This window comes from Chryseobacterium ginsenosidimutans, from assembly GCF_039536845.1.
Classification (GTDB): Bacteria; Bacteroidota; Bacteroidia; order Flavobacteriales; family Weeksellaceae; genus Chryseobacterium; species Chryseobacterium ginsenosidimutans_B.
The window spans coordinates 1,146,457-1,204,127 of sequence record NZ_BAAAZJ010000003.1 but is presented as its reverse complement, the minus strand read 5'-3'; the positions used below and the strand labels follow the sequence as shown (position 1 = coordinate 1,204,127).

At 35.7% G+C, this 57,671-nt stretch carries 51 protein-coding genes (1 of these 51 running past the window's edge); 26 read left to right on the top strand and 25 right to left on the bottom strand.

Features of this window, described 5'->3' with window-relative positions:
- Positions 1-321: the beginning of an autotransporter outer membrane beta-barrel domain-containing protein gene (locus ABD745_RS05615; protein ID WP_344826514.1), read on the bottom strand. Its footprint begins 891 nt before the window's first position; 321 of the gene's 1,212 nt are visible here — the first part of the coding sequence; the start codon lies at positions 319-321; its stop codon lies off the left edge, out of view.
- Between the two features lie 510 nt (positions 322-831).
- Positions 832-1,125: a hypothetical protein gene (locus ABD745_RS05610; RefSeq protein WP_344826511.1), complete on the bottom strand. Its 294-nt coding sequence runs from the start codon at positions 1,123-1,125 to the stop codon at positions 832-834.
- 763 nt (positions 1,126-1,888) lie between these two features.
- Between ABD745_RS05610 and ABD745_RS05605 the strand changes: the two genes are divergently transcribed.
- The 6 genes from ABD745_RS05605 (at position 1,889) to ABD745_RS05580 (ending at position 9,119) form a co-directional block, all read left to right on the top strand.
- Positions 1,889-3,460 (top strand): helix-turn-helix domain-containing protein, encoded by a 1,572-nt coding sequence (locus tag ABD745_RS05605; RefSeq protein ID WP_344826508.1) that lies wholly within the window; start codon positions 1,889-1,891, stop codon positions 3,458-3,460.
- Positions 3,461-3,674: 214 nt separating this feature from the next.
- Entirely contained in the window at positions 3,675-4,727 is a 1,053-nt protein-coding gene (locus tag ABD745_RS05600; protein ID WP_344826505.1) for a hypothetical protein, read from the top strand.
- An 84-nt stretch (positions 4,728-4,811) separates the two neighbouring features.
- Positions 4,812-6,263: a hypothetical protein gene (locus ABD745_RS05595; protein WP_344826502.1), complete on the top strand. Its 1,452-nt coding sequence runs from the start codon at positions 4,812-4,814 to the stop codon at positions 6,261-6,263.
- Between the two features lie 969 nt (positions 6,264-7,232).
- Complete coding sequence (locus ABD745_RS05590) at positions 7,233-8,255, top strand: hypothetical protein (RefSeq protein ID WP_344826499.1); 1,023 nt, start codon at positions 7,233-7,235, stop codon at positions 8,253-8,255.
- Between the two features lie 86 nt (positions 8,256-8,341).
- Entirely contained in the window at positions 8,342-8,779 is a 438-nt protein-coding gene (locus tag ABD745_RS05585) for a transposase (protein ID WP_344826496.1), read from the top strand.
- A gap of 10 nt (positions 8,780-8,789) precedes the next feature.
- A complete protein-coding gene (locus ABD745_RS05580; RefSeq protein ID WP_344826493.1) occupies positions 8,790-9,119 on the top strand; it encodes a helix-turn-helix domain-containing protein in 330 nt (109 codons plus the stop codon).
- A gap of 420 nt (positions 9,120-9,539) precedes the next feature.
- Here ABD745_RS05580 and ABD745_RS05575 read toward each other — a convergent pair whose 3' ends face one another.
- Positions 9,540-10,355 (bottom strand): hypothetical protein, encoded by an 816-nt coding sequence (locus ABD745_RS05575; RefSeq protein ID WP_344826490.1) that lies wholly within the window; start codon positions 10,353-10,355, stop codon positions 9,540-9,542.
- Positions 10,356-11,092: 737 nt separating this feature from the next.
- Here ABD745_RS05575 and ABD745_RS05570 point away from each other — a divergent pair.
- Genes ABD745_RS05570 through ABD745_RS05560 form a run of 3 tightly spaced genes read left to right on the top strand, consistent with a single transcriptional unit; the run spans position 11,093 to position 14,262 of the window.
- Positions 11,093-12,145, top strand: a complete 1,053-nt coding sequence (locus ABD745_RS05570; RefSeq protein ID WP_344826487.1) for a hypothetical protein — start codon at positions 11,093-11,095, stop codon at positions 12,143-12,145.
- Between the two features lie 10 nt (positions 12,146-12,155).
- Positions 12,156-13,193, top strand: a complete 1,038-nt coding sequence (locus tag ABD745_RS05565; protein WP_344826484.1) for a hypothetical protein — start codon at positions 12,156-12,158, stop codon at positions 13,191-13,193.
- Between the two features lie 10 nt (positions 13,194-13,203).
- Positions 13,204-14,262: a hypothetical protein gene (locus ABD745_RS05560; RefSeq protein WP_344826481.1), complete on the top strand. Its 1,059-nt coding sequence runs from the start codon at positions 13,204-13,206 to the stop codon at positions 14,260-14,262.
- Between the two features lie 316 nt (positions 14,263-14,578).
- On the opposite strand, the gene ABD745_RS21540 is transcribed toward ABD745_RS05560, so the two are convergent.
- Positions 14,579-14,755: an MIT C-terminal domain-containing protein gene (locus ABD745_RS21540; RefSeq protein ID WP_425549783.1), complete on the bottom strand. Its 177-nt coding sequence runs from the start codon at positions 14,753-14,755 to the stop codon at positions 14,579-14,581.
- Positions 14,756-14,995: 240 nt separating this feature from the next.
- Entirely contained in the window at positions 14,996-15,862 is an 867-nt protein-coding gene (locus ABD745_RS05555; protein ID WP_344826478.1) for a hypothetical protein, read from the bottom strand.
- Between the two features lie 616 nt (positions 15,863-16,478).
- Here ABD745_RS05555 and ABD745_RS05550 point away from each other — a divergent pair.
- Positions 16,479-18,047, top strand: a complete 1,569-nt coding sequence (locus tag ABD745_RS05550; RefSeq protein WP_344826475.1) for a sigma-54 interaction domain-containing protein — start codon at positions 16,479-16,481, stop codon at positions 18,045-18,047.
- Positions 18,048-18,053: 6 nt separating this feature from the next.
- Here the strand turns inward: ABD745_RS05550 and ABD745_RS05545 are convergent, their stop codons facing one another.
- The 13 genes from ABD745_RS05545 to ABD745_RS05485 form a co-directional block, all read right to left on the bottom strand.
- On the bottom strand, positions 18,054-18,692 hold the full coding sequence (locus tag ABD745_RS05545; protein WP_344826472.1) for a TMEM175 family protein: 639 nt from the start codon (positions 18,690-18,692) through the stop codon (positions 18,054-18,056).
- Positions 18,693-18,699: 7 nt separating this feature from the next.
- Positions 18,700-20,052 carry a sigma-54-dependent transcriptional regulator gene (locus ABD745_RS05540; protein WP_344826469.1) on the bottom strand — a complete coding sequence of 451 codons (1,353 nt, stop codon included), beginning with the start codon at positions 20,050-20,052 and terminating at the stop codon, positions 18,700-18,702.
- Positions 20,053-20,076: 24 nt separating this feature from the next.
- Complete coding sequence (locus ABD745_RS05535; RefSeq protein ID WP_344826466.1) at positions 20,077-22,338, bottom strand: tetratricopeptide repeat-containing sensor histidine kinase; 2,262 nt, start codon at positions 22,336-22,338, stop codon at positions 20,077-20,079.
- A gap of 45 nt (positions 22,339-22,383) precedes the next feature.
- Positions 22,384-23,049, bottom strand: coding sequence for a YoaK family protein (locus tag ABD745_RS05530; RefSeq protein WP_344826463.1), 666 nt, complete (start codon positions 23,047-23,049; stop codon positions 22,384-22,386).
- Between the two features lie 5 nt (positions 23,050-23,054).
- Complete coding sequence (locus tag ABD745_RS05525) at positions 23,055-23,528, bottom strand: Dps family protein (RefSeq protein WP_344826460.1); 474 nt, start codon at positions 23,526-23,528, stop codon at positions 23,055-23,057.
- 1 nt (position 23,529) lies between these two features.
- Entirely contained in the window at positions 23,530-23,955 is a 426-nt protein-coding gene (locus tag ABD745_RS05520) for a DoxX family protein (RefSeq protein ID WP_344826457.1), read from the bottom strand.
- Positions 23,956-23,967: 12 nt separating this feature from the next.
- Positions 23,968-25,860, bottom strand: a complete 1,893-nt coding sequence (locus ABD745_RS05515) for an amidohydrolase (protein ID WP_344826454.1) — start codon at positions 25,858-25,860, stop codon at positions 23,968-23,970.
- Complete coding sequence (locus ABD745_RS05510; RefSeq protein WP_344826451.1) at positions 25,860-26,606, bottom strand: M17 family peptidase N-terminal domain-containing protein; 747 nt, start codon at positions 26,604-26,606, stop codon at positions 25,860-25,862. Before ABD745_RS05510 ends, ABD745_RS05515 begins: the two co-directional genes overlap by 1 nt.
- A 269-nt stretch (positions 26,607-26,875) precedes the next feature.
- A complete protein-coding gene (locus ABD745_RS05505; RefSeq protein WP_344826448.1) occupies positions 26,876-28,264 on the bottom strand; it encodes an alginate export family protein in 1,389 nt (462 codons plus the stop codon).
- 13 nt (positions 28,265-28,277) lie between these two features.
- Positions 28,278-28,910, bottom strand: coding sequence for a hydrolase (locus ABD745_RS05500; protein ID WP_344826445.1), 633 nt, complete (start codon positions 28,908-28,910; stop codon positions 28,278-28,280).
- A 33-nt stretch (positions 28,911-28,943) separates the two neighbouring features.
- Positions 28,944-29,855, bottom strand: coding sequence for an alpha/beta fold hydrolase (locus ABD745_RS05495; protein ID WP_344826442.1), 912 nt, complete (start codon positions 29,853-29,855; stop codon positions 28,944-28,946).
- Between the two features lie 148 nt (positions 29,856-30,003).
- On the bottom strand, positions 30,004-30,492 hold the full coding sequence (locus tag ABD745_RS05490; RefSeq protein WP_344826439.1) for a MaoC family dehydratase: 489 nt from the start codon (positions 30,490-30,492) through the stop codon (positions 30,004-30,006).
- Positions 30,493-30,530: 38 nt separating this feature from the next.
- Entirely contained in the window at positions 30,531-31,352 is an 822-nt protein-coding gene (locus ABD745_RS05485; protein ID WP_344826436.1) for an alpha/beta fold hydrolase, read from the bottom strand.
- Positions 31,353-31,949: 597 nt separating this feature from the next.
- On the opposite strand from ABD745_RS05485, the gene ABD745_RS05480 reads away from it, so the two are divergent.
- The 3 genes from ABD745_RS05480 (at position 31,950) to ABD745_RS05470 (ending at position 34,181) form a co-directional block, all read left to right on the top strand.
- Positions 31,950-32,516 (top strand): Crp/Fnr family transcriptional regulator, encoded by a 567-nt coding sequence (locus tag ABD745_RS05480; RefSeq protein ID WP_344826433.1) that lies wholly within the window; start codon positions 31,950-31,952, stop codon positions 32,514-32,516.
- Positions 32,517-32,577: 61 nt separating this feature from the next.
- Complete coding sequence (locus ABD745_RS05475) at positions 32,578-33,606, top strand: saccharopine dehydrogenase (protein WP_344826430.1); 1,029 nt, start codon at positions 32,578-32,580, stop codon at positions 33,604-33,606.
- Positions 33,603-34,181: an NAD(P)H-dependent oxidoreductase gene (locus ABD745_RS05470; RefSeq protein ID WP_344826427.1), complete on the top strand. Its 579-nt coding sequence runs from the start codon at positions 33,603-33,605 to the stop codon at positions 34,179-34,181. The genes ABD745_RS05475 and ABD745_RS05470 overlap by 4 nt, the downstream gene beginning before the upstream one ends.
- 655 nt (positions 34,182-34,836) lie before the next feature.
- Here the strand turns inward: ABD745_RS05470 and ABD745_RS05465 are convergent.
- Positions 34,837-35,466, bottom strand: coding sequence for a nitroreductase family protein (locus tag ABD745_RS05465; protein ID WP_344826424.1), 630 nt, complete (start codon positions 35,464-35,466; stop codon positions 34,837-34,839).
- 151 nt (positions 35,467-35,617) lie between these two features.
- Between ABD745_RS05465 and ABD745_RS05460 the strand changes: the two genes are divergently transcribed.
- From ABD745_RS05460 to ABD745_RS05445, 5 genes are all read left to right on the top strand, one after another.
- Entirely contained in the window at positions 35,618-35,941 is a 324-nt protein-coding gene (locus tag ABD745_RS05460) for a winged helix-turn-helix transcriptional regulator (protein ID WP_344826421.1), read from the top strand.
- 585 nt (positions 35,942-36,526) lie between these two features.
- Positions 36,527-37,423: a helix-turn-helix domain-containing protein gene (locus ABD745_RS05455; RefSeq protein WP_344826418.1), complete on the top strand. Its 897-nt coding sequence runs from the start codon at positions 36,527-36,529 to the stop codon at positions 37,421-37,423.
- A 154-nt stretch (positions 37,424-37,577) separates the two neighbouring features.
- Positions 37,578-37,832, top strand: a complete 255-nt coding sequence (locus tag ABD745_RS05450; RefSeq protein ID WP_344826415.1) for an SDR family NAD(P)-dependent oxidoreductase — start codon at positions 37,578-37,580, stop codon at positions 37,830-37,832.
- Between the two features lie 49 nt (positions 37,833-37,881).
- The gene (locus ABD745_RS21535) at positions 37,882-38,031 is read left to right on the top strand and encodes an SDR family oxidoreductase (protein ID WP_425549782.1); all 150 of its coding nucleotides are present in this window, start codon (positions 37,882-37,884) and stop codon (positions 38,029-38,031) included.
- Between the two features lie 15 nt (positions 38,032-38,046).
- On the top strand, positions 38,047-38,793 hold the full coding sequence (locus tag ABD745_RS05445; protein WP_344826412.1) for a glucose 1-dehydrogenase: 747 nt from the start codon (positions 38,047-38,049) through the stop codon (positions 38,791-38,793).
- A gap of 43 nt (positions 38,794-38,836) precedes the next feature.
- Here the strand turns inward: ABD745_RS05445 and ABD745_RS05440 are convergent, their stop codons facing one another.
- The gene (locus ABD745_RS05440; protein ID WP_344826409.1) at positions 38,837-39,748 is read right to left on the bottom strand and encodes a helix-turn-helix domain-containing protein; all 912 of its coding nucleotides are present in this window, start codon (positions 39,746-39,748) and stop codon (positions 38,837-38,839) included.
- A 121-nt stretch (positions 39,749-39,869) separates the two neighbouring features.
- On the opposite strand from ABD745_RS05440, the gene ABD745_RS05435 reads away from it, so the two are divergent.
- Genes ABD745_RS05435 through ABD745_RS05425 form a run of 3 tightly spaced genes read left to right on the top strand, consistent with a single transcriptional unit; the run spans position 39,870 to position 45,406 of the window.
- Positions 39,870-40,916: an efflux RND transporter periplasmic adaptor subunit gene (locus ABD745_RS05435; RefSeq protein WP_344826406.1), complete on the top strand. Its 1,047-nt coding sequence runs from the start codon at positions 39,870-39,872 to the stop codon at positions 40,914-40,916.
- 6 nt (positions 40,917-40,922) lie between these two features.
- On the top strand, positions 40,923-44,033 hold the full coding sequence (locus ABD745_RS05430) for an efflux RND transporter permease subunit (protein WP_344826403.1): 3,111 nt from the start codon (positions 40,923-40,925) through the stop codon (positions 44,031-44,033).
- 32 nt (positions 44,034-44,065) lie between these two features.
- Entirely contained in the window at positions 44,066-45,406 is a 1,341-nt protein-coding gene (locus tag ABD745_RS05425; RefSeq protein WP_344826400.1) for a TolC family protein, read from the top strand.
- Positions 45,407-45,771: 365 nt separating this feature from the next.
- On the opposite strand, the gene ABD745_RS05420 is transcribed toward ABD745_RS05425, so the two are convergent.
- The 3 genes from ABD745_RS05420 to ABD745_RS05410 form a co-directional block, all read right to left on the bottom strand.
- Positions 45,772-46,233 carry a MarR family winged helix-turn-helix transcriptional regulator gene (locus ABD745_RS05420; RefSeq protein WP_344826397.1) on the bottom strand — a complete coding sequence of 154 codons (462 nt, stop codon included), beginning with the start codon at positions 46,231-46,233 and terminating at the stop codon, positions 45,772-45,774.
- Position 46,234: 1 nt separating this feature from the next.
- A complete protein-coding gene (locus tag ABD745_RS05415; protein ID WP_344826394.1) occupies positions 46,235-46,594 on the bottom strand; it encodes a VOC family protein in 360 nt (119 codons plus the stop codon).
- A 573-nt stretch (positions 46,595-47,167) separates the two neighbouring features.
- Complete coding sequence (locus ABD745_RS05410) at positions 47,168-47,803, bottom strand: LysE family translocator (RefSeq protein WP_344826391.1); 636 nt, start codon at positions 47,801-47,803, stop codon at positions 47,168-47,170.
- Between the two features lie 589 nt (positions 47,804-48,392).
- Between ABD745_RS05410 and ABD745_RS05405 the strand changes: the two genes are divergently transcribed.
- Complete coding sequence (locus ABD745_RS05405) at positions 48,393-48,743, top strand: eCIS core domain-containing protein (protein ID WP_344826388.1); 351 nt, start codon at positions 48,393-48,395, stop codon at positions 48,741-48,743.
- A gap of 8 nt (positions 48,744-48,751) precedes the next feature.
- Here ABD745_RS05405 and ABD745_RS05400 read toward each other — a convergent pair whose 3' ends face one another.
- Positions 48,752-49,438 (bottom strand): hypothetical protein, encoded by a 687-nt coding sequence (locus tag ABD745_RS05400; RefSeq protein WP_344826385.1) that lies wholly within the window; start codon positions 49,436-49,438, stop codon positions 48,752-48,754.
- Between the two features lie 37 nt (positions 49,439-49,475).
- Positions 49,476-50,105 carry a hypothetical protein gene (locus tag ABD745_RS05395; RefSeq protein ID WP_344826382.1) on the bottom strand — a complete coding sequence of 210 codons (630 nt, stop codon included), beginning with the start codon at positions 50,103-50,105 and terminating at the stop codon, positions 49,476-49,478.
- 922 nt (positions 50,106-51,027) lie between these two features.
- Between ABD745_RS05395 and ABD745_RS05390 the strand changes: the two genes are divergently transcribed.
- The 4 genes from ABD745_RS05390 (at position 51,028) to ABD745_RS05375 (ending at position 57,480) form a co-directional block, all read left to right on the top strand.
- Positions 51,028-54,036, top strand: coding sequence for a ligand-binding sensor domain-containing protein (locus ABD745_RS05390; protein WP_344826379.1), 3,009 nt, complete (start codon positions 51,028-51,030; stop codon positions 54,034-54,036).
- On the top strand, positions 54,029-54,643 hold the full coding sequence (locus tag ABD745_RS05385) for a response regulator (protein ID WP_344826376.1): 615 nt from the start codon (positions 54,029-54,031) through the stop codon (positions 54,641-54,643). The genes ABD745_RS05390 and ABD745_RS05385 overlap by 8 nt, the downstream gene beginning before the upstream one ends.
- Positions 54,644-54,889: 246 nt before the next feature.
- Positions 54,890-56,470, top strand: a complete 1,581-nt coding sequence (locus tag ABD745_RS05380) for an autotransporter outer membrane beta-barrel domain-containing protein (RefSeq protein WP_344826373.1) — start codon at positions 54,890-54,892, stop codon at positions 56,468-56,470.
- 83 nt (positions 56,471-56,553) lie between these two features.
- Positions 56,554-57,480, top strand: a complete 927-nt coding sequence (locus ABD745_RS05375) for a hypothetical protein (RefSeq protein ID WP_344826370.1) — start codon at positions 56,554-56,556, stop codon at positions 57,478-57,480.
- Positions 57,481-57,671: the final 191 nt, after the last annotated feature.

The following is a 57,671-nucleotide window of genomic DNA, read 5'->3' as shown; positions in this document are numbered from 1 at the left end:
ACCAACACTGGTTCCATTACTACCATTCCCAGCATCTTGGGTAATGTGGTTGGTACCTACCATACGTAAATCTGCCGCCATTTTTTGCCAGATACTTCCATCGAAATAGAAATAACCTACTGCAGTTACATTTACAGTCTTAGGAGTAGTGTCTGTTGGTATTAAAGCCTCAGTTATATAAACTATGGCACCTGTCTGCAATATTGTATAATTGCCATCTTTTGCTTTAAGTTCAGAGCCTTTCAATCTTGGGGCAATAAACCCATCAGTTTTGGTAAGATCTGCAGGAATTGCCATCACATCAAGTGTGGCTCTGGGCATGTCGGTGTTAATACCTATCTGCGAGTAAGCTAATCCTCCAATCATGAGGGTACTTAAGAGAATAAAGTGTTTTTTCATTGTTTATAAGATTTTGTTTATATAAATAATTTACGGAGAAGGATTTGGGATATTCTTCACATCTTCATCTTCTACGATTGGCAAAAATCATTGGTTTAAAACCACAACTTTAATCAAGCTTGGTACTTTAGAAAGCCATCCGTGGATTACAAGATAAGTAGCAAAACCGCAGAAGTATTGCGGTTCTGCAAAAAAAACTAAAAAACCGGGCAATCCCGATCCATATTAAAACATTGTGTTTAGATTCTGCTCAATCCCCCACTATTTACTGTCTTAAATAAATAAAAGTATTGACTACCAAACATGGAGAGCTGTTATCTAGCGTCTTATCTTTACCTCCACTAGGAACTGTTACATTGAAATTAGCTAAGGAGTGTGTGATTTGCAGCCTATGTAGCAATTATGCTTAATGCGTGAGTATTATTTCCTGAATTAGCAGCATTGATGTTTAAGTATATCCATGATTCCTGCTGTTTTTGTGATTGAGCCATTTACAGCTCTGATAGCATATACCAATGTTCCGATCTGAGGATTTGTGTACCGGGAATCAGCAGATTTTATCTGATCTCCTGAAAGTCTCGGAGTAATGATTCCTGCAGATGTAGTATCATCCATTTTTTTTGTCACGGCATCCAATGATGCTGCCGGATTGGATGTATTTATGCCAACTTGGGCAAAAACAAAATTTGGTGTAATACAAGCGAGAATAATTTTAATTTTCATCATTATAAAGTTTATGAGTTCATTTAAAAGATAATTTCGACAAATAATCTATGGAACCCAGATTCAGTTTCGTTCTCTTTTAGATTGGATAAAAGTAAAATTTGTAATGATCAGAATAAAATAAATGTGTTGTCATTTTCCGGAAAATGACAACACATTTATTTTATTTTTTAAGTTGAAAAAATTTGTACTAATCAATGGTTATGAGGTAATTGGTAATTTATAAATGTTAAATTTGTATATGTAGAAAATTAAAAAAAGGATAGTACGGTATCTTATTTTTCCTGTAATATGAACATAATACTATTCCTCTTAAATCAGTTATTTGTGGTTCTATTTTTATTTCAGCTTTGAAAGCATAGTTAATAGTTATAAGCAGCTTATGTATTTGCAGAAACTTCATTATTTATTGTATATCAAAACAAAATATTGTATTGTTTAATTTTAAAATATGATTAAATAAAAAAATATTTATAATCTCTTTATTAAAATTCATTAATTTTGCAAAAACTAAACATGAATGAAGCTAAGAGCCAATTTATTAGATAAGAATTGGTCTTAAGTTGGATATTTTTAAACTTATCTAACTTAATTATTCTAATACAAATTCTAAGTAATCACGATGTTGCGATACAGCAGATTCAGACTCCAAAAAAAATGTCACAATCTTATGTGATCATCAATTAAAAAAATACTTATAAAATTTCTAATCGTCTAATGTCTAATAAATTTATAAGGCATTTACATTTTTTATAAATACATCATAATGAAAAAAATAACTTTTGTCCTTACCCTATTTTCCTATTTAATTGTAAATGCTCAGGATTTAGCAACTTATAATAAATTATATAACAAAACCTATTTAGAAACCGCTTCCACAGATTTCAAAAAAGCACTCTATGTTGCTGATTCTTTATATAAGATTTCTGAAACACCGACCCTTCAGGCAAAAAGTTTAATGCTTTCTGCTACCCTTTACAGAGATGCGAAAGATTTTAAGAGAGCCTTATTGTATGCCGAAAAAGCTGAAACAATTATTGAGAATACGGATGATTTAAACTGGCAAGCACGGATTTCTCTCTTTTTAGCCGGCCAATATCGCGGTGTTGAACTCTACAGCCAGTCAAAAAAATATGCTCAAAAAACACTCGAAACAGGTAAAAAGATTAAAGATACGCTAATAGCACATAAAATCCAGGGATTAATTCTGCAAGAAATGGCCTATTACGAAATGGATCAAAAAAAATACACGAAATCCAATCAGTATATTCAACAATCTCAGCTTCATTTCAATAATGTTATAAAAGAAAAAGATTTTTTTACTGCTGATAACGAACAGATGCTTGGGTCTAATTATTACAATCTGAAAAATATTAATGCTTCTTTATATCATTATAAGAAGGCTCTAAACTTAGTTAAAGATTTTCCCGAAAATGAAACTACGAGCTATATTTACATTGGCCTTACTAATGTATATTTAGAAAAAAAAAATCTGTCAAAAGCTAAACAATATCTGGATCTCGCCAAAAAAGTATCTGAAAAAACAGAAAACCTTGAACAAAAAAAAGAGATTTACACTGCAGAGAAACAATATTATTTACAGACTGAAAATATTGAAAAACTAAAGGTTACAGACCAACAAAAAGACACGTTAGAGAAGAAAATAGAGTCAAAAACTCGTCAGTTTATCGATGACTCTTATACCAAGCTTGATACAAAAATAATAAAGGCAGAGAAAAAAAGTACCCTAAAAAATTACCTTATTTTAATGAGCGCACTCCTTGTCATTTTTATCTTCGTGCTATATATAAGATCTAAAATCCAACAAAGGAAAAATATTGAAAAATTTAAACAGATCCTTCGGAAATCCAATATAAAAAACAGTGCTGATAGCCCTGTCGTCTTAGAAAAAGTCGATATATCGGTGCATCAAGCAGGAAATAATGAGGCAGTAGTATTAATGAGCTCAGAAACAGAAGAAAAGCTGCTTGTAAAATTGAATAAATTTGAAAAATCCAATCTTTTTAATAATAAAAATATTTCCCTTCCCTTTTTGGCAGGCCGTTTTGAAACCAATACCAAGTACCTTTCCTATGTTATCAATACCCATAAAGAGAAAGATTTTAATAATTACATTAATGAGCTGAGGATTAATTACATCATTGAGAAACTCAAAAATGACCCTCAATACCGGAACTATAAACTGGCCTCTTTGGCAGAAGAAGTGGGCTTTTCGTCGCATAGCAAATTCAGCAAAATATTTAAGAAAGTAACCACTTTATCTCCTTCTTTATTTATAAAATACCTGCAGGAAGAAACTCAAAAAACAGAATTTTAATTATTTAATAATCAATACTTTACTATACAAATACACCTTGTTTTTTTCCTGAAAAAGACAAGGTATTTTCTTTTGTCATGCTAATTGGTGTGGTACTTTTGTCAGATAATCAGCAAGCAAACACTCTGAATTTTCAGCTGCAATAAAATGCTTTTGCAACGCAATAATATCAATCTCATTTCCCACATTTTTAATTAAACTTTAGAATAAAAAAATGAAACAACTACTATTGCTTTTTTTAATTCCCAGCGGTATTTTTGCCCAAGTCGGCATTAACACTCCCGCTCCCACTGCCACTTTTGAGGTCGCAGCAAAAAATGCAACAGGAACAACAACAGCAGTAGACGGAATGCTGATCCCAAGGATCGACAGACAAAGAGCCCAAAGTATGACCGGTATCACACCCTCTACCCTTATTTATATTAATAACATCACAACCGGAGCACAAACAGGGAATGCCATCAATATTGATACTACCGGCTTTTACTTTTTTAATGGAACAGCCTGGGTAAAGCTTAATACTAATATTTACAATTCAGACGGAACTCTTACAGAAAATAGAACGGTGACACAGGCAGACCATACGCTTGCTTTTAACGGAACCTCTACGAATGCCTTTTCTGTAAACGGAAGCACTTTTTCTGTGGATGCCGCTAACAGCAGAGTGGGAATAGGAACCAACACTCCTACCGCAAAAATGGAAATTGCTTCAGGGGTTGAAGGATCTTCAGGATTGAAATTCTCTAATATCAATAATACAACCCCGCCTGTATCAAATACTTCCCCTCTGGGAATTGATGCCAATGGTAATGTTGTGGTGCAGAGTTCTCTAACAACGTCATTCAGATCATTTAACATTAATGCAACTACTCCTACAAGTTCTGCTGTGGCTATAGGATCTCTAGAATTTCGATATCCATCTACGACCTGTACAAATACGGATTCTTATATGCAGGTAAGAACAACAACAGGAACCAATAATACGGGGATTATCCACGGAATATCTCGAACTGCACAAAATGGTTCCGGATTTATTAACAGTGTTCCCTTAACCATAACTCCGACATTTGCGAATATAGGAGCCGGAATACCAAGCAATCCTAATCCAGCTTTGATTCCTATCAATTGTACGCAGGATGGCCACGCAGAGTTTACATTCTTTTCTTATGTAGATAAAACCTTCTATAGAGTAAGTTTTCATATAGCAGATGGAGACGGACTTGGTTTTGGAGCACTAGGATATATTTTTGTAGAATTTCAAAGGTGATGCATCATCATCCTTAATCCATATAAATAACACAACTGACAACTTTAAATTCAATTTAATATTAACAAAAAAAAATTATTGATTATGAAAAAAAATTATTTCATTTTAATGCTCATCCCGTGCAGTATCGGGATGTTTGCCCAAACAGCAGGTAACGTAGGAATCAAGACGTCTACACCTACCAATGCTCTTACCGTTAATGGAAACTCTTCTATTGGTGCCGCTTATACAACAATAGCCGCACCTGCTAACGGGACTATTATTCAGGGAAATGTAGGCGTAGGTACAGGTAAGCCTGTCAACAAACTTACGGTGAGTGGCAATACTTCCATCGGAACTGGTTTTGCAGCAATAGCCGCACCTGCTAACGGAGCTATTATTCAAGGGAATGTAGGGGTGGGTACCTCTAAACCTGTCAATGATCTTACGGTGAGTGGCAATACTTCCATCGGAGCTGGTTTTGCAGCTACAGCCGCACCTGTTAACGGAGCTATTATTCAGGGAAATGTAGGGGTGGGTACAGCTAAGCCTGTCAACAAACTTACGGTAAGTGGTAATTCTTCCATCGGGGCTGGTTTTGCAGCTACAGCCGCACCTGTTAACGGAGCTATTATTCAGGGAAATGTAGGGGTGGGTACAGCTAAGCCTGTCAACAAACTTACGGTAAGTGGTAATTCTTCCATCGGAGCTGGTTTTGCAGCAATAGCCGCTCCTGCTAACGGAGCTATTATTCAGGGAAATGTAGGGGTGGGTACCTCTAAACCTGTCAATGATCTTACGGTGAGTGGTAATACTTCCATCGGAGCTGGTTTTGCAGCTACAGCCGCACCCGTTAACGGAGCTATTATTCAGGGAAATGTAGGGGTGGGTACAGCTAAGCCTGTCAACAAACTTACGGTAAGTGGCAATACTTCCATTGGAGCCGGTTATGCAGCAATAGCCGCGCCCGCTAACGGAGCTATTATTCAGGGGAATGTGGGATTGGGTACAGCCACACCGAAAGCAAAACTGGATGTCATTGGTAAGATTAAAATTACAGATGGAACCCAGGGTGAAGGGAAAATACTTACATCAGATACCAACGGAGTGGGAACATGGAGGGATAATATTGATCTTCCTGATCTCCCAAGAGTCTATGCAACCGGCAGAAAAACAACGACAACAACATGTACGGGAATTAATAGAGCCATTTTTGCTCTGACTAATCGAAGAAATATGAATGCCGACGGTTCATTTGTGGCTAATAAAAGTGGTTATTATCAAATTACAGCTTCTATTTCTCAATTTGCAGAGGCGTTTTCCTATCTTCCCAATCTTGGCTCTCCACTTGCAGGAAATATGGGATACTATTTTCACTCTTATACTTTTAGAAGTGATGGATGGAACTGGTATAAAAATTCAGTCACAGTTTTGGTTTATGCAACTGCTGGAACAACAATAGGAAGATGGGGCTGGGGTTTAGGTGGTTCAAACACATGTAATTCAACTAACAGGATAGGCAATCAAGAAGTTGTTGTTCTTTATATGGGTAACTAAGGTTCGGAGATTTAAAGAATTTCACAATTTTTATAAAATATAGACTAAGCAGCTACAAATGTCTATAATAATGCAATAGGATGAACATCTGTAGTTTACATTAAATTTAAGATTCTAAGAACGCATAGTACCAGATGAAAATCCCTCTTCTCAAGTAAAGTAATTCCAGATAAAAATATGCCTGAACGTATCTGCTTAGATCTATTATTTATTTAAATATTAATAGAAATTTATGATTATCCGTAATTTGACATAATTGAAGATTTCTTTGTGAACTTTGTTGAGTAGAACGCCTTTGTATAACTTAAAAGCAGTTAGTAGTCCAAAAATCTTTGCGTGCTTTGCGTTAAAAAAAGCATTATGATTAAAAGCGGATATTCAGTTAGAAATTTCACTGGCTGTTAAAAAACGGTATAAATTATCATCAAAAAAGATAATTTTCTCAAACACATAAAATCAATATTGTTGATCAGTATATCTATCATTATAAAAGTAGATTGGAAAAAAAGACCTCAAAGAGTGAAATCTTAAAATTTTTGATTTTGTGATCAAGACGAGATTATCTTCAAAAATTTTGATTTAATAAAAGATTTAGAAAGAATTTGCAGTTCATCTTCTCCTTTGCGATCCTGAAAACACAACTGATAACTATGTAGAACATCCCTCAATATCTGCAAGTTACTTACATGGTCGGTTCTCCGGCCATGTTTATGTTTTTTGTGAATCATTAAAATTCATTTAAAATAACTTTTCCCTTTTTTGTAGAAGCGCTTATGATAAATTTAAAAATAAATTGTAAAGTATTGATATATTTACATTTATACCATTTTTATATCTTGTCATATTCCTGAAAACAGCAAGACATTGTCTTCTCGATAATGCACTATTCATCTACTTTTACATCGCTTTTTAATCATCATATCCGGATCATTATCAGATTCATAAATCATATTTAAATTTTATAGAGTAATGAAAAAAATCAGTCTACTATTATGTTTCCTAGGTACTCAATTATTATTCTCTCAAATAGGGATCAATACAAGCAATCCAAAATCAACCTTCGATGTAACGGCAAAAACAACTGATGGCAGTAAACCGGAAGGACTTCTTGTGCCACGGCTTACGGGAGATCAGATCAAAGCCGGAGATTTGCAGTATACAATCGATCAAAAAGGAAATATGGTCTATGCTACCTCTGCCGTAAGTACAGTTTCGCCAAAGACAATAAACATTACAGAAGAGGGATATTATTTTTTCGATGGAAATATTTGGCAGAAAATAAATCAGGACACCAACATTTATAAAAATAACGGAACGCTTGAATCGAACAGAGTGGTAACAATGGCTGATAAAACCCTTTCTTTCAACTCTTCTGCTACCACAGGAACCAGTCATTTTCAGGTAGACAATACTACTTTTAATATCGATGCCCTAAATAACAGAGTAGGTTTGGGAACGACAGCTCCTGCCACAAGATTGGATATTGATAACGGAACCGTTGCAGGTGCCGTTAAAATTGCAGACGGAACACAGGGAGAAGGTAAAGTTTTGGTTTCTGATGCTAATGGTATAGCGACTTGGCGTGACACTACGGGTTCTGCACTTGTCATTAACTCTACAACAGGTACCAGTGTAAATATCCTTGCGGCTATGACCTACCTTGGAGCAAGCGCTGTTGTTACTACTCCCGGATATTATATTGTTTCACCGCGTCTTATTACCGATAAAAGCCCAGCGGGTTGTGGAGCTTTTCTTGCCTATAATTTGAGCAAAAGCCCAACGGCAGCAGTAAATGTTGCATTTCCTTCGCAGGATATCCATGTACCTACCGGTTCTAGTAGTTATGACTTTATTTATACTTCGAATATAGCTTACCTGACAGCCGGAACATATTATATGCAAGTAAGAGGGTCTTCTTCTCCAGGCTGTACCACAAACACCTCAAGAGGTTCTTTTTCTCAGAATAGCTTTACATTGACATTACTTAAATAATATCTCATGCTGAGAATTATTATTCTTAATTCTCAGCAAACTATAAATTCTATCAATAAAAAACAACTCCTCAAAACGAGTATTCAATGCCCATCAACTATAAGAACATACACATCGGTACCTTTATTGAAACAAGAGTATCGGAATGCAATATAAAAGTATCCCGCATATGCAATCTTTTCGATTGTATTGAGAAAGATGTCGAGGAAATGTATAAACAAAAGGATATGGATACAGGTATTCTTCTAAAATGGAGCAAATTGCTGAAATATGATTTTTTCCGCATCTATACCCAACATCTGGTACTTTTTTCACCTCCTGCTTTACCTGATAAGAAAGAGCCGGACCAAAAATCTAAACTCCCACAATTCCGCAAAAATATTTATACCAAAGTAATGATTGATTTTATTCTGGAACTTATCAGTACAGAACAAAAAACAATACGGCAGGTCATTGATGAATATAAAATCCCAAAAACTACACTCTACAAATGGATCAGCAAATACAAAATTGATAAAATTTAAAATTATTTTATTGGAAAAACAAGGTAAGCCAGACTATATAAAAATATATACAGATCTTATTGATCTAAAATATCCTGAAAAGAAATATAAATGCCAAGCAATACTGTCTAAAGGCAGTCTTTCGCCATTGGATGTTATTAATCTTGAAAGAATTCTTTTTAAAAGTATAGAAAAAGAATTTGATAGCTTTAATCAGGCACACAGATCATACAATGAGAAAACAATTCTGGAAATATTAGATTATCAAGATAAAAACAAACTTAACAACAGTGAGATAGCCCGCCATTTTAAGCTCAGCAGGAACACCATAGCCAAATGGAAAAAAATTTATAAGCTTTGATGTCGTAAGTTGGATATGTAGAAAGTGTAAATAAATATACAGAGTTCGGTTATCACCTGTAACTTGATTCTCTTTTTAGATAAAGTTAAGAACTGATTATATCCAATATGATTCACTAGGACAAATACAAAACTAATGACTACATAATCATCGTCTAATCAAAAAATCAAGATTATCTTTATGGTAGTATTGGTGTGACAAAATTAACACACCATAAGGCTTTATCTTCATTTTATCATATCCATAACAGCCAGCTTTTGTTTAAGATAATAGCTCTCTGTCATAATGCGAATATTTTTCAGATGCTGCACAGAATCATTTTGCTAAAAAAACGCACCTGCCGATCAGGTGCGTTTTATCATATCGGTTTCACATCTGCCAATTATCGTAAAGACCAACTTTAAGAAGCTTTATGTGGTATTATCTTACTTTTTCAAGATTGAGAAGATACATTCCGTTTCCTGCACCTGGATTAAGTACCGGTGCCACCATTGTCAAAAAAATTCTATAATTCTCACCAGTACCTGTGCACACCTGATAGTTGATAAATTCGCCACCACTGGCGCCTCCCCTGTAGAATTGGGTATAGGATGTAGTTAAACTTACAATTTCAGTATCCCCCATGTTAATCCCACTGGTAGCAACCTGAAATCCTGCTATACTTGAATTAGGAATTGATGCACCCGTATTACTTCTTAACAAAATACTTCCTTCACTTGCGTTACCATTGTGTCTCACACAGAGACTTCCAAGACAGGTTTCACTTGCCGCAGATCCAGCCGGTGTATTAGGAGTATAAGAATTTACTTGTACAACCGGGGCACCTGTACTGCCTTGTACCGCTACACATCCCCAATTGGGAGAAGCAGGGGTACCAATATTTGTCTGCAGACATTTGCTGGTAGTTGAATAGATCATTAATCCCGTTGCCGGTAAAGCGATGCCATCTCTTTGAGTATTAGTCATCCGTGGAGGAAGAAACCCCTTACTGGTTGTGTTAACCTCCACAGAGGAGGAGGAATCTGGAGCAATGGTACCCACACCTAGACTTCCTTCCGTAGTTATTATTACATCATTTACCTGCTGAATGGTTGTCGGAATTCCTGTAGCAGGATTATCTTTTGCACCATCAACATGTAAAGGGCCTTGTGGGTTTGGGGTCAGAATACCAACCTGAGCTGTTACAAACGTATTGCCTGCAACCAAAAACATTAAAAGGAGAATGTTGCTTTTCATAATAACTTAAAAACTAATAATTATATTATTTATATGAAGTTGAATTTTTTTATTTGCTGCGAAAACATCTGATTTCAATGGATTAAACGTGATATTTGACTTAGAGCTTCCTGATTAATATTAGTTATACCTACTTGCGCTATGAATAGCATTTCTCTCTAAAAAATCAGAATGAAATAAATTTGTAATTTCATTTGAAATATTTCCTCTAAAGATTACAAAAGTAGTTTTCATTATGTCATGCAGAAAGATAACAAATGGTCATTTTCCTGAAAATGACCATTTGTTTTTTTGCTATAATAATATTGATTTGCAATAGATTGCACTTATAATTCTTCTGAATTAGTTCCGTAAATGGTTGGAACGATTCTCGCAACAAAGAAGTAATTTCAAAATTCTGTTTTCAGGAATGTTTTGTCTTAGTTAATCATTAAATTTATCTTAAAGTAACTTTGTAAAAAGCTTTTGTTACAAAAGTTGTTTTTTAATATAACACATTACAATACAGATACTTATACATTTATTATATTTTACCTTATTCCCGAAAAAGACAAGATATTATCTTTTTACCAGCCCTATACTTTTCTACTTTTGTCCATATTTTATTTTATCTGCATACTCAGCAATTTTAAATAATCAACAAAACCGTTTTGTAATCATGCATTTTATTTACCCTTTTTTATTTCAGGTAATAGAACAATTACAAAAATAAGTATACATAAAACTAACATTAAGGCATGAAAAAATTATTGACCACTTTAGGAGTGCTTACTGCATCCCTGATTTCCGCCCAACTAGGAATCAACACAGATAAGCCCAATGCGGCCCTGGACATTGTATCGGATAAAAGCGGGATTTTAATTCCCAGAATGACTGCAGCCCAAATAGAACAAATCAATACACCGACTGAAGGAGAGCTGGTTTTTTGTACAACTAATACAGGAAGTGTGGTCAATACTATCGGATTTTGGTATTTTGACGGCACTATCTGGAATCCCATTACCGCCAATAATTCAACAGGTGAGAATATTTATAATTCTGATGGCAGCCTTGCAGGTAACAGAATTGTCGGTCTCGACAATCATGATATGAATATCGGGTCCGATAAACTGTTTATATCCGGAATTACAGGTAATATTGGAGTCAATACTAACCTTCCAACAGAAAAATTAGACATTAACGGAGGAATGCGAATCCGTAGTCTGTCTAAAGGAAATGTAATCACCAAAGGAGATGGTGTACTGTCTTTTGATACCGGGCTGATTAATCATTATGGAGATATCCAATATTCCTATCTTTCTACAGATCATGAAGGTTGGTATTTGCTTAATGGCAGGGCACTCTCTACATTACCGGTAAGTGTTCAGTCAAAAGCTACATCTCTTGGACTTGCAGGAAGCCTTCCCAATGCTACAGGAAGATATATCAAACAAGGACCTCCCGGAACACTAAGCGGAACGACAAGCGTAGTTCTTTCCCAAGCCAACTTACCCAATTTTGTTCTTAGCGGAAGCACAACAACTTTGTATCATACTCATCCTCTGGTAAGCCCGGGTGCAGCACAAGTAAGAGGAACGGATATTCTACAAACCGTTAATGGTAATGCCAATTCATGGGAATTGGCGGGAGGGGCAATACCGGGATCAATACTTTCTGAGGGAAGTTATACAAGTTCAGCATCGGGAGCACACAATCACACCGTCACTATACCGACCGGAGGAACAGGGACCGCCATTGCGCTGAATCCTGATTACATACAGCTTAATTACTTTATTTATTTAGGAATTTAAAAATTAAATTATGTTTAGTAAAACTTCGACTAAAATTATATCGGTACTCAATCTTCTATTTTTTCTTCCGGTCAGTGCACAGCGTGTAGGTGTTGGGACAGCCAATCCTAATGCAGCATTGGATATCAACTCCACTACACAGGGCATACTCATCCCTAGAATGACCGCATTACAGGCAGAAGCCATCACAAATCCCGCTAAAGGAGAATTGGTTTATGTAATTACAAACAATGGTGCTGTTATTAATAAAACAGGTTTCTGGTATTACGACAACACGATATGGCGCCCCTTTGGAGGAGGCTCCCAGCCGATTATCAACATCTATAATAATAATGGTACTCTGACTTCCGATCGTACGGTAACCATGAACGGGCGCAATTTATCATTTGATACAGATAAACTTTCGATTCACTCTGTGGAACAGAGAATAGGAATAGGAAACAATACTCCGGCCTACACGGTAGATGTAAATGGAGATGTGCGTGTCAGAAATCTCACAGGCGGAAATGTAAAAGCCCTCTCAGACGGAACTTTATCTATTGGTCCTAAAGTAGCTTATGGCACCGTTAAAGAATCTCTACGCTCAAATGACCACAACGGCTGGTATAAGCTTGACGGCCGGGCCATAAATACACTCCCCGCCATTGCACAAAGTAATGCTTCAGCAATAGGACTTAGCGGTACGCTGGTAAATACCAATGGAAGACTCATGAAACAAGGAACTCCATTCACCGTGGGAGGTTCTGATACAACTACACTGACCAGAGCTAACCTTCCTAATGTTAATTTAACAGGAGTAACATCGACGGCAGCAGCACATACGCATTCGTTAACTGCCGGCGGATACAATTTTGCTCAAAATGCAGCTGGTAACGCTTATGTTTTTAGAGCAGGCAGAGGAACGGTGTCTGGTACTACAGCGATAACCTTACCTGCTTCCGGTGCGCACAGCCACACCGGAACTGTTAATACGGGCGGAACTGGAGCTCCACTTACCATTTTACCACAAAATATATCGTACAGCTATTTTATTTACTTAGGACAATAAAATTAAATCAATGAAAAGAACAATTATACTATTTATTTTCTCTTTGGGACTATCTGTACCTTCTCTGGCACAAAAGCCATTAGTAGGAATAGGGACAGCTAATCCTCAAACCGTATTGGATGTGGTTTCCACTAATAATGGAATACTGATTCCCCGTCAAACAGCCTTTCAGATTGAAAATATGCAAAGTCCTGACGAATCGGAGCTGGCTTACTCGCTAACAAATAACGGATTGATAATCACCAGAAAGGGATTTTGGTATTTTCATTCAGGAACCTGGTTTCCTCTTACAGGAGACGGGAGTAATAATAAAAATATTTACACTGTAAATGGAACTTTAACATCAAACCGACAAATCAATCAGGATGGAAAACAACTTAATATAGGTCCGGGACTTCTTTATCTGGATGGGGTATCCACTACTACGGGAGTGTTGACGACTTCTCCCACTCAGACCTTTGATGTAGATGGTATTGTCAGAATTCAAACCCTTAACAAGGTAGCCGGTGTTATATCCAGTGCACAGGGTGTACTTATGCATAATCCTGACTTTTTTGATGTAGGAGATGTAAAACCTTCATTGGCTACAGCCGACCATGACGGGTGGTATCTGCTAAACGGAAGAAATATTACTACACTTCCGCAAACAGCCCAAAATAATGCATCAAATATATTAGGAATAACCACGTTTCTGCCCAATGCTGCAGGTCGTTATTCTATGGGGACTACAGCAGCTACCGGTGGTGTTTCAGGAAGCAGTACGGCAACGCTGACCAGAGCAAATCTGCCCAATGTCAACCTCAGCTATACAGCAGATGCGGAAGCAGGGCACTCTCATACAATGACCTATCAAAGGATCAGAACTACTACTGCGTTTGGCGGCGGAAATAATATCCATGTATACTGGCTCGCAGGAACGGTTGTCGGAGGCGGAGGACTCTATAATATAATTTCTTCATCAATCGGACATAATCATACCTATACGGTGAGCTCCGGAGGAACTGCAACTCCTATAAATATACAGCCGGCAGCATTAAATACCAATTATTTTGTTTATTTAGGACAATAATATAATTATCCGCCCTATATCAGACTAATAATCTACCTCTTGAAAATCTTAGCTGAACTTACGTTGGAAAATATTGTAGTGAAAGATATGATTGCAAAAAAGCTTTAGCACCCTTTGAGAAGCAGGAACTGGTTGTTTATTCCGGATCAGAACACGGAATAAGCGCCTGGAATGCGTATAAAATTTTCATGATAGGCAGTTCTGTATTTTACTACAAAAAGAAGACACACTTTGAAAATGTAGGTTTGATTCGTTCTGCTAAATCGAATAAGAAAATTATACTTGATAATGTCGAAATATAATTTTTAAATACTATCTAAAAGGCAGATTCTTTGAATTCATAATTAAATTCAATATTCATTTGTGATAAAGAGTCTTTTATTTCCTCAAAATTGACTATTGATGTTTCCTGATATTCTGGTTCATTCCAAGTCACTAAATTTATGGCAACCATATCTGCGCCTTGATTCTTTCTATAAAAATCAATAAACATAATCCCATAAAGTATGGATTACATAGTCCCATAAGCTGGCCCGCATCTGAATAGGATTTGTTATTTTCCAAAAGGACATTCCCATTTTCAGCATCTAAGTATGTACGCTTAATGAATTTTGATTTTCACAAACAGAAACCTACGGTAATACATGGATTAGCAGTGAACTGTATTTTCTGATTTAGGTTTAGCATTTATTCTCTGGAGGCTATATTTAGAAATAAGTTTCAGAATCATGAGTTATTGCTTCAATACAGATAAATACGTCAATAGAGGCTCTGCTGCAGCTGGAGTAGACGCATTATTTGACACCAGATAGCTTAAATGATTACCAACTATGGATATTTGGTCGCCAGCATTTAAATAATAATTAATTGATGCATTAGCGGTTCCACTACCAGGTGCATTACCACTTACCAGGCCTCCGGTTATAACCACAGCGGCTGATGCCTGTGCTACTGTAATACCATTCACTCTTATCAGCACGTGTTGATGAGGAGTACGAATGCCTCCTGCATAATTGGCGGAGGTGCTATAGCCCGCAGTGATGTTATACCAGCCTTGCATACTCGCTGGTACAGTAAAAACACTGCCATTCCAGGCAGTACCAAAATTATTCGTGGTTACTACCCAATCAGTAATGACCTGAGCCGCAGTAATGACCTGTGTTCCTGCTGATTTGGCAAATAACCCAATGGGGCCGCTTGGGTTGCGAATAGCAGTCCAGTTCCCATTAGAATATGTAAATTCCTGTGCTAATCCCGGCAAAATTGAAAAACTATTCAATACACCAGACTGCGAAGTAGCATTTACTATTGTCAGTCTTGCTCCGGATATTATTGCTGTGGTTCCATCAGAAGTTGTTGGGCCAGTAATTGTAAATGCAGAAGAAGGTGTTCCTGCTAAACGATATTGCGAAAAAGATAGATCAGGAATTACAATTGTGGTTCCATTGACTGTTATAGGTGCTCCTTCTTGGTAGGTGACCCCTCCATTTACATCAAGTTTTGTGGTAGGCAAAGCGGTACCTATACCAATATTACCAGTTTGAGCATGTGCAATTATAGTTCCTGCGAAAGCAAGCATGAAGAGAATTTTCTTTATCATAAGAATAATTTTTGGGGATGGATTAATGGGATATTACAATCAGTTATAAACTGTAATCACAACTTTAATAAATTAAGGGTATATCCTCATTAAGTAGAACCAAGAAATGAATTTTCATTTTCGAGCAGTTATTAATTTTGTCAAAAATAATAATTTAAGCACAATATTTAATTAATATATTTATTATTTTAACATAATTAATATATTTTTAATAAAAAATTAATATTCAGTATTTTTCATAGAAAATTTCACTTTTCCGCTTGAAAATCTATTCCGTTATTGGTTTAAATGAAAGTTTTATCTGTAAATTAATTTTCATGAAACCATATTAAGAACGTGTTTAAATCTTGTTGACTAATATTTTATAGCCTGAATTTTATTGATTAACGGACGATTTAATTCTTATGTAGCAACCTTCGAGGATTTCATAAAATAACTTCATTTAATTGAATTATTTAGTTCCAATAAGTCTGTTAACCATTGAACGCATTAAAATCATTTGGTACATTAAAGTATATTGTTGCCATAAATAATATATCTATTTAATTGATTGATGATAAAAGAATTTAGTTTAATAAAACACTTTCCCTATCTTTAAACTTTCAATGAAGTTTTGATGAGTAAGCAACAAGAACAGAATACGGAAATGATAAACCGACTGCAAAGTATGCAGAAAGAACTGTTTCTGATTTCAAATTTGAACAAAGCATTTTCTGCAGTTCTCGATAAAAATGAGTTTCAAGGTATTTTTAATCAAAGTTTGAAATCTGAGTTTCATTTCAATGATTTTGTCTTCATTAGAAATATTGATCTTGGTGTTGAAACATTTGTGAGCAGCTTCAAAATTGAAAATAATATTACTGAAAATTCCATCGATGCTTACTTTGAAAAATGCCTGAATTCTGCCGAACTTTTATTTATTGATTTGAAAGAATTATCTGACAATTCATCCACTCCAGCCTATTTTCTGAGTGCTAAAAATGCAGGATTACGAATGGCGGTTGGGTTTTGTCTGCCAAGAATTCTTAATGATACCTGTGTACTTTTTCTGTTTTATAAAAATTATATGACCTCAGATGACTTTCCTGAAAGAATTCTAAAAGGTATTGCTACCCAATTGTCGATCACAATTCGTAATATTATGATTGGAGAACGATCTAAAAATAATCAGAATACGGCTCAGGAAACCATTCAGAAACCTATTTTAGAAAAAAATAACGAAGAAGGTTTTCATGGAATTATCGGAGAAAGTGAGATGATGAAAGATATATTCAATAAAATTTCCCAAGTAGCACCATCGGAATCCAATGTTCTTATTGACGGCGAGACGGGTACCGGAAAAGAGCTCATAGCACAAGCCATCCATGATCTATCTTCATCATCAAAAAATAAAATGGTCAGAATAAATTGTGCATCGATCCCGGCAAATCTAATCGAAAGCGAATTGTTCGGTCATGAAAAAGGCAGTTTTACCGGCGCCACAGAACAACGAAAAGGAAAATTTGAGCAAGCACAAAACAGTACAATTTTCCTTGATGAGATTGGGGAACTGCCTTTGGAATTGCAAGGAAGGCTGCTAAGGGTCTTACAGGAGAAAGAGATCGAGAGGATCGGCGGAAATAAGTCTATAAAAGTGAATGCAAGAGTAATTGCTGCCACAAATAAAAACCTTGAAAAAGAAGTCGCCAACGGTAATTTCCGGAATGATCTTTTTTATCGTCTTAATGTTTTCAGGATTCATCTTCCCGCTTTACGAGACAGAAAAACTGACATTCCTTTACTTGCAAATCATCTTTTACAAAAGCATAATGCTAAAGCCGGTAAAAAAATCAAAGGTTTTTCTAAAAAAATAATGAATGATCTATGTGAAAATCCGTGGTACGGAAACATTCGGGAACTTGAAAATTTAATTGAAAGAAATATTCTCACTGCAAAAGATCGTATAATCCGAAAAATGGATTTTACAAAAATCGTTAATCCCCAGATTACCGATGATAATCTAGAAATCAAAACCTTGCATCAAATGGAGAAAGAATATATTTTAAAAATCGTAGAAAAATGTAATGGTAAAATATCAGGAGCATCAGGTGCTGCCAAATTGTTAGGATTACCGGCTACAACACTCATTTCTAAAATGCAAAAATTGGGAATCAAAAAAGAACATCAATTTAAAGAACCAAAATAATTATTTTTAAACTAAATCTTTTTTCACGGTTTTCAAATGCATTTCTATCTTACCTGAAGATACCGCCCAAAAAATCCATAATCCTAAAATAAGGATCAGCGAAATAGCCGGAATCCAAAAAGAAAATAACAGGGCTATCAAATAGATTGGCAATCCGTAAAGATAATTGTTATGAATATTTCTAATGGCCTGATCGGTAATTCCGGGACGTAAAAGTTCTTTATTTTTACTGGCGAGATACCAAAGTAAATTATAGGAAAGATTGATTAGCACAAATATCCCCGTATATATAGCAACAACCACAGACGACGCTTCACCATCAAAATACTGAGCCAGCAAAGAAGTTGGATATGACACTGCAGAAACCAAAAAGAGAATCAGTCCATTGGCAAACGTAATTCCTGAATTGCGGCTGTAGATTTGTTTGAAAATTTTATGATGATTGACCCACATAATAAAAATACTGAAAAAAGAAAGGATAAATGCCAAAAATACAGGCCATTGATTCTTGAGAAAAATCAAAAAATCGCTGCCATTTCTTATTGAATTTTTTTCGGGAACGTGAAGGTCTAAAACCAAAAGCGTGATTGCAATTGCAAAAACAGCATCACTAAATCCTTCTATTCTTCCTGTTTCTTTTTCCATAGTAATTTTATTTATATCCTTTGTCAATCCCTAATTTCTTCATTTTAGAATACAATGTTTGTGGCTGAATCTTTAATAGTTCTGCCGCGCCTCCTAAACCTGAAACTTTCCCTCCACTTGAATAAAGCGCATTCAGAATATGATCTCTTTCCATTTCTTCCATCGATTTTATTTCTCCCTGAGACTCTTCTGATGGTTTTTCAATAGTTTTTGGAAGATCAAAATGATCGATCTCTGTTGTTTTAGCCATTAGAACACTCCTTTCTATCAGATGTTCCAGTTCACGGATATTTCCGGGCCAATTGTAATTAGAAAGCTGTTCCAATGCATTTTTGCTGATAGATGTGATATTTCTTCTTGAAGCCGCTGCATATTTATTCAGGAAAAAATTAGATAACAGTTCTATGTCTTCTTTTCTTTCTTTTAAAGATGGTAACTCGATCGGGAAGACATTTAACCGGTAATATAAATCCAGCCGGAATCTACCTTCTGCTACTTCTTTTTCTAATGAACGATTGGTTGCAGCAACAATCCTTACATTTACTTTAATGGTTTTGTTTCCGCCTAATCTTTCGATTTCCTTTTCCTGTAAAACTCTCAGCAATTTTACCTGAGAATCTAATGGCAATTCTCCAATTTCATCTAAAAATATGGTTCCTCCGTTTGCCTGTTCAAACTTGCCGATTCTCAACACATTTGCTCCTGTAAAACTTCCTTTTTCATGACCGAAAAGTTCAGATTCAATAAGAGAATGAGGCAATGCGGCACAATTGACAATCACAATCGGACTATTTTTTCTGTCAGAAAGTTTGTGTACAGAATGGGCAACTTTTTCTTTCCCAGTTCCGCTTTCTCCAACTATAAGAACCGAAGTATCTGTTGGTGCAACTACTCTTATTTTTTCAATAACATCCTGAAGTAACGGGCTTTTACCGATAATTCCTTCTATTTGCTGGTGGGTTTCAGGTTCCTGAATTTCAGCATTTTGTTCAATATCAAAACGGTATTTTGCAATGTCCAGCATCACGATAAGATCACGCTCACGAAAAGGTTTCACCATAAATCCGTAAGGTTGGGTTTCTTTTACAGCTTCCAGGGTAGATTGATTGGTATTGGCTGAGATATAGAGAAAAGGTAGCTTTTTTTCACGCAATTCCCAAGCAAGATCAATACCTGTAAGATCGCCTTTCAGCATGATATCCAAAAGTATCCAATCCGGTTTTTTTTCTGCAATAGATTTTCTCGCCTGTACAACAGAAGATGCAATTCCCGTGATCTGATAACCGGCTTTCATCAGCATGATTTTAAGGTCATTAGCTACGATGAATTCATCTTCTACTATTAATATTTTTTCTTTCATTACTTTTTAAAAATATCAACGTCCTTATTTTTGAACATCAATATCTGTATTTTTTCTAAAGGTGATTGTTATTTTTAAACCGTTTTTATTTTCCAGAGAAAAAGTTCCGTCCAGCTGATCTGTAAGGCCTCTCATAAGATTCATTCCGAGAGATTCTGTTTCATCAATATTAAAATCCTGCGGAAGTCCTACTCCATTATCAGAAATAATCAGCTCATAAAAATCTTTTTCTGTATTTTTAAAAGAAACCGTTACTTCACCCCTTTTTTCTTCGGGAAAGGCATATTTTACGGTGTTATTCACCGCTTCATTTACAATTAATCCCATCGGTACCGCCTGAGCTACATCCAGAAAAACTTTTTCTGTGTCCAAAACAAAATTGATGTTTTTTTCTGATGAATAGCATTCTTTGATATAGCTGATTAATTCATAAATATACCACGACATATCAATGGTCGAAAGATTGTCTGACTGATATAATTTCTGATGAATCAGAGACATTGCATGCATTCTGTGCTGGCTGTTTTGGATCGCCATCAATGCATCTTCATTATCAAGATAGGCAGATTGTGTATTCAAAAGGCTTATCACAATCTGTAAATTATTTTTTACTCTGTGATGAATTTCCTTCAACAGCCATTCTTTTTCTGCCAGTAATTTTTTCAGCTGCTCATTTTGTTCGTCAATCTGCTTACGTTTTAATTCTAATTTTTTATTGGCATTGGTTTTAACCCTTGAACGGTTATACAACAAAGCTAAAAAGAGCACCAAAGCAACCAGGCTTCCTACGAAGAAATAACGGATCACCTTCTCATTTTCAATTTTTGCTTCTTGTAGCTTTCCTTGCTGCGTGAGCAGTTTGATGTTTTTATCTTTTTTTTCCGTCTCAAATTGAAGTTGAAGCGCAGTCGACTGTTTCAGCTTTTCTAAATTAAATATAGAATCTTTATATACCTGATGCTGCTTTAAATGTTCAATAGCCGATTCGTATTTTTTACTGGCATAATCCGATTGAAATGATAAAAGTTCAATTTGTGAATAAAAGATAAGCTTATCGGACTTTTTAGCAAATTCTTTGAATCTTTCGAGATATGCATACGTTTTTTCTGCTTGCCCGGACTGCTGCAAATAGATAATAATTCCGGTTAATTTATAGAAAAGACCCACATCAGATTCCTGATATTTTTTTAGCATTTGCTCATAATAGGGTTTGGCTTTATCAGTTTGCTTCAGCATAGAATAAGAGACTATAAATATAAACAGCTGTCTTATTTTAGTAATTTCATCCTTTGGAGGATAGCTCTTTTCACTTCGTTTCAGCGTTCGCAAAGCTGCTATATAATTTTTTTTGTGACAGTATAATGATCCCAGATTATAAGTTATTGCATTGATATCATCTACATTTTTATTCTTTAATGCAATATTCAGTGCTTTTTCAAAATTAGCAAATGCCAAGTCAAATTTTAGAAGATCATAATAAGCAAGACCAAGATGATTATAAATCGTACAAAGTTGATAACTGGTATCATGAGTTTCTTCTGCTGCTTTTTCCGCCATCAATGCATACTTCAGTGATAATTGTGGATTTTGTAATATTCCGTAATTGCCTGACATTAATGTATAAACACCCTGAAGTTCTTTAAAACCAATAGATTTATAAATAACAACAGCATTTTCAAGAAGTGCAAGGGCCTTTTGGTGTTCTTCTATGATACCATAATAATCCGCAAGATCTTTTAAAGCATCTGCCTGTTTTCTGAACTCTTTACTTTTTTTGTAAAGCGGAATTGCCAATTCAAGATATTTTATTTTTTCTTCGAAATCCGCTTTTTCATATCCTTTATAAGCACAAAGTTCTCTGTAAACATCAGCAGTAAGAACAGATAAGTTGTTCTTTTTAGCATAGACGAGTGCTTCATTTGTTTTTGCTGATCCATAATTAGAATCTCCGCTCTCTCTGTGAATTTGAGCATCCAAAAGCATTACTTTTCCTATACCCGGTTTATAGCCTAAACTATTACTTAACTTTTTTGCTTCTACATTTATTTGATCAGCTTTTTCAAGATCGGCTTTTAGCTCTCCCGGTTTAGTAAGATAATAATTACTTAAAGTGATCAATAATTCTACCTTTTTACTGTCATTTTCAGCATTGGAAATTTTATTTTCTAATTGATCGGGATCTTCTTTTGACTGCGCCGTTGCCTGGATGTTTACAAGCAGGAACAATGACACCGAACATAAGATGCTCAAGTAGTTTTTGACAGAAATAAAAGAGATAAAATTCATTTTTTAAAGATAATCTATTATCCAAATAATTGTGAAATTTTCAGATCAGTTTTTACGATGATAATAATAACAGATCATCATCGCCAGGCCTGGAAAAACCAAGGTTACAAGACCAAATTGCTTCCCCACATAAGCGCCTAAAAAACATCCCACCAGAAAACCTAAAATGGTAATCATCTGTTTTTTTAAACTTCCCCATGCATCCGGATCTTTGAATTTATTTTTAATTAAATTTCCAAAATCCAGAGAAGCCTGGGTAACATTTCCTGTCATCATCGTTGTCGGACCGTGCGTTTCTTTCGCATACAACTTTCCGAAAGCATTCTGAAGTCCCATCGCAAAAACAGTCAGCATCACGACTGCATACATCATCACTTCCGTGAAAACACCATTATAATTGAGAACAGCGACCAAAATTCCGGCGAAAAACAGAAGCAATCCTTCCCAAAACAAAATCGTGTAATGATTGAGAACCTTTGCGGCAATTCTTCCACCGACTATGACCGCTAAAATAAATACCGGAAAAGTTAAGAGTTTTACCCATGCATTAATATCAGAACCCTTCACAAACTGGTAGGCAAAAACAATAAAGTTACCCGTAACATGCGCTGAAAAAATAGAACCCGCAGCCACGAAAGTTACCGTATCACAATAGCCAGCGATCATCGTTAACAATAAGGTGACAAAACCTATATTATGTTTTACTTCCATATTTTTTATTTTAAATGTGAACGAAGCATCCAGGCCATTTTCTCATGATTTTCCAATAATCCGGTGATGTAATCGCTCGTTCCTGAATCATGAAATTCAACGGCAAAATTTTCAATATTTTCACGAAGATGAATGATGATACTTTCGTGGTCAGATAGCAATTCTTTTATGTAAGTCAAACTGTCATTAGCTTCCAAATGACTTTCGGAAAGATGGGTTAACGCAAGATATTCTCTCAACGTAGCCGGAGCATAATGTCCTAACATCCTGATTCTTTCGGCAAGATTATCTATAATTTCATCTAACTGCTCATATTGCGCTTCAAAAAACAAATGTTTGTTGTAAAAATCTGCGCCTTCTACATTCCAGTGCGCTTTTCTTGTTTTAGTGTAAAGCACAAATTCGTCGGCTAATGTTGCTACCAATACTTCAGCAACTTTTGCTAAGTTTTCTGTTTTAATTCCAATGGATGTTTTCATTTTAAATAAGGTTTAATAAATAATAATCGAGTGAATATTTTCCTGCGCCCAACGCAAGAATCAACAATAAAGATAAGGTGTACATATAAGGAACATCGCGCACTTCCAGAGAATCTTTTCTGTGAACCACGAAATACCCAATCGCTGTCACGCCAATCGTCGGCAAAACTGCGAGCCTTGTTCCCAATCCTAAAATAATTAAAAAAGGAACCACCAAATCGGAAAACGAAGCCACAAAGGCATTCATTTTATTAGGAAGTCCCAGCGGATTCGGGATGATTTCTTTCTGTCCGTTTTGCAGCCTGAATTTTTTCAGTCCATGAACCCTGAACAGCTCAACAGCCAGAAGTACTCTGAAGATCAGAAAAGCAATATCGTTAAACGATGATCCTAAATCTGAAGATAGAATTTGTTTTAAAATTTCCATAATTTTTTAAGTTTAAAAAGCAAAACAAGAACATCCGAGTGCTCCCCAAAACGAATGATAATTATTCACCGGAAGATTGCTCATTCTCGCATGGTCATGATTGTGGTTATGAACATCACAACTTCCCGCACAACTGTGAATCTGAGAAGTCAACGGAGCTTTTAGACTGGACTTCGTATTTTTTTCAATTTCTTTTTGAAAATGTCCGCCGACAGGAGAATAACCGTTGTACAAATTCGTAGGAGACCAATCCGGAAGAATAGGAATCGAAGGTGGAGCAAATGATGAAAATTCACCTTTTGCATAAACAATTTTTCCGTCTACAACCGTCATTTCAGATTCCACATTTTTGATATCTTCATCTTCAACCGTGAAATAATCTTTATCTAAAACCGCTAAATCGGCAAACATCCCGACCTGAATATCCCCTTTTTTCTGCTGTTCCTGAGAAAACCAGGCACTTCCTTTGGTGTATAATTCAAGCGCGGTATTTCGGTCTAATCTGGTATCGGTATACAACTGAAGTCCGCCAACCGTTTTCCCGACTGTCAACCAATACATCGAAACCCACGGATTGTAACTGCTAACTCTTGTCGCATCAGAACCACCGCCAACAGGAACTTCCATTTCCAGCATTTTTTTAATAGGTGGTGTATTTTCAGCGGCGTTTGCACCGTATTGGTCGGTAAAATATTCTCCCTGATACGCCATTCTGCTTTGGACAGCAATTCCACCGCCGAGCATTTTTACTCGTTCGATATTCCTTTCATCAATTGTTTCTGCGTGATCAAAAATCCACGGAAGTCCGTTGAAAGGAATATCCTGATTTACTTTTTCAAAAACATTTAAAAATCTGGTAATACTTTCATTGTAAGTCGCATGAAGTCTGAACGGCCAACGGTTTTCCACCAATAAACGGACAACTTTTTCAAGGTCGGCTTCCATATTTTCGGGCAAATCGGGTCTTGGCTGTAAAAAATCTTCAAAATCTGCCGCTGAGAAAACCAACATCTCTCCAGCTCCGTTGTGACGATACATATCATCACCCTGATATAATTTTACGGTATCAATCCATTCACTGAAATCTTCAAACTCATTTTTTGGCTTTTGAGTAAACAAATTGTAAGCGATTCTTACCGTTAGCTGTTTATTTTCATTTAATTCATTGACCACCTGATAATCATCCGGAAAATTCTGGAAACCACCACCTGCATCAATCACGCTGGTAATTCCGAATCGATTTAATTCTTTCATAAAATGTCTCGTAGAATTCACCTGATGCTCATACGAAAGTTTCGGACCTTTTGCTAAAGTTGAATATAAAATCATAGCATTTGGGGTTGCGATAATCAATCCTGTAGGTTCACCGTTAGCATCTCTTTCAATCTGTCCGCCCGGAGGAGCCGGCGTATTTTTTGTGTAGCCTACTGCTTTTAATGCAGCTCTGTTCATTAATGCTCTGTCGTACAAATGAAGTATAAAAACCGGGGTTTCGGGAGCAATCGTATTGATTTCTTCCAAACTCGGCATTCTTCTTTCTGCAAACTGAAATTCTGACCAGCCGCCGACAACACGAACCCACTGAGGAGAAGGTGTGCGGTCAACCTGATCTTTCAACATTCTCATGGCATCGGCTAATGAAGGAACGCCGTCCCATCTTAATTCAAGATTGAAATTTAATCCGCCACGAATCAAATGAATGTGTGAATCATTAATTCCGGGAACTACTCTTTTCTTTTTTAAATCGATAATTTTTGTCGATTCCTCTGAAAACCGGTCAACCAGGGCATCATTTCCAACAGCAATAATTTTTCCTTCTTTAATTGCTACCGCAGAAATATCCGGCGTTTCTTTGTTGAAACTGTGAATTTTTCCGTTATATAAAATTAAATCTGCCTTCATCATTATTTGGTATTAAGTTTTGTAATTGCTTCTTTAATTCCACCACCGGCAACCGTAAAGAATGCAGGTCCTGCCAATAAAATAAGTTTCTGCACGGTCATTTTTTCAGACAAATGGTTTTTATCTAAATAAGTCTGTACACGGTAGGCATCAAAAGCTCCCAAAACAACGTTTTCTGCAACTAAAGCAGTGGGAGAATCTACTCCTGCGTCCTTAAGATCGCTGGCAAAAGAAACGGTTTTCACTTTTAGTTTTAAAGCTTCTCTCATCGCCACACTTCCGACTTCTCTCATCAATTCAGCATCGAAAGAATTTCTGTTTCCCAATCCGATTAACAATAATTTTTTTGATGATAAACTTCCTTTTGGCGGAGCGATTAATAATGTTTCTAATGCATGACCTTTAAACTGTCCGTTTTTTCTGACATCGGTAATAATTCCTTTTAACGCTTCATCCAAATGAACCATTCCATTCAGTTCTTTTGGTAAAGCAGGTGAGTTGAAAATGTCGCCTTCCGTATATTCAAAAACACAGGCAATCTGTAAGTCTGCCACTGCTGCAGAAGGACCTTGCACAAGGCCAACAATAGAAACCCCATCTACTTTTCCCCAAGTCGTTGTGGTTCCGATAGCTGTTTTTGTTTCAGGAACTGACTGTGCTGAAACGAAATTAGTTGCTGAAGCTGCCAGAACAAATGCAACAAACATCGCTTTAGGCCAGCTAAAATATTTTGAAATTGAATTTTGCATAATTAAATGGTTTTAATAATAATTTGGTTAAATTTTAATTTTATAGTTGGTAATCGCAAAGACGTAAATTATACTATAGACTATATTTTAAGGCGCAAGGGTTTATCTGCGATAAAATTTCAGTCTTCTGAATTCTAAGAGCATTTGCTGAAAATCTTTGATTTCTTGTGCCTTAATAACAGAAGCAAATAAAAAAACCTTGCGTTTTTGCAATTACCAACAAAATATCTTTTTCAATTTTTTATAAAAGTTCAAAACACACTTGATGATTAAAATTTGAATCCTAAACGGACATTATAAAAGACTCCGCTTTTCGCATCAGGAATAATATCCTCGATAAAAGCACCTTTTTGAAAATACTGAAGCCCACTCACTAAAGAAATATATCTGTTAAAACTATAAGTGAAATTGGTGAGATAAGCCGTTCCGATATATCTTTTATCTGAGCTGCTTCCGGGACGGTTGAGGACTCCACTTGGTCTGTAAACACCGTCATCCAGAGAATATCGCCAGTTGAAAACTACGTCCACCTGCATTTTAAGTTTAGATGTTAAATCCAACGTTGCATACGGATGAATATCAATTAAATTGACCGGTCCAACCTGTGGACTGAAGCCAAAATAACCTCCTTTCGGATACAATGGATTAAACGTATTGAGTTTTCCGTCGTCTTTCGATTCGTCTCCGGAAATGTAATCATTACGAAGATTAATACTTGGCTTAAACTTAACATTTTCAAACAGATATCCGACATCAACAGAGCCTGTCCATGCACTGATATTTCCTTCTCCGAAAGTTCCGAACTGATAAGCCGCTTCCAGATTATAAATGAATCCTCCACCGTATTTCCAGAATCTCCCGCCGATCGTGTGACGTTTTTCTTTGGCGGTTCCTGCTTCAAAAACAGATTCGTCTCTTCTGATTCCAATGTAATACAAATCAAGGTTTCCGGCTTTAGGAAAAATTATTTTGGAATATAATCCCCAAAGATTAAGCTGTTGCGACATTTTATTATCAAAAACTCCAACATTGACGCTGTCTGCCATCATTGCAAAGGCATCGACTGATATATTTTTCTCAGAATACATCAATTTTGCTCCTGTAAAAGAAAGTCTTGCGTTTGGACCTTCTCGTACGGAAATCAACCTTCCTGAGCCATAATCCAATTCCTGCCGTCCTACTCTGGAAACCAATTTTCTATCCTGATTTTTAAAAATATTAATGTCTACAAATAGATTCTGAATGCTCAACTGATCTTCATCGATTCCTCTGGATCCGTTTTTTCTCCCGTTTTGTAATGCGCTCCGAATTTGTGAAAAAATTCTTACATTTTCACCCAAATGCAGATCTGCGTGAGCATCGTATCGTTGCAGAAAAAAGTTGTTGTGCCCGATATTCTGTCTTCCCCAATCTTCATTGTTGAAATCCACATATTCATACCGTGCTTCTCCCCCCAAAGACAGATAGATATTTTTCTTTTCGTTAAGTGGAAGAAATTTAACCTTATTATAAAATGTATCAGAAGAATCTTTTAAATATTCATAGTTTTCATCATAGCGCAGGAGCTTGAAGCTCTGAGCGGATAAGTCTAGAGTGCAGAAAAAGATGATACTAATTACAACTTTTAAAGATGATAAGTAATATGCAGATTTCAACATTGAAAATTTTAGATTAATGTTTAATCATATTGTGGGCGTAGTGAATTCCCAACCCGTAAGAACTTCCGTATTTTTTCATCAAATCGGTTACGGCAACATAAGTTTCCTGACGTGCCCAATCTCTCTGAAGTTCTAAAATATACTGGATGGAGGTCATTGGTTTTACCCCTGAATGAATCATTCTCTGGATAGCTCTTTCGTGCGCTTCATCGCTTACATCGCCACAAGCATCGGTAATTACGTACACATCGTAATTTTCTTCCATTGCAGACAATGCCGGTCCTACGATACAAACACCCGTCCACAAACCTGCAAAAACCAATTTTTGCTTTTGAGTTCCTACGATCGCTTTATAAGCTGCTTCGTCTTCCCAAGTGTTCATTGTAGTTCTGTCGATGTATCCTGAAGTTGCCATTGGGTAGACTTCTTCAATTTCTGGGAAAACAGGTCCCGAGAAACTTTCTTCAGCAACAGTTGTTACAATTGTCGGAACGTTGAATATTTTGGAAGCTCCGCAAATTACGGCAACGTTATTACGCAGTTCATTCATTGAGATGCTTTTCGTTGCAAATGCCATTTGACCTTCAAAATCGATTAATACAAGAGCATGGTTGTCCGGAGATAATAATTTTGGTGATGGTTTCATAAAATTTTATTGTTAATTTTTAGTTGAAAAAATTTATTGCTTTAGAAACTTTAATAATTCTTCATTGAATTTGTCTTTTTCTTCCAGGAATAATGCGTGTCCGCTGTTCTCAAAAGGAATTAACTTAGACCCTTTGATTGCCTTATTCATTTGTTCGGCCAAAGCGTAAGCCACTATTTTGTCTTGTTTTGCCTGCATAATAAGGGTTGGAATCTTGATCTTCGGCAGGTCGCCTCTCAAATCTTCGTCTCTTAAAGCGATTAATGACTGTTCCATTGCATAAGCAGATGATTGCATTTCGATACTTCCCAACCAAGCACCTACACCAGATGAAACAGATGTTGCAGATAAAACGAACCTTTCACCTATCGTATTCAGTAATCCTGGTCTGTCTACACTTACAAGATCTACCCATTTGGTGATGTCTTCCTTAGTAAATAATGGGTAAGGATAATCTGCTTTTTTGGTGTGAACAGGTGCTGCTGCAGCGAACAACGCTAATTTACTGATGTGAGCACTGTTGTACTTCGCAACGTAATGCAATGCAATCGCTCCCCCCATGGAATGTCCACCCAATGTTGCGTCTTTGATATCTAATTTATCTAAAACAGTTTTAATATCAGAAGCAAACTGGTCATAATTGTACTTTCCGTAAGGTTTGTCAGACTGTCCGAATCCTCTCAAAGTAATTCCGATTACACGATAACCGGCTTTGACTAAAGGAAGATATTGATATTCCCAAGAAGCATCACTCACAGGATAACCGTGAATTAAAACTACCGTTTTTCCTTCTCCAAGATCGGTCACATGAAGCCTTACATTGGGCTCTACTTCGATATATTCTGCTCTGGCTTTTGTTGATTTTCCTGTATTCTGTGCCTGAATACCTGTAACGAATACTGTTGTCAATAAAACCACAGCACCGATGATTGATTTTAATTTCATTATATTAAAGATTGATATTTGACAGATTTATTTTAAAAATGTCAGAGGTGATTAATTAAGTTTTAAGTGGAATTTTTCGAATCAGCTGCCACTTATTCTAAGATAATTTCGGTTTATAAAAGAGACAACAGATTCAAAAAGAAGAATTTTATCTTTTCAGTAAGTATTTATGCTGGCCTTCCAGTACAAGTTCAGATTTTTGGTTATAGATGGTCACTTTTGTGGTGACGACACCTTTATCTTCTTGCGGTGTAAGATCTGTAATCGTAAGCGAAGAATATAATGTATCTCTGGCATGAACTTCCTTTAAGAAACTACACGAAAGCTCCAGAAAACTGATGAAAACATTTCCAAAATAATGGGGCAGCAACGTTGCTCCCGGCGCGGTAAATGCCAAAACCTGTAATCCGTGGACAACCGGAGCTTCGTGACCGTATCTTTTCGCATATTCTGCATCGTAATGAATCGGATGATTATCACACGAAACCGTTTGAAAAGCCGATGCGTGAGCGTCCGTCAATGTTCTGCTCGGTGCTCTGAAAACTTCTCCGATCACCAATTCATCGAAAGTACGAGCCTTTACGATTGCGAAATCTTCAGGATTAAATGCCGATGCGTTTGTATTTGAATTTTCCATAAAAACTTTTTTTGAGTTAGAATAATTTTAAATGGAATTTATTCAGTGATGAATGCCAATAAATCATTGTTGATGGTCTCTGCCTGTACAGTCGGCATTCCGTGAGGGAAACCCGGATAAGTAATTATTTTTCCGTTTTTCAATAATTTAATTGATTTTAATCCTGCGTTTTGGTAAGGAACAATCTGGTCATCTTCTCCGTGAAGAACCAAAACAGGAATATCAACGGCTTTTAAATCTTCTCTGAAATCAGTTTCAGAAAATGCTTTGATACCGTCATAGTGAGCGACAATACCTCCCATCATTCCCTGTCTCCACCAGTTTCTTTGGATTCCCTCTTTCACATCTGCACCTTCTCTGTTGTATCCGTAGAAAGGGAAAGTCAGGTCGATGTAAAACTGTTGTCTGTTGTTTAATGTCTGATCTCTGATGCCATCAAAAACTTCCATTGGAACTCCATCAGGATTGCTGTCGCTTTTTACCATAATTGGAGGAACTGCACTGATTAAAACTGCTTTTTTAGCTCTTCCGTTGGCATATTTGTTAACATAACGGATTACTTCACCACCACCCGTTGAATGTCCGATATGAACTACGTCTTTCAGGTCAAGGAATTCTACCAGTTCAGCTGCATCAGAAGCATACTGTTCAATGGTGTGATTGTAAATGTCCTGGCTGGAACGACCGTGACCTCTTCTGTCGTGGGCAATTACTCTATAACCTCTCTGTAAGAAGAAAATGACCTGTGCATCCCAATCGTCTGATGATAAAGGCCATCCGTGGTGAAACATCAACACTGGTCCTTGTCCCTGATCTTTGTAGAAAATCTCTGTTCCGTCTTTTAATTTTAATGTACTCATTGTTCTATTTTTTTGATTAATAATTAAATTCATAACATTAATTCCAAAAAACAACCCAAAAATACAATCATTTAAAAATCAAACAATTACTTTTAAAATCATTAAATTTAAATTACGGTATTTCGTAAATTTATTAAAGCTTTATAGTAAATTAACTAGATTTTGTTTCATTATTAGGTTTCTATTGAATAAAATCTTTAGATTGTTATCCTATGACATCGTCCCAGGATTTCCAATTTCCTCCGATAAAAGAAGAGCTGTTGAAACTTCGCAAGGAACTTGAAGAAATAGAGTTGAACGTGATATTTAAAAAGCTGTAGGCATCTTCCCAAAGAAAGTTGAATGAAATATAAATTGATCGGCAGACGAATCTTTAATTTAATTTAATTTAATTAATGGAACGGTGCATAATAATCAATCTGGCGCTCATATTTATACGCCCGGTGTTGAGAAGTGATGCAGCATTTCTTTTCAAATAGAAAATAATTTTTAAATAAATTAAATTCTATCAATAGTAGTAATATCATCATCATTTTAGCTTAAAGGAGCAGATAAAGAATTATATTTGATTAATAATTTCTATAAAATCAGTGCACAATGATTCTTAGTTACATTCAAAGTTTTAAAATATTTTCAGACAAAGAAATAGAAGATTTTGCCCAACTGATTGAGACCAGGAAACTGTTGAAAAATGAATATTTCGTAAGGGAAAACGACAGATGTAAAGAAATCGCCTTCGTTCAGAACGGAATATTCCGCACTTTTTATACAACTCATGACGGCAAAGATATGACCTATTGTTTCAGGTTTCCTAATGAGTTTGTAGCCTCCTACTCTTCTTTTATTTCAGGAAAACCCAGCAAAGAAACCATACAGGCAATTGCAGATGCAGATATTTTTGTACTCAATAAAGATAAAGTGGAAGCTCTTTTTCACGAAAACCCAAGATGGGTTCTTTTTCTCAAAATAATTGCGGAAATGGAATATATAGAATTGGAAGAACGATATTTTCAGCTTCAGAGAAATAATGCTTCTCAAAGATATGAATACCTTCTGAAGAATCAGCCTAATTTCATTCAACAGATTCCGCTTCAGTATCTGGCTACCTATCTGGGAGTTACCCAACGGCATTTAAGCCGTCTCAGAAAAGACATTTCTTTTTAGACATTTGTCCTGCGCCAAGGATTAGCATTCCTGTAGTTTTGTAAAAAAATAATACAGTATTATGGGTTCAAATATTTTAATCGTAGGAGGAAAAGGAATGGTTGGAAAAACGATACACAGGATTCTGCAGTCCAGAAATCAAGAGTATACTATATATATCGGCAGTCGGAAAGAAGCGATTATGGAATACGACATAATGATTGATGTCAATAAGCCTGAAACTTTCATGAATGTCGTAAACAGGAATATTGATCTTATTATTCTTGCCGTCAATGATAAAGAGGATCATATTCTCAGGTTTGCTATTGATAACGCTATCGACTACATTGACATTACAAAACCGACACCTGATCTTGTAAAAGCTCTAACTATAGCAGCAGCTATTCCAAATATTAACAGTAGAATCGTTTTCAGTTCAGGATGGATGGGAGGACTCGTCAGCGGACTTATGAATACTCTATCTCGGGTTCCCGAAAACATCCAGGAAGCAAAATTGTATGTATACTACTCTGTAAAGGATCTGGCAGGAGAAAGTTCCGCTCATTTTATGGCTGAAAATGTAGCTAAACCATTTATCTGTTATCAGAGTAACCGACAAATACCTGTAAGACATTTTCTGAATTCTGAAGATTTTAAGTTTTCTTTCGGGATCGGAAAGAGACAGGCTTATAACTTTGATGTTCCAGATCTATATATTTTAAATCAGATTGAAAAAATACCTACAGTCCATGTTAAAATGACCTATGATTCAAAACTCATCACCTGGCTTTTGGGAACATTCCAAAAGTTAAGGATTTTCAATATTTTATCATTGAAGGAACGTCGGGCTATTTTCGGTTCGAGTGGAAACGGTGATCAGTCTGTATTTGAAATTGTAATCAAAGATGATCAGGGAGAAAAAAAACTAAGTCTTCAAAGCAAAAAAGGACAGGCAGAACTCACAGCGCTTGCAACAGTTTTACATACCGAAATGTTACTTCATACTGATTTTAAAAACAAGATATATTTTGCCCATCAACTTCACGATCCGATAAAACTTTATCAGTCGTTGGCTGAATATGAAGGTATAACTATCGAAACAAACATATGAAAAATGTACTGATCATAAACGGCCATCCCAACCGGGAATCTTTCAATTTCGGCATTATGAATGCCTATAGAGAAGGTGCAGAAAAAGCCGGCGCAAATGTTCAACAGATTATTATTGCAGATCTTCATTTTGATCCGAATTTGAAATATGGCTATCAGAATAGAATGGATCTTGAACAGGACCTGCTTGAAGCTTGGGAAAAAATTCTTTGGGCTGATCACATCGTATGGGTGCATCCTGTTTGGTGGGGCGGCTTTCCGGCTCTAATGAAAGGATTTATAGACAGGCTTTTTCTTCCAGGATTGGCTTTCAGATACCGGGAGAATTCTGTCTGGTGGGATAAGCTGCTTATGGGAAAAACAGCGCATATTATAACAACGATGGACCAGCCGGGATGGTACTACCGCCTATTTTTTGGTCGTCCGAGTATTAACCAGCTTAAGAAATCGATATTGGAATTTTGCGGCGTGAGGCCTGTAAAAGTGACCATTATCGGAATTATTAAAACTTCAGACAAAACACAACGCAGAAAGTGGACCGATAAAGTGATAATATCCGGAATGAAACTGAAATAATTTGTATAACTCTTTTATTTACAGTTAAGCTTTCTCCATAAACTTGTTTAGAATCCTCTACAATATTCAAGTGGATTTTCTTTTAATTATTCGACTTACAATTTAGAAATAATTTTAAAATGAGCGAAAATTGATTCTGACCTATTAAAAATTTATCAAACTTAGACAAGAAAGACAATTCATATTCGGTAAGGCTATCCCTTTCACAGTACTTCTTGAATGTTTTGTACAATCATTAGACTGTCTATTGGTCGGGTCTTTCTGAATTTTTAGTGGCCTATTTTGATTTTTTTTGATACTAGCGCTCAAACGAAAAACGCTGTAAACATTGATGTTTACAGCATTTTAGCTTATTTTGGTTTCTCAACTTGCGGAGAGAAAGGGTCTCGAACCTACTCTTTCTATATATGATAGATATTGATTTCTTTATTTTGAAAATCAAAAGTGCCATGATATTGCCACGAACTACTGCTAAATAATTAAAAGTATCGTTACCTATTTTTCTTATTGATAAACTTAAAGAACGTTTTAGTTTTGATGATGCAAATATAAAAATTTGCACTAACCAAAGGAAACAATTTAATTTTTCACAATAAAAAACTAGATCAGTTTACGAAAAAACTCCACATCTGAACCGTTACCCTCTTGTGGTTTATCAATTTATTTTGGTAGAAAATTCATCGATCGGAAGTCTGGCTTTTGGAGCTGATGCTAGATAATCGTTGGCAACATCACGATACCCTAATGATATGATGACCGAGGCATGAAGACCTTTTTCTGATAGGCCTAAAACTTTGTCAAACAATTTTGGATCAAACCCTTCCATAGGCGTCGCATCCACTTTAAGTTCTGCCGCCGCAATCAAAGCAGTGCCCAACCCGATATAAGCTTGTTTATCCGACCAGATTGCATTTTGTTCGGGCGTCTGAGGAGAGAAATAATCTATCAATGTATCCTCCAGTATTTTTAATCCTCCTTTTTCCAAATTCCGCTGCTGCTCCATCATCTCAACATAATCAGTGATGTACTCATTGGTGATCTCGTTGAAGCCTGCAAAAACCAATAAGTGAGAAGAAGCGTGGATCTGTGCATTAAATGAACCTTCTCCTAATCTTTGTCTTAGCTCCGGATTAGTAATTACAAACAGACGGTAGGGCTGTATTCCACAGGACGAGGCAGTAAGATTGATGGCTTCGATAATTTGGTCTACTTTATCTTCGCTTACTGATTCATCTGAGTAATTCTTGACCGCATAACGCCATTGTAAATTTTTGATTAGATCCATTTTTTATTATTTATAAATTAGAGGAGCAAAGTTATTGCTTCAATGCGTACATTTGTAACTAAGTGACAAAAAGTTATAGTGACAAACGGGTAACCAAGTGAATGGTATGGAACAGGAATTTGATTTAGTAAAGGATTGCAGCCAAAAAATATTGGCAATTAGTGATACGATGGAAATTTTAAATGGAAAATGGAAAATGTCCATCATTGCGTGTTTGTGTTATAAACCAATGCGATATTCTGAACTTCTGAAAGAGGTTACGGGTATTTCCGGAAAGATGCTCAGCCGTGAGTTAAAAGATCTGGAAATAAATGAATTGATCGATCGTCGTGTACTGAATACGGCACCTGTTGCAGTAGAATATCAGATAACAGACTACGGAAAATCTCTAAAACAACTGACCAATACAATAGCAGACTGGGGATATATCCATAGACAACGGATTATTTCTGGAATGAAGAGCAAAATCGAATAACAAAATGTAACTGATTTTTGAACAAAACCCTCCTTTCAGCGATAGCTTTTGGAAAGTCACGTGATTGAATCATGGAATGTCACAAATTTCATTAGAAACATTAATCAGATAGCAATAAGTTCTGAATAGTAAAAATCATCATCAGCCAACTAAATCAGTTATCTATACCTATCAAAAATCGGTAAATGTATAGTAACAAATTTTGTGAAAGCTGATTCCCAAGCACATTGAATGAGTTATCAAACAGCATTACAAATTGACCGGAGGAAGTCGTATTGATGCTCATTATTGATTTTGAGGAACGTCTTGACACAAAAAGACATCACCTACCCAATACAACGTATTTGTGAACATATTAAAAATGAATTTCCGTTGATCCACTTTGTCATTATTCAGCCTAAATAATTAATACAATTTTGTATCTCTTGTGCCATCTTATAATTTTGCTTTCAAGATTTTCAAAAACATATTTTTTTTCAACAAATTAAATAATTTGACAGAAGCTTAAGATATGTACAAAAATTGCATTCAAAATGTTCATCTTTAGCCAATAAATTTAAATTTATTAACACAATTACCTTTCCAATGGATTCATACTCGATTAAAAATATTATCACATTTCGTGAATTAGAATGGAATTATACCGAGGACTTTTTATTTCTGACGGATATACCTGAATCTTTTGAGCCATTTATCCTGACACCTGATTATTTCTCATATGGAATCATTAATAAAGGGCAACTTGTTGTGGAACTTGATGGAGAATTACTTCATATAGATAATAAGAAGCGGTCTTTTTTTATATATCGACCTCATCAGAATCTCAAGATCGTTGAAATCTCCCCGGGTACAAAGGGTGCTTTTGTCCTGTTTAATAAAAAATTCATCCAAACCCTCGATAATCATTTTTTATCAATAACAGAGAAAACTTTTCTTGAGCGACGTTTCGGGACCTATTATAGTTTGAAGTCTAAAGATTTCAATCGCTTAAAAGATCTCTTTTCAAAGATCTTTGATCTCCTTTCTTTCATAAATTCGGATCTGTGGGAGCAGACGGCCAAGAACTTAATGTTGGTGCTTATCAGTGAGACCGACCTGGTAATAAGTAAATATAGATCTTCATCCAAACAATTCTCTTTCAATAGAAGTCATCATCTTGTAGAAAGCTTCATAAGGTTGGTCAATGACAACTATCTGCAAGAACAAAATCTTGACTATTATGCATTTGAGCTTAATATCACTGTAAATTATCTGCATAAGATCGTGCAAAACTCTCTGAACACAACTCCCAGCAAAATAATACAAAATGCAATATTGGACCAGTCTATCCTATTACTAAAGAATTCTGATAATAACATCAGCGAAATTGCAGAAAAATTATCATTCAAAGATATTTACTCATTCAGTAAATTCTTCAAAAAAAACATGAAGGTTTCTCCAAAAAAATATAGAAATCAACTGGTAGCAGGATTTCAGCAGTAGAGAATTAGGTAAATAATGTAAAGATTTAGACATTTCAGATCCTTTTGATTTGTGGTAATATTGATTTTTATTTTGATATAAAAGCATGACCGAATTCTAGAATGGACGACGGTATCATGCAAATCAATATTTATATTTATCAAAAGAGATCAGTATGAAAAGATCAAATGGCAAAGTGCCCATCATTACAGATGAGGAAGAGCTAAACAAGGTCATTTACGAAATTGCAAACGAGGGAGGAAAGGCACTAGGCATACAGACAGGTATCGGTGACGGAGGCGGAATCGGTTACACCTCAATAAAACATGTAGTAATTGGTTTTACCAAGCAATTAAATGCTGATTATGGACTACACGGAATCCGGGCAAATGCAATTGCGCCAGAATTAATAAAAATTCCTATGATATAAAGTCTGATCGATGACCCGAATTCGGGAATAATGAACACTTTCGGGAATAATGAACACTTTAAGCAAAATATCCGCAGGTAGGTATGGTAAGCCCCAAGAAGTAGCTGACCTCGCATTATTTCAAGCCAGCGAAGAATCCAAATATATCTATGGCGCAGTTGTTCCGATTGACGGAGGGCTTCTAAGCACTTTAAGATAATTTAAATCAAATATTATGAGCAGACTAAATGGAAAGATAGCCATCATTACAGGTGGCTCACAGGGCATGGGAGAATCCCATGTAAGAACCTTCGTAGCCGAGGGTGCGAAAGTGGTCTTCACTGACCTTAATGAAGAAAAAGGGCAAAAGATCGCAAATGAATTAGGAGAGAATGCTGTTTTTGTAAAACAAGATGTTACCAGTGTAGAAGATTGGAAAAAAGTAATATCAGAGGCGGAAAGTAGATTTGGACCGGTCAATGTCCTGGTAAACAACGCAGGAATACTTGGACCAATAAAAACGATAACCGAAATATCAGAAGAAGAATATCAGAAAGTTGTTGACATCAATCAAAATGGTGTTTTCTACGGGATGAAATATACAATACCATCGATGCAGAAAGCTGGTATAGGTTCCATTATCAACATTTCATCAATAGCAGGGATCATTGCTATCCCGGGCTATCCCAGCTTGGCATATATGGGAAGTAAGTTTGCTGTACGTGGAATGACCAAAGCTGCTGCAGTTGAGTATGGGAAGGAAAATATCCGAGCCAACTCAGTACATCCCGGCTACATAAAGACACCAATGATGGTGGAGGCCACAGACGAAGACGGCAGTGGCGCAGCGGATGCTATTCCACTGGGAAGAATGGCAGATTCAAAAGAGGTAAGCAACCTTGTAATATTCCTCGCTTCCGACGAATCCTCTTTTCTTACCGGTACAGAACAGATCATCGATGGGGGAATGAGTATCCAGTAGAATAAATATCTATAATCATAAAAAAATAAGGATTAAAATAATTTTAGTCCTTATTTTTCAATTTAAGACCTCGGTATTCCAATGGCGTTTGTCCTGTTCTGGCTTTAAAGTAGCTCCCGAAAAAAGAGGCATTGGAAAAATTAAACTCATCAGCAATTTGCACAACAGTTAGACTTGAGCTTTTCAGCATGCCTTTAACAGCCATTATTACGATTTCATCAATCCATTCTCCTGCAGTTTTTCCGCTTGTGTCCTTTATTATTTTTGAAAAATATTTAGGCGTCAAAGAGAGCATATCTGCATAAAAACTTACATTCCTATCATTTTTATAATGTTGAAAAAGTAAAGACATAAAAGTTCTGTAGATATCCTCTTGTCTGGATTTTTTTTTGCCACTATCTAAAACCTGAAGTTCTGAATAACATTGCAAAAGCAGAAAAATTAGCGAATGGAGCAGAGTTTTTACAATCTCTAGGCTATATGTTGTACTTTTTTCATATTGCATTACAATGAATCCGTGGAGCGCAAGCAGTTCTTTAAATATAATTTCGTCTGCAGAAAAAACAGGCAATTGCTGTACCTCGTTTCCTATTACTCCGAATTCTTTTGTCAGCTGAATATCAGAGATAAAATCGAAAGAGCATATAATAAATTCGATCTCAAAATCTTCACTTTGCTCCTCGATCTGAACAAGCGAATTGGGAAGAATGACCCCAACCATATTCGCCTCCACCACATACCGTGTAAGATTTACAGTAATGACAGCTCGTCCTTTTGTACAGAATGTAAAACCAATACCTTCCAAAATATGAGGGTATTTCCAGTCAAAACTAAAACTTCGGATCGCTGAGGATTTTTGAGAAACGATTAGATCCTCTATTTTAGAAAATACATTATTTTCTGCATTCAGCTCTTCAAAACTGATACGTCTAAAATAATCAAGATTTTCCATCATTATTTTTTTGATGGTGTAAAATTACAAAAAAAACGACTTTTTGAACATTACTACCTACTAAAACATCAGCAAACAAAACCTTTATATTCTGAATTTTGCTGATCAAATGAATTACCGAATTATGTTACAACTAAAAAATAATGGCATATTGACTATTCTGACGGTCAGTGCATTCCTTTTTTCCTGCGAAAAAAAAACTGAGCAATCTTCCATCTCGCCAGTGAAAGTTAAAACAAAAATTATCCATTACGATAATTTATCTACCCAACAGGAATATATCGGAACCGTTGAAAGTGAGAATACGCTTGAGGTCAGTTTTCTGGTCTTAGGGACAATAGAAAACATGTATCTCAATGAAGGGCAGAGAGTAAGCAAGGGACAATTGCTTGCGAGCCTTAATACATCTTCATTGAAAAGTGCCCACGATCTGACATTGGCAAGCCTAAGACAGGCGGAAGATGCATACAGACGACTTTCAACAATGTATAAATCCGAAAGCTTACCCGAAATTAAATTAATAGAAATAAAAACACAATTAGAGCAAGCGAAAGCTAATGAAGCAATTGCCCGTAAAAATCTAAATGACGGAAACCTTTATGCTCCGCAATCTGGAGTCATCAGCAGACGCCTGGTAGAACCGGGAAGCAATGTAATTCCGGGATCAGCGGTCTATCAGATAATGGATGTCAGTTCAATTAAAGTAAAAGCGGCCATTCCGGAAAATGAAATTTCAAAAATAAACAGAGGCACATCATGTAATGTAAAAATTGCCGCACTGAATGGCGAAAGCTTCAAGGGAACTGTTATCGAAAAAGGCGTTTCCGCAAACCCAATATCCCATACTTATGATGTTAAAATAAAAATTGATAATTCCTCAGGAAAAATAATGCCTGGAATGGTTTGTAAAGCCTATCTAAACTCTTCCGGAAATAACGAAAAACATATTGTTGTTCCGTTAAAGTCTATACAGGTAGACCATACCGGAAAACGTTTTGTATGGGTAAGATCAAAAGAAAACAAAGCACAGTACAAACAAGTAATAATGGGTAAACTTTACGGAAATAATGTAGAGATCGTCAATGGATTAAACGAAGGAACAGAAGTCATTACCGAAGGTTACCAAAATATAAGTAACGGTGCACCAGTGATCGCAAAAAACAAAGATTAATCGGCTATGGAAAACAAAAAACAAAAAGGATTGATCGCTTTAGCAATGGAATACAACAAAATTGTACTATTGCTGGTATCTACCCTTATCATATTCGGAGTTTATGCGCTCTTTAAAATGCCTAAACAGGAGTTTCCCGCATTCACTATACGTCAGGGTGTTGTCGTGGGAGTTTATCCTGGAGCTACATCTGCAGAGGTGGAAGAGCAATTGGCAAAACCTCTTGAAAAATTTCTCTTTACCTACAAGGAAGTTAAAAAATCAAAGACATACTCCATGTCGAGGGATGGCATCGTATATATTTTTGTGGAGCTGAATGATGAAGTGAACAATAAAGACGAGGTCTGGTCTAAAATAAAACACGGGCTCAGCACTTTTAAACCACAGCTTCCATCCGGAGTGTTAGCAGTTATTGCCAATGATGATTTTGGAGACACTTCTGCATTATTGATTGCTTTGGAATCAGACACGAAGACTTACCGACAGCTCAATGACTATCTCGAAAACCTTGAAGGGCGATTAAGGGGAATAGAATCTGTTTCCAATCTCAGACGCTTTGGTGAGCAAAAAGAACAGCTAAGCATTTACATAGACAAGGAAAAGGTGGCAAGCTATGGCATCAATCTTTTTTCTCTTTATCAAACACTTCTCACCAAAGGGATCACCGGAACTTCAGGTGTTGTGGATAATAATGAACTCGTGGTCCCGATCCACATGGAGCGACCATTCTCTTCTGAAAAAGATCTTGAAGAGCAAATTGTATATTCAGATCCGCAAGGCAATAATATCAGGCTCAAAAATGTTGCTACCGTGGTGAGAGAATATCCAAAACCCACAAGCTACACCGTCAGTAACAATAAAAAAGCACTCATCCTCTCTACTGAAATGCGCTCAGGTTATAATATTGTGGATTATGGAAAAGATGTTGATGCGGTGCTGAAACAATTTGAAAAAACACTTCCAGACGATGTAAAAGTATATCGTATTGCCGACCAGCCCAAAGTCGTACAGACTTCTATTTCTTCATTTTTAGAAGAATTGCTGATTGCTATTATTGCTGTGGTGTTGGTCGTAGTTGCTCTATTACCTTTGAGGGTTGCAGGCGTTGCGGGTTCTACGATTCCGATCTCTATTTTTATTTCTTTGGCATTGATGTTCGCCTTTGGAATAGAACTCAATACAGTAACATTGGCAGGATTGATCGTTGTATTGGGAATGATCGTGGACAATTCTATTGTCATTATCGACAGTTATCTCGAAAAAATTGATGAAGGAATACCAAGAAAAGAGGCCGCCATTGAAAGCGCCCAGGAATATTTCAAAGCTATCTTTTCTGCAACATTAGCGATAGGATTAACGTTCTTTCCTTTTCTTATCACGTTTACCGGACAGCTTTATGATTTTTTAATAATGTTCCCCTGGACCATACTTATCACGCTTTCGGTTTCATTGGCAGCAGCTGTATTGTTAGTCCCTTTCCTCCAATATACATTTGTGACCAAAGGTTTGCACAGTGCTGAAAATGGAAGCCGCAAAAAAGGAAAATCATTTTTAGACAGACTTCAATCTGTTTATGACAGCATTTTGGGCGCAGTCTTCCGTTTTCCGAAGATCACCTTCATTCTTGGAATAGTATCGGTCGTTTTAGGGATATTCCTTTTCACAAAAATTCCTTTAAAATTAATGCCTATTGCTGAAAGAGACCAGTTTGCAGTAGAAATCTATCTCCCCCAGGCAAGTTCTCTGGCTCAAACTGAAATGGTTGCAAAAGACCTGAACCGTATTCTTGAAAAAGATAAAAGAGTAAAATCTATTACCTCATTCATCGGCACAAGCTCTCCCCGGTTCCATACGACTTATGCACCAAAAATTGGAGGACCTAATTACGCACAATTCATTGTAAATACAACATCCAGTAAAGAAACGGTTGCGATGCTGGACGAATACAGCACCAAATACGCCAAATACTATCCTAATGCTTATATAAAATTCAAACAGATGGATTATCAGGCAGGTGTAGACGCTGATGTGGAAATAAGACTGAGTGGTGATCATATAGCAGACTTAAAAGCAATGGCAGATCACTTAGAAAGTAAGATCAAAAAATTGGACGATCCTATAAGAGTCCATACCAATTATGAGGAAATCCTTCCGGACATCCAGGTGGCTCTTGACCCGGTAGAATCTAACAGGCTGGGAATCAATGAAGGCGTTTTAGGTCTTGGATTGACATCCAGGTTTGGAGGGCTTCCGATAACATCCGTTTGGGAGAAAGATTATAATCTTCCTGTAGTTTTAAAATCCAGATGGGAGAATAAAGACCCACAGATCTCTGATGTAGAGAATGAATATGTTACAGGACTATTTTCTCCGGCAGTTCCCTTACGCCAGGTTGCAAAAGTTACCTCCGGGTGGCATGAAGGGCAGATCGTACGCCGAAACGGTATTCGGACACTTTCTGTGTATGTTGATATGAAACGGGGTCGCCGACCGGATTCCACACAAAAAGAAGTAGAGCAATTTGTCAATGGAATAACACCAGAATTACAGTCTAAAAATATAACGGTAAGCTATGGCGGCCTTAAAGAAAACACAGCCGAAACGTTACCCAAGATCTTATCCGCGCTGATCATCTCTATTATTATTATCTATTTTATTCTGGTTTTCCATTTTAAAAAGATAAAATTGGCTACTCTGGTCTTTGTATCGACATTATTCAGCTTATTGGGTGCCGCAGCAGGATTATTAATGATGGACATGGAATTTTCTTTAACATCTGTATTGGGTCTTGTGAGCCTCATCGGAATCATCGTAAGAAACGGGATCATTATGTATGATTACATCGAAGAATTAAGGCATAAGCAATCGATGTCTGTTTACGAAGCCTGCATAGAAGCCGGAAAAAGAAGAATGCGCCCTATTCTACTCACTTCTCTGGCAGCATCTATGGGAGTCATTCCCATGATCATTAGCAAAAGCCCGCTTTGGGCGCCAATGGGAACCGTTATCTGTTTTGGAACGCTGATATCTATGGTCTTTATCCTCATTATGCTTCCTTTGATCTATTGGTTTGCCTATAAGAATGAAGATAAGAAAACCACCTATCAGATTGCTTAAAATCTAAGCTCAATCAATTAATAGTTAAAAAAATGAATAAGATCATCATATCAACACTGGCGTTATTTTCAACGTCAGTGTCTGCCCAAACGCTCACCATCGAGCAAAGTAAAGAACTGGCACTTCAAAACAGCAGATCCGTAAAGAATAGCATCCTTGAAACGTCAGCTGCCAGAGAAACAAAAAAAGAAGCTTACACCAAATACTTCCCAAGTGCATCTGCATCGGTATTTGCTATGCAGGCCATCAATCCTTTACTGGAAGTCAATATGACAGGAGGAAATCTTCCTGTGTATGATGGAAACCCGGCTAACCTCGCAGCAGCAACACAATTTGCTTATTTTCCGGGCGCAAACATCAGTCTTTTCAATCAAATGGGACTAGGTTCCGTCAATATCCTTCAGCCGGTGTACGCAGGAAATAAAATTAAAACAGCCAATCAACTGGCGTCCCTGAACGTTGATGTAAAGCAACATCAGCAAAAAATTAACGAAAATGAGGTGCTTATAAAAACAGAGCAGCAATACTGGCAGGTCATTTCTATTTTAGAAAAACAAAAAACATTGCAGAATTATGAGAAATTTCTGGAATCAATGTACAAACAGATAAATAATGCTTTTAAAGCCGGTATGATCATTAAAAATGATCTTCTCAAAATACAGATCAGCCAAAGCGAACTGAAGGTCAGTAAAAATAAATTGGAAAATGGTAAGAAATTAGCACTGATGCAATTCTCACAGACCATTGGAATTCCTTATTCTGCAGACATTCATTTAAATAGTGATCTATTGGAGCCCCAACCTCCTGTGGTTTTTTATGTGATTCCCTCTGACGCGGTGAAACTTCGTTCGGAATATGTTCTACTCGAAAAATCTGTGCAGGCATCCGAATTACAACAGAAATTAACAAAAGGAGATTATCTTCCCCAGCTGGGTATTGGTGCCACAGGATATTACCTGGATCCTTTTTTAAAGGGACAAAAAGGAGACTTTAACGGATTACTTTATGCATCATTATCTATACCTATAACAGATTGGTGGGGGGCAAAACACAAAATGAAAGAGCAGGAATACAGAACTCAAATTACTGAAAATAATCGTATGGAGAATATTGAGCTTCTCGGCTTACAGATAGAAAAATCCTGGACCGACCTTAATGAATCCTACGACAAGATCATTCTCTTAAAAGAAACTTTGCAACAGGCAGAAGAAAATGTACGGGTGAATAAAAACTCATATGATAATGGTCTAATTCAGCTTTCTGATCTTTTGGAAGCACAAGCCATAAAAGTTGAAACTGAAGATAAACTTACAGAAGCTAAGACTCAGTATAAGATTAATGTTACCAACTACCTGCAAGTAACAGGAAGATAAACATTAAAGTTGCAGTGAGCATTTATATACTCACTGCAATATTTTTTAGTATTAAAAAAATAATCCAATAATATTCTTTACTATGACACCTTAATGGTACTCTAAAATTTGATTTTGAACAGAATATAAAAACAGATAATTTCTAATATAATAAACGAAGATCTAGTATATATTTTTTATAGTAATTATTCCTTTTTAAAGCCTTGCGTTGAGAATTACTCCATTTATGTGCTAAGGATGAAAACTGAACATTATATTCCGAATTTTGAACAGTTTTATTTTTGCTCGAACAATTTTTAGTATTTAGTATTATTTGATTAGGTTGCAGTTAACTTTTTTTTAAACTCATTGGATAAGTGCTTATTTTATTCATTTTTATTTTGTTGTATCAAACTTATCATATTCTGATTAAACAAAATAAGGTTTTTGTCTAAAGCTGAAAAAAAGTTTATATCGGCATTTTCAACCGCTGTCAATGCTTTTTGTAAAACTTTGGCGCCTTCGATCGTCAATTTGATCACCTTGGCCCTTGTGTCCGTTTGGTGTTCCTGCCTGCTGATAAATTTCTTCTCCTCCAAAGTTCTAAGTACTTTGGAGACCATCATTCTGTCTGCATTCCCCTGGTTGGCAATGTCCACCTGTGTTACATTGTCATTTTCTCTAGAAAGCCAGCCTAATGATGCCAAAAGGACAAATTGTGTTTGTGTCACATTTAACGGGTCCAAAACCTTCTTCAGTTTCCGCTGCCATAATGTTGTCAATTGTCCTAAGAGATAACCCGGACTTTCTTCTGGAGATTTAAATTTAAACTCTATTTTTTCAGTCATATTATTTTGTTTCCAAAAAAGTAAGTTTATAGCCATCAAGGTCTTTCACGTGAAATGCCCTTCCAAAAGGTGTTTCAATAATTGGACCCGCAGTCGTTACACCATTCTCAATGAGTTTATCCTTCAATTCGTTCACATTTTCGTTAATGCTAAACCAAAGTGCCACACCAATTCCTAGTTCTTTCCCTTCTAATGTTTCAAGTGGTGTACGGATAGCAAAACTTGCTTGCCCCTGATTATACTTAAAAACACAAGCTTGCGGATTTGAATTGTCAATTTCAAACCCTAATTTTTCTGTATAGAATGCTTTTGATGCTTCCAGATCTTTAACCTGTAGTGAGGCAAATGTCAATTGTATCATATTTAAAAATTTATTGTTGTCGCAAATATAATATACACAACTACAATATGCAAGAATTTAATTTCGTACCGATCAATTAAGTCATATTTACTAATAATGTATAATTTAACAGCCTATTTTTAAAATCAGACTTCCTTTCCAGCCGACAACAATGTATTTCAGGACTGTACAAGATAGTAACATAGGGATCGTTGATTATATTTGAAATCTATCTCTAATCGTAAATAAATGTACCGTAAAATAAATATTGGATCTTTTGTCTTCTTCAAAATTTCAGCATCGTGATACGTCAACAAAAAGCTCTTTTATCAGACGCTAAATCAGGTTTCTTAAAACAGTCGGTATCGATGGTATTGTTTATTACGATCAGAGCCACGTAAAGCAGAAAATGCATTTGGGGGGCTTCTCAGGTAAATAGTGCTGTTTGGATCTTAAACTCTAAACTGTAATTTTTTCTGATCTTTTTCATACTCTTTAAGTTAAAGAGCATAAGAATTGTGTCCTAACAAAGTTAGCAACTCCATCCATCGTCTGTTAAAACGTTGAAGAATTTAAGGTAGTTTTTTATCATTACTATTTAGCTTTTGACAATGCCATTTTAATTGCAAGTCCAGTTAAAATACTTGCCATAAACCATTTTTGTACTTTTACCCAAGAAGGTTTTTTGGCAAAAAACAGTGCCACTCTTGAGGCCGTTAGTACAATAATAAAGTTGATTGTAAAACTAATTAGAACTTGCACAGCTCCAAGTTGTAAACTCTGCGTCATAATAGAACCATATTCAGCCTTGATGAACTGCGGAAAAAAGGATAAATAAAATACTGCAACCTTCGGATTGAGCACATTTGTAAAAAAACCAGTACTGAATAGTTTTCCAGGCTTATCGTAAGGCAAGTCTTTGCTTGTTTCAAAAATATTTTTGCCGTTTGGTTTTATGGCCTGATAAGCTAAGTACAAAAGATAAATAACGCCTAATGATTTCAATGTTGCATAAGCAAATGGTACCGCAAAAAGCACCGCAGTAAGCCCAAAGGAAACCATAACGATATGAAACATAAAACCAAAAACAACGCCTGCTAACGAAATTAGACCAGCCCTTCTACCCTGCGTTATAGAACGGGAAATCAAATAAATCATATTCGGTCCTGGACTGATAACAAGTACCAAAGCAGATAATGCAAAAATCAAAATGTCATTTAATGGGATCATATTTTAGTTTTTAGTTTTGTATTTTACAATGACTGATATGTGTTTTCAGCTTTAAGCAGACATACAATTAGATTTTTTTTATCAAATTTAGCACAAAAGCTGAATTTATTGTGTATCAATTTAATAGTTTTCTTGTAAATAAATCATTGCTTCTGTTACTGCTTGTTTTGAGTTTTTGGGATTGAAACCTAACTCTGTTCTCACTTTTGTAATGTCGAAATCCTATTGAAGGCCAGAAAACATCGCAATGTCTTTTGTACTCAACAAAGGTGCTTTGCCGATTATTTTACTGCCGATTAAGACCCTTTGAATCAGTCAATACTTAAACGACAATTTTTATATGTTCTGGTTTGATGTTCCAACGATATTTATTTTCGATAGCAATTTTGCTGATCATAGGATGATTTAGTTTTATGTACTTGACATACCAGGAAAATAATTTTAGAAAGAAATGAGAGTTAGGGCTATATAGAAAAAGGCACACAAACCAGTAACAAATACAAATATGAATTGGTTTTATTTATTCTGACTTAAATAAAATGTTCTTTCTATATTTATAGTGATGAAAATATGTTTACATCCTATTAAAATGAAAAAAAATACCCCAATTTTACCTGATGATTTAAAATCAGGAATAGAAAGTCTCTCAGGTCATTCTATGGATGACGTAAAAGTACATTACAATAGTGCTATTCCTGCACAACTAGAATCAGATACCTGCTCAGAAGGTTCGGACATTCATATTGATCTCGATCAAGAAAAACACCTGCCTCATGAAGCGTGGCATATTGTACAACAAAAGGAAGGGAGGATAAAACCTACTTTGCCTGCAAAAGTTGAGGTAACTATCAATGATGACCAAAAATTAGAAAATGTGGCTGATATAATGGGAATAAAAGGTTTACAAATGAAATTTAATCCCAATAAAAACAGTAAATAAATATCAGTTTATTTCACATAATCTTTCAGGTAGAATGAATCCCTGCCATCATCTTTTTCCTTTTCGTCCACAAAATTTCTATATGTGTATTTTTTTCCTGTATGCTCAGGTTTATTTTTCTCCCGAAGGTAATCTCCGTAATACTGAAAACCTCCTGAAATAAAATAGTCGGTCAGCAGTTGATCTCCATTAGCCAAAACATACAAGCTGCAGGATTTGAATTTTTCATTATTGTATTGTCCTGTATTGTTGGTCTCGAACAGATAAAGCTTATTGCCGGTATTCCATACTCTGTAAGAAAATTCTGTGTCCCGGTAATAAAAATCGGTCTTCCCGAATTTTTTTTCCAACATTTTCTCAAATTCCTCTGCTTTTTTAGTTGTTCTTATTTCCAGCCTGTAAGCATTCACTTTTTTAGTCGTCCTGTTCTCATAAAAAGACACATAATTAGTGGATAACATTGAGGCATCCTGCTTGTTAAGGGTTCCCGAAAAGGAATACCCGGAGAATTGCAGTAAGTCGGGATCAGTACTGTTGTACACAATAACACCTGAAAGATCACTGTTCTTATCGAGTTCATATTTTTTCTCAATAGTCGATATATCTATTGGAAAGGATAATTTATCAAGGTCAGAACTATTGGTCTGACAAGACATCAGCAACGGAAAAATAATTAAAATGATAATACTTTTCATTGTATATATTTAGTTTGGTTTGGCATGGCGATTCGGTTTAATATAATTCTTTATCAGAAAATTTGAAATCCTGTATTTTGGGCAGAGGTCGTATCAAAACTCTTTTTTTTCTCACTTTCAATGGTTTGGATGAACCTGATATTTCATCAGTTTCGGTTCTGATCCCTGTAACTAAGTCAAATTTAGTTTCTGTAAATATTGTATTTTCATCAGTATACCCTTCTGTTGCATTATTAGTGAGCTTATCAACATAAATTAATTCAAAATTACCATTGTTATATTTGAAATCGTAAGTAATATTTCCGCCTTTAATTTCACTCCACATTTTTAGGATCCCTTTTTCAATAAAGAAATCGGGAATTTGATAACCGTTAAATTTTCCTTGATTTTCAACGGGATATTGCGGCTCGATGATCTTAGTTGAAGATACGGCCAAAGTTAATTTTCCATTGGGTTGAGACAGGAAAATCTGCAATCTTAATGGTCTTGTTTCGTCTACTGTATCCATTTTTACAGTTATTTTATCCATTTTACCATCATTATTTAAATCTCCTTTTTCTTCTCTGACCTGATAAGTATAATTGTCTTTGCTTTTAATACTTTGGGCAAATAGATTCGTCGGAACTGAAATTAAAATGAATAGGGAGTATAGGTAAATGTTCTTCATAAGTTAGTTTTATTCCTTTAGGTAACTCTATTTTTTTGACTGTCACAGGTTCGGTCATAATAAAATAATCTGGTGCTCTGTCTCCATTTGGATTTCCCATATTGCTCAATACATCAAGTAGAAGGACGTATCCTACCGCTAATGAAATGACTAGCACCATTATTCCATATGATAATGTAATTCTTTTTCTCATTAGGCTTCCTGATATGACAAGCGCTGGTAATACTTTTTAAATAATCAACAACCGCAATCTCAGTAGTTGTTATTAGGCTAATTTACTTCATTTTAATATGATATTGCCATTTGAAGCCAAATAATTCCACCAATACCAATTCGTTACACCTATTCTAATTCTAAATACCTGTACTAATAACCCTCAACATACAATCAAAAAACAACAAATAAATATGTTTGATTATAAAAAAATAAAGAAAAAAGTTTTCTTGCAGTATTGGCATTTTTCGAATAAAAGCAATATTTTTATTACATGATTTATATTGTTTTAGTTCTTTCCTTTATTTTCGAGGGAACTTCCCTATTTATTGACGCGTAACGGCATGAGATGGTGAGATGCGATTATCAAAAGCAAAGATCCCGCAAGCTTTCTTGTCGTTTTTGAAGATGACGCGGCAGTGGCAGGTCTGATCGTTGTCATGGTATTGATGGAGATCAGCCTTTCATTTCAAATTCCTGAGTTGGATGAGCTTGCATCGGTCGTTGTAGAAGAGATTATTACCGTTTATCAATAATTCGACAATCTTTTTGAGGTTATTCAGGGCAAGCATAGATCTTTTTAAAGAATTGATTTAATTTTTCTCTGTTTCTATATTTATTAATTATTTAAAAATAATCTAAATTTGTTTATAGTTGTTTTATTACATTTTATTCCGTTATATCTTTGTTTAATCTTAAATTATAAGATTTGCATAAATATATACTCCTCATTTTTTTGTTCATCTGTTTTAAAGTTTATGGTCAACAGTATAACATCCAGTTGTACAATACCGATAATGGACTACCGCAGAATAGTGTAAAAGATATTATAAAAGATAAATATGGTTTTATCTGGCTCACAACCGAAAACGGAATTGTGAGATATGATGGGGTCAATTTCCTGGTCTACAAAGATTTTCCGCTAAACAGCCAACGTTTCACCTACTTTTACGGCTCTCCTGATAAAGACAGTATTTTTTCTACCGGCGGCTATGGCAAAACTATTTTATTGCATGAGAAAAAGCCAACTGTTTATAAAAATTTCAAAAAAAATCACAATGTTATTTATAAAGATAATATTGAGTATTTCCTGTATTCTTCCAATTACAGCTATGGTGCAGTTCCCATAAATTACTATATGATGTTAAAAAAAGGGAGATACTATATAAAAGAAAACTTTCTGCTTTATAAGTCTTATAATATAAGAACCGAGGAAAAGCTGAAAATAAATCCATTTTATAAAAACATTCCCAAAATCTTTGCGATTAACGAATCTGTATTTTACTTAGATATAATAAATCAAAAAGTAAAACAAATAGAACAGGGTAAAATTGTAAATTCTTATCATATTCCGTTGCTTACTGATCCTAAAAGCAAAATTTTCTGGAATCAGATCAATAATCAGGCTTTTATTTTTAATGAAAATACACTTTACACATGCCGTTATGAAGCCGGAGAGCTGAAAATAACCCAACTCGTTCAGATGAACAGTACTATAAAAAAAGATAATCTTAGCAGCATATATTATGATGAATTTTACAAAAAACTTTATCTGGGAAGCAGTGTAGATGGTCTTCAGATTATTAATTTTTCAGAATTTACTGCTAGAAAAAGACCAAAGCCGGAATCTATCTTTTACTCTCTCCTTCCTTTTAATTCTTCTTCAGTAATTACTTATTGGGGAGAAATCTATACACGGACCGGTTTGATAGCCGATAAGAAGTTTAAAGATACAAATCCGTTTTTTATGGATTACGATCAAAATGGAAATATTATCGTCCGGAATGAAGGCCATGCAATGGTTTATAAAAAAGAAAGTTCTTACAAAAATTTCATTTCTGTCCCGATAAAAGGCCTTTTTATAAACGATTTTTTTTTCGATGAAAACAGATATTATGCAATCATTATAAAACCGAAAAAAAAGGGCCTCGATCAATTTTACGGAATGCTTGCGGTATACAAGGACAGATCTTTCAATTCTTTAGAAAAAAAAATTGTATTTAATGATGAACCTACAAAATTGATCAGGATTGATCAGGATAATATGCTGGTTGGTACTATAAAAGGACTGTATAAAGTATCACTCAAAACAAATAAAGCGTACTTGATCGGCACCAACGAAATATCAATCCGTAATATTGTAAAGTCAAAAGATGGTAATTTCTGGATAACAACTTTAGGAAAAGGCTTTTATTTACTTAAAAACAATCACCTTATTAAAATGCCTTATGACAGTAACAACAATATTTCTTCACCGCATACAATTTTAGAAGACAGCAACGGTTTTTTCTGGATACCTACTAATAACGGACTTTATAAAATATTGGAAAGTCAGCTTTTAAAATATGCCGAAAATCACACCTTTGAAGTAAATTATTACAGATTCTCAAAAGATTCGGGATTCAATACAAATGAGTTTAACGGTGGTAGTAATGTGTGCGCCGCAAAGTTAAAAAATGGAGAATTCGTGCTTCCTTCATTAGACGGACTTGTGTTTTTCAATCCTTTAAAAATTAAAAGCTATTATCCTGAACAAATTTACGTTGAAAGGTGTATGGTTGATAATAAAGAGTTCTATTTTAAGAATGATTTATATCTGAATCAAGAATCCGACCGTATTGAAATATTTATTGATGTTCCGTATTATGCAAATCCCAATAATATTGTGATCCAGGCAAAGCTAGACGACGCAGCTCAAAAGAAATGGCAGCTTATCGGTAAGGAAAGAAAATTTTCAATTTCAAACATTGGATACGGGAACCATACTCTTATCGTAAGAGTACTTGTTTCTGATACCGGAAAATTTATCTATAAAAGAATAAATATCGTTATTCCGCCTTATTTTTATCAGACTCTTCAGTTTAAAATAATAATCTTTTCGGTCATATTATTCCTGTTATATTTTTTAGTAAGATGGAGATTAAGCTTTCTAAAAAATAAAAATTATGAGCTGGAACGGGTTATTAATCTGCGTACAAGAAAACTATCTGATACCATAGACAAATTAGAAACTACAAAAATACAGCTTCATAAAGAGATCGAACAGCAAAAAAAACTCATCGGTACCATCACCCATGACATTACAACTCCGATAAAATTTATTGCTCATACAGCAAAAGAAATTTTGGAAAAAGAAGAATTTGATCAAAAACTTACCGAAAAAATCCTTAATTCCATTTATAAATCATCGAACCAGTTGTATAATTTCACCATTACGCTGAAAGAATACGCAGATATTTACAGCCATCGGGAAGATAAAACAGAATCTTATTCTCTCTATCAGCTTATCGAAGAAAAAAGAATACTATTCAGTGCCATTGCAGAGAATGACAATACTGTAATTATCAATAATGTTGCCCCGTCTTTACAGACACAGATCAGTAAAAGCATATTGGCTGCTATTCTCCATAATTTGCTTGATAACTCTGTAAAATTCACAGAAAACGGCACCATAACCATCAAAAATACCATTGAGAACGAAAATATCATTTTGACGATAACAGACACGGGAATCGGCATGGATCAAAAAAAAATAGAGTATTATACAAAGCTTCAGTATAATATTGAAAGTGAAAAGCTATTATTACAGAAATATGGGATGGGGCTGCATCTTGTCTTACAATTATTACAAATGATCGACAGCAAAATTGTATTCGAAAAAAATAAATTACAGGGAACTTCTTTCAAACTAATTTTAACAAATAAAAAAAATGACTAAATATATCCTTATTGCCGATGATCATGATGTTGTACTGGCCGGTACGAGCTTAATTTTAGAATCGAGAATACAAAATGTTATTATTGATCAGGCAGAAGATTATCCCGAAGCATTGGAGAAAATTTCCCGCCAAAAATATGACCTTGTTATTTTAGATATCAACATGCCCGAGACAAAAAACAAGAAAATGATCCCCGAAATTAAAGAAATTGATCCTGATATAAAAATCCTGATATTCTCTGCCTACGAAGAAGAAATAGCGGTACAATATATAAGAGAAGGTGCTAATGGATATCTCAGTAAACTGAGCAAGGTAGATGAAATTTCAGATGCAGTGAGCAGGATATTTTCTGAAGGCTATTATTATCCGTCTGCTATCGTTAATCAATTACTACAAGAATCGCCGTCAGATACCATAAAAAATCTCTCAGAAAGAGAATATGAAATTTTTATCTTAATGGTAAAAGGCTATGGAAATTTAGAAATATCAAATACTATGAATATCCAGATGACTACCATAAGCACGTATAAAAAAAGAATTCATAATAAATTGAAAACCAAAAATCTCGCCGATCTTATTAAGCTTTATCAAACTTATATATCTTAGTTATTTTCTGTTTGCTTAATAGCAGTCTCATAATATATTGAAAAATAAGCTTTAAAACAAAATATAAAACCATCAATTTATCAAGATCCTTGTAGAAAATTTTCTACAAGGATCTTAATTTTATTCTACAAATTGTGAGTTTTTTTGCTGAACTATTTCTATAATTTTACAATATTACAAAAGAGCATTTAGCCTCTTCATTCCGGTAAAAGATTAATAAAGATTTTTAACAAAAAACATTAATAAATGCGTAAAAAATTTACAACATTATTAAAAGCAGTAGGATTGCTAGCTTCTTCTATTGCTTTTGCACAGACAGGAAATGTAGGGATCAATACTCCAAATCCGGGATCTACAATGGATATTAACGGATCTTTGGCGGCTAAATACAACTCCGTAACCGGCACTCTTTATAATTTGTCGGCAACAGATTTTCATGTATCGTATAACGGGACAGCCAATGCTACATTTAATCTTCCGGCGGCTATCAGCGGAAACGGAAATTTTAAAGGACGTATGCATACGATTAAAAATAACACAAATTTTAGCATAACAGTAAATGCCGCAGCTCCGGAAACAATCAACGGAAACACGACTGTTTCAGTTCCTGCAAACCAAAGTGTGCAGTTAATAAGCACAGGTCTTACGGGTGCCAATCCTACATGGGAAGTCGTTTCTTCCGGATCTTCCTCCACCGGAGATTATATTATTGTGAAACCTAATGCTTCACAATCTATATCTACAGGCTCAGATGTAACATTTGGATCTGTTATTGCCATGAATAATATTACATATAATACAGGTGTTTTTAACTTAAAAGCTGGTAAAACGTATGTTCTTCGTTGTCAGCTTCATGCTACCGAGTTCTCTCTCACCAATGGTTATGCTGCTTATCAATGGGTTGATGCTTCAAATAATTCTCCGCTCCCTTCCACTACGATGGGAGTTATCGATGCGCTTAATAATTATCCGGCATCTTCAATAGGAGGTCAGCCGGAAGCTTATGCCATTTACAGACCTGCTGCAGATACTTCTGTGAAAGTAAGATTGGAAACAGGAGGCGGAACAGCATTATTACACTCAGTTATTGGCTTCATGTCCATTACAGAGCTCGAAGGTGGCAGCGGCAGCGGAACAACAATCATCAATAATAACATAACAGCCAGCAACGGTACCACTCTCTCTGGTACTGACGTGAAATTAGGCGGTACATTATCTCAGGCAACCAACATCGATACAGCAGGAAATAATCTGAGTGTCAACGGAACGGGAAAGGTTCTGGTTGGTACAAACACTGTTCCTGCAGGAGCTTCAAGTTCTAAGCTTGTCATCGATAATGGTACAACAAACGGTGCATTGCAGATCAAGGATGGTACAGAGCAACTTGGATATGTTTTAACAAGTGATGACAATGGTCTGGCAACCTGGTCGTCTACAACTACCACCTCTTTTGCAAATAGCTGGACTTCTTATTCCGGGACACTTATCAACCCTTTTACAGGTGCAGCAGGTTCAAATACTTTGGCGACAGGGGTTACAGTAACAATTCCAGCCAAAGGATGGTATTTTTTCCGTTCAGGATTGACTATACAATCAAATTGTAATGATTACTCATTTTACATTAACGGAATAGGAGATATTTGGAGAACATATTGTAATATCGCGGATGTTCAAATAATGTCTCCACGAGATCAGAACCGCGTGCTTTATTTTTCTACTCCAGGGACTTACCCCATTTTGGCAAGGAAAACTAATGCAGTTGTACCAGCAGGTTTCAATATAGGCAACCCTGGTTTTTATATTGATTTTGTAAAATTTCAGAATTAACATAAAGCTGATCTTCTCGCTTTTATTTAATTATAAACTGTTACAATAGAAATATTCTTTTGAACGTCCTAACAAATTTTCATATGAAAAGAAATTCGGTTTTCCTATCCTTATTAGCAATTCTAAACTGTGTTTTGATTTCTGCACAGGCAGGAAATGTAGGTGTTAACACGCCAAATCCAGGCAGTAAACTTACCGTGAACGGATCTTTTGCTGCAAGCTACAAGACTGTAACAACAAATACTGTGATTAATGCAGACGATTTTTACGTAGCATACAATGGAAGTACTAATGGTATATTGACTTTACCTTCAGCAATTGGCGGTTCGGGAAATTTCGTCGGACGTACCTACCATTTCAAGAATACAGGAAACGCTATGCTGTCTATAACTGCTTCAGGAACAGAACTTATAGATAATCAAAGCGGAGCAGGAGTATCGTCTGTAGATGTACCTCCCGGTTACTATGCCTTCTTTATAAGCAAAGGAACTACCACGGGGACTACTTGGGAATTAATTTTAATTTCAAGTTCTACAAGCCTACCCGCTGCTTCTACCAATTATCTTTTTTCTACAATTCCCACCAGTACCCGTCAGACTCTTACAGCAACTACCGGGCCTTACATAAGACAGGAAAACAATTATCCGAACGGAACAGTAATCAATACAGGAAACGTGCTGAATATCTCAAACGGCAGATTCACCGCACCTACTTCCGGATATTATATGTTTTACGGCTCTACACAGTTTGATAATGCATTAGTAGCCGGTCAACCAGCTTTTGGTTTTACAGTATTATACCTTGTAAAAAATTATAGTATAAATCCTGATAATATTCTTGTGCAATTCTTTCAGCCAAATCCTGGAACTCAGGTAGCATCGACCGTTTCATGTGTTGCATATCTGAATGCAGGAGAAACTGTGAGCATGGCTTCGGCAGCAACTGTAACCACTGGAAGTGTTTATCAGGTAGTTTTAAGTACTTTATATGGGTACAAAATCGCAAATTAATTTCAACTAAATACCCCCTAGCTAACAGATTTTATATATCCAAGATTCTAATAACACAATGAAAGCTCTCAATCGTATGGATTTTCCCTCATTCTATATGATCATTAAATTTATAGTCCGAAGATATCACCGATGTCTCGGACTTACAACTTATTGAGAAAACTGTTTTTAATGAATATTCTTTGATTTTC

Excerpts from the sequence above, each read along its gene's own strand:
- ABD745_RS05610 (WP_344826511.1), bottom strand. The coding sequence starts at position 1,125 with ATGATGAAAATTAAAATTATTCTCGCTTGTATTACACCAAATTTTGTT.
- ABD745_RS05605 (WP_344826508.1), top strand. The coding sequence starts at position 1,889 with ATGAAAAAAATAACTTTTGTCCTTACCCTATTTTCCTATTTAATTGTA.
- ABD745_RS05600 (WP_344826505.1), top strand. The coding sequence starts at position 3,675 with ATGAAACAACTACTATTGCTTTTTTTAATTCCCAGCGGTATTTTTGCC.
- ABD745_RS05595 (WP_344826502.1), top strand. The coding sequence starts at position 4,812 with ATGAAAAAAAATTATTTCATTTTAATGCTCATCCCGTGCAGTATCGGG.
- ABD745_RS05590 (WP_344826499.1), top strand. The coding sequence starts at position 7,233 with ATGAAAAAAATCAGTCTACTATTATGTTTCCTAGGTACTCAATTATTA.
- ABD745_RS05585 (WP_344826496.1), top strand. The coding sequence starts at position 8,342 with ATGCCCATCAACTATAAGAACATACACATCGGTACCTTTATTGAAACA.
- ABD745_RS05575 (WP_344826490.1), bottom strand. The coding sequence starts at position 10,355 with ATGAAAAGCAACATTCTCCTTTTAATGTTTTTGGTTGCAGGCAATACG.
- ABD745_RS05570 (WP_344826487.1), top strand. The coding sequence starts at position 11,093 with ATGAAAAAATTATTGACCACTTTAGGAGTGCTTACTGCATCCCTGATT.
- ABD745_RS05565 (WP_344826484.1), top strand. The coding sequence starts at position 12,156 with ATGTTTAGTAAAACTTCGACTAAAATTATATCGGTACTCAATCTTCTA.
- ABD745_RS05560 (WP_344826481.1), top strand. The coding sequence starts at position 13,204 with ATGAAAAGAACAATTATACTATTTATTTTCTCTTTGGGACTATCTGTA.
- ABD745_RS21540 (WP_425549783.1), bottom strand. The coding sequence starts at position 14,755 with ATGTTTATTGATTTTTATAGAAAGAATCAAGGCGCAGATATGGTTGCC.
- ABD745_RS05555 (WP_344826478.1), bottom strand. The coding sequence starts at position 15,862 with ATGATAAAGAAAATTCTCTTCATGCTTGCTTTCGCAGGAACTATAATT.
- ABD745_RS05550 (WP_344826475.1), top strand. The coding sequence starts at position 16,479 with ATGAGTAAGCAACAAGAACAGAATACGGAAATGATAAACCGACTGCAA.
- ABD745_RS05545 (WP_344826472.1), bottom strand. The coding sequence starts at position 18,692 with ATGGAAAAAGAAACAGGAAGAATAGAAGGATTTAGTGATGCTGTTTTT.
- ABD745_RS05540 (WP_344826469.1), bottom strand. The coding sequence starts at position 20,052 with ATGAAAGAAAAAATATTAATAGTAGAAGATGAATTCATCGTAGCTAAT.
- ABD745_RS05535 (WP_344826466.1), bottom strand. The coding sequence starts at position 22,338 with ATGAATTTTATCTCTTTTATTTCTGTCAAAAACTACTTGAGCATCTTA.
- ABD745_RS05530 (WP_344826463.1), bottom strand. The coding sequence starts at position 23,049 with ATGGAAGTAAAACATAATATAGGTTTTGTCACCTTATTGTTAACGATG.
- ABD745_RS05525 (WP_344826460.1), bottom strand. The coding sequence starts at position 23,528 with ATGAAAACATCCATTGGAATTAAAACAGAAAACTTAGCAAAAGTTGCT.
- ABD745_RS05520 (WP_344826457.1), bottom strand. The coding sequence starts at position 23,955 with ATGGAAATTTTAAAACAAATTCTATCTTCAGATTTAGGATCATCGTTT.
- ABD745_RS05515 (WP_344826454.1), bottom strand. The coding sequence starts at position 25,860 with ATGATGAAGGCAGATTTAATTTTATATAACGGAAAAATTCACAGTTTC.
- ABD745_RS05510 (WP_344826451.1), bottom strand. The coding sequence starts at position 26,606 with ATGCAAAATTCAATTTCAAAATATTTTAGCTGGCCTAAAGCGATGTTT.
- ABD745_RS05505 (WP_344826448.1), bottom strand. The coding sequence starts at position 28,264 with ATGTTGAAATCTGCATATTACTTATCATCTTTAAAAGTTGTAATTAGT.
- ABD745_RS05500 (WP_344826445.1), bottom strand. The coding sequence starts at position 28,910 with ATGAAACCATCACCAAAATTATTATCTCCGGACAACCATGCTCTTGTA.
- ABD745_RS05495 (WP_344826442.1), bottom strand. The coding sequence starts at position 29,855 with ATGAAATTAAAATCAATCATCGGTGCTGTGGTTTTATTGACAACAGTA.
- ABD745_RS05490 (WP_344826439.1), bottom strand. The coding sequence starts at position 30,492 with ATGGAAAATTCAAATACAAACGCATCGGCATTTAATCCTGAAGATTTC.
- ABD745_RS05485 (WP_344826436.1), bottom strand. The coding sequence starts at position 31,352 with ATGAGTACATTAAAATTAAAAGACGGAACAGAGATTTTCTACAAAGAT.
- ABD745_RS05480 (WP_344826433.1), top strand. The coding sequence starts at position 31,950 with ATGATTCTTAGTTACATTCAAAGTTTTAAAATATTTTCAGACAAAGAA.
- ABD745_RS05475 (WP_344826430.1), top strand. The coding sequence starts at position 32,578 with ATGGGTTCAAATATTTTAATCGTAGGAGGAAAAGGAATGGTTGGAAAA.
- ABD745_RS05470 (WP_344826427.1), top strand. The coding sequence starts at position 33,603 with ATGAAAAATGTACTGATCATAAACGGCCATCCCAACCGGGAATCTTTC.
- ABD745_RS05465 (WP_344826424.1), bottom strand. The coding sequence starts at position 35,466 with ATGGATCTAATCAAAAATTTACAATGGCGTTATGCGGTCAAGAATTAC.
- ABD745_RS05455 (WP_344826418.1), top strand. The coding sequence starts at position 36,527 with ATGGATTCATACTCGATTAAAAATATTATCACATTTCGTGAATTAGAA.
- ABD745_RS05450 (WP_344826415.1), top strand. The coding sequence starts at position 37,578 with ATGAAAAGATCAAATGGCAAAGTGCCCATCATTACAGATGAGGAAGAG.
- ABD745_RS21535 (WP_425549782.1), top strand. The coding sequence starts at position 37,882 with ATGAACACTTTAAGCAAAATATCCGCAGGTAGGTATGGTAAGCCCCAA.
- ABD745_RS05445 (WP_344826412.1), top strand. The coding sequence starts at position 38,047 with ATGAGCAGACTAAATGGAAAGATAGCCATCATTACAGGTGGCTCACAG.
- ABD745_RS05440 (WP_344826409.1), bottom strand. The coding sequence starts at position 39,748 with ATGATGGAAAATCTTGATTATTTTAGACGTATCAGTTTTGAAGAGCTG.
- ABD745_RS05435 (WP_344826406.1), top strand. The coding sequence starts at position 39,870 with ATGTTACAACTAAAAAATAATGGCATATTGACTATTCTGACGGTCAGT.
- ABD745_RS05430 (WP_344826403.1), top strand. The coding sequence starts at position 40,923 with ATGGAAAACAAAAAACAAAAAGGATTGATCGCTTTAGCAATGGAATAC.
- ABD745_RS05425 (WP_344826400.1), top strand. The coding sequence starts at position 44,066 with ATGAATAAGATCATCATATCAACACTGGCGTTATTTTCAACGTCAGTG.
- ABD745_RS05420 (WP_344826397.1), bottom strand. The coding sequence starts at position 46,233 with ATGACTGAAAAAATAGAGTTTAAATTTAAATCTCCAGAAGAAAGTCCG.
- ABD745_RS05415 (WP_344826394.1), bottom strand. The coding sequence starts at position 46,594 with ATGATACAATTGACATTTGCCTCACTACAGGTTAAAGATCTGGAAGCA.
- ABD745_RS05410 (WP_344826391.1), bottom strand. The coding sequence starts at position 47,803 with ATGATCCCATTAAATGACATTTTGATTTTTGCATTATCTGCTTTGGTA.
- ABD745_RS05405 (WP_344826388.1), top strand. The coding sequence starts at position 48,393 with ATGAAAAAAAATACCCCAATTTTACCTGATGATTTAAAATCAGGAATA.
- ABD745_RS05400 (WP_344826385.1), bottom strand. The coding sequence starts at position 49,438 with ATGAAAAGTATTATCATTTTAATTATTTTTCCGTTGCTGATGTCTTGT.
- ABD745_RS05395 (WP_344826382.1), bottom strand. The coding sequence starts at position 50,105 with ATGAAGAACATTTACCTATACTCCCTATTCATTTTAATTTCAGTTCCG.
- ABD745_RS05385 (WP_344826376.1), top strand. The coding sequence starts at position 54,029 with ATGACTAAATATATCCTTATTGCCGATGATCATGATGTTGTACTGGCC.
- ABD745_RS05380 (WP_344826373.1), top strand. The coding sequence starts at position 54,890 with ATGCGTAAAAAATTTACAACATTATTAAAAGCAGTAGGATTGCTAGCT.
- ABD745_RS05375 (WP_344826370.1), top strand. The coding sequence starts at position 56,554 with ATGAAAAGAAATTCGGTTTTCCTATCCTTATTAGCAATTCTAAACTGT.